Annotated in this window: 59 protein-coding genes (1 of these 59 running past the window's edge); 7 read left to right on the top strand and 52 right to left on the bottom strand. The window is 42.1% G+C overall.

Annotation, left to right across the window (positions count from 1 at the left end):
- The 38 genes from carB to V3595_RS11995 all read right to left on the bottom strand — a co-directional run.
- A protein-coding gene (carB, locus tag V3595_RS12180) for a carbamoyl-phosphate synthase large subunit (RefSeq protein ID WP_402900393.1) crosses the window boundary here: on the bottom strand, nt 1-3,196 show its 5' portion. It extends 11 nt beyond the left edge of the window; the window shows 3,196 of its 3,207 coding nt (coding positions 1-3,196); its start codon is at nt 3,194-3,196; its stop codon lies off the left edge, out of view.
- Nucleotides 3,175-4,281 (bottom strand): carbamoyl phosphate synthase small subunit, encoded by a 1,107-nt coding sequence (locus tag V3595_RS12175; protein WP_289352246.1) that lies wholly within the window; start codon nt 4,279-4,281, stop codon nt 3,175-3,177. Before V3595_RS12175 ends, carB begins: the two co-directional genes overlap by 22 nt.
- A complete protein-coding gene (locus V3595_RS12170; RefSeq protein ID WP_485907406.1) occupies nt 4,278-5,564 on the bottom strand; it encodes a dihydroorotase in 1,287 nt (428 codons plus the stop codon). The genes V3595_RS12175 and V3595_RS12170 overlap by 4 nt, the downstream gene beginning before the upstream one ends.
- Nucleotides 5,527-6,462, bottom strand: a complete 936-nt coding sequence (locus V3595_RS12165; protein WP_402900403.1) for an aspartate carbamoyltransferase catalytic subunit — start codon at nt 6,460-6,462, stop codon at nt 5,527-5,529. Before V3595_RS12165 ends, V3595_RS12170 begins: the two co-directional genes overlap by 38 nt.
- 197 nt (nt 6,463-6,659) lie before the next feature.
- Nucleotides 6,660-7,949: a solute carrier family 23 protein gene (locus tag V3595_RS12160; RefSeq protein ID WP_101224597.1), complete on the bottom strand. Its 1,290-nt coding sequence runs from the start codon at nt 7,947-7,949 to the stop codon at nt 6,660-6,662.
- A 176-nt stretch (nt 7,950-8,125) separates the two neighbouring features.
- Nucleotides 8,126-8,668: a bifunctional pyr operon transcriptional regulator/uracil phosphoribosyltransferase PyrR gene (pyrR, locus tag V3595_RS12155; RefSeq protein ID WP_230177693.1), complete on the bottom strand. Its 543-nt coding sequence runs from the start codon at nt 8,666-8,668 to the stop codon at nt 8,126-8,128.
- Nucleotides 8,669-8,864: 196 nt separating this feature from the next.
- The gene (locus V3595_RS12150; protein WP_402900408.1) at nt 8,865-9,782 is read right to left on the bottom strand and encodes an RluA family pseudouridine synthase; all 918 of its coding nucleotides are present in this window, start codon (nt 9,780-9,782) and stop codon (nt 8,865-8,867) included.
- On the bottom strand, nt 9,775-10,245 hold the full coding sequence (gene lspA, locus V3595_RS12145) for a signal peptidase II (protein WP_101224594.1): 471 nt from the start codon (nt 10,243-10,245) through the stop codon (nt 9,775-9,777). Before lspA ends, V3595_RS12150 begins: the two co-directional genes overlap by 8 nt.
- Nucleotides 10,246-10,439: 194 nt before the next feature.
- Entirely contained in the window at nt 10,440-13,208 is a 2,769-nt protein-coding gene (gene ileS / locus V3595_RS12140) for an isoleucine--tRNA ligase (RefSeq protein ID WP_485907405.1), read from the bottom strand.
- A 394-nt stretch (nt 13,209-13,602) separates the two neighbouring features.
- Nucleotides 13,603-14,118 carry a DivIVA domain-containing protein gene (locus V3595_RS12135; RefSeq protein WP_485907404.1) on the bottom strand — a complete coding sequence of 172 codons (516 nt, stop codon included), beginning with the start codon at nt 14,116-14,118 and terminating at the stop codon, nt 13,603-13,605.
- A gap of 85 nt (nt 14,119-14,203) precedes the next feature.
- Complete coding sequence (locus tag V3595_RS12130; protein ID WP_485907403.1) at nt 14,204-14,977, bottom strand: YlmH family RNA-binding protein; 774 nt, start codon at nt 14,975-14,977, stop codon at nt 14,204-14,206.
- A gap of 134 nt (nt 14,978-15,111) precedes the next feature.
- The gene (locus V3595_RS12125; RefSeq protein WP_034313862.1) at nt 15,112-15,378 is read right to left on the bottom strand and encodes a YggT family protein; all 267 of its coding nucleotides are present in this window, start codon (nt 15,376-15,378) and stop codon (nt 15,112-15,114) included.
- 6 nt (nt 15,379-15,384) lie between these two features.
- Nucleotides 15,385-15,849 (bottom strand): cell division protein SepF, encoded by a 465-nt coding sequence (locus V3595_RS12120; protein ID WP_137018787.1) that lies wholly within the window; start codon nt 15,847-15,849, stop codon nt 15,385-15,387.
- A gap of 21 nt (nt 15,850-15,870) precedes the next feature.
- Nucleotides 15,871-16,542, bottom strand: a complete 672-nt coding sequence (locus V3595_RS12115; protein WP_485907402.1) for a YggS family pyridoxal phosphate-dependent enzyme — start codon at nt 16,540-16,542, stop codon at nt 15,871-15,873.
- A gap of 2 nt (nt 16,543-16,544) precedes the next feature.
- Nucleotides 16,545-17,372, bottom strand: coding sequence for a peptidoglycan editing factor PgeF (gene pgeF, locus V3595_RS12110; RefSeq protein ID WP_485907401.1), 828 nt, complete (start codon nt 17,370-17,372; stop codon nt 16,545-16,547).
- A 54-nt stretch (nt 17,373-17,426) separates the two neighbouring features.
- Nucleotides 17,427-17,696, bottom strand: a complete 270-nt coding sequence (locus V3595_RS12105) for a YlmC/YmxH family sporulation protein (protein WP_137018790.1) — start codon at nt 17,694-17,696, stop codon at nt 17,427-17,429.
- Nucleotides 17,697-17,916: 220 nt separating this feature from the next.
- A complete protein-coding gene (gene sigG / locus V3595_RS12100; protein WP_034313871.1) occupies nt 17,917-18,696 on the bottom strand; it encodes an RNA polymerase sporulation sigma factor SigG in 780 nt (259 codons plus the stop codon).
- Nucleotides 18,697-18,846: 150 nt separating this feature from the next.
- On the bottom strand, nt 18,847-19,566 hold the full coding sequence (gene sigE, locus V3595_RS12095) for an RNA polymerase sporulation sigma factor SigE (protein ID WP_034313874.1): 720 nt from the start codon (nt 19,564-19,566) through the stop codon (nt 18,847-18,849).
- A 58-nt stretch (nt 19,567-19,624) separates the two neighbouring features.
- On the bottom strand, nt 19,625-20,551 hold the full coding sequence (gene spoIIGA / locus V3595_RS12090; protein ID WP_485907399.1) for a sigma-E processing peptidase SpoIIGA: 927 nt from the start codon (nt 20,549-20,551) through the stop codon (nt 19,625-19,627).
- 451 nt (nt 20,552-21,002) lie between these two features.
- The gene (gene ftsZ / locus V3595_RS12085) at nt 21,003-22,160 is read right to left on the bottom strand and encodes a cell division protein FtsZ (RefSeq protein WP_101224586.1); all 1,158 of its coding nucleotides are present in this window, start codon (nt 22,158-22,160) and stop codon (nt 21,003-21,005) included.
- A gap of 44 nt (nt 22,161-22,204) precedes the next feature.
- A complete protein-coding gene (gene ftsA / locus V3595_RS12080; RefSeq protein WP_137018792.1) occupies nt 22,205-23,503 on the bottom strand; it encodes a cell division protein FtsA in 1,299 nt (432 codons plus the stop codon).
- 267 nt (nt 23,504-23,770) lie between these two features.
- Nucleotides 23,771-24,136: a small basic family protein gene (locus V3595_RS12075; RefSeq protein WP_434169045.1), complete on the bottom strand. Its 366-nt coding sequence runs from the start codon at nt 24,134-24,136 to the stop codon at nt 23,771-23,773.
- The gene (locus V3595_RS12070; protein WP_485907398.1) at nt 24,136-24,846 is read right to left on the bottom strand and encodes a DUF881 domain-containing protein; all 711 of its coding nucleotides are present in this window, start codon (nt 24,844-24,846) and stop codon (nt 24,136-24,138) included. The genes V3595_RS12075 and V3595_RS12070 overlap by 1 nt, the downstream gene beginning before the upstream one ends.
- Before the next feature lie 42 nt (nt 24,847-24,888).
- Nucleotides 24,889-25,581, bottom strand: a complete 693-nt coding sequence (locus V3595_RS12065) for a DUF881 domain-containing protein (RefSeq protein ID WP_402900432.1) — start codon at nt 25,579-25,581, stop codon at nt 24,889-24,891.
- On the bottom strand, nt 25,568-26,350 hold the full coding sequence (locus V3595_RS12060; protein WP_485907397.1) for a cell division protein FtsQ/DivIB: 783 nt from the start codon (nt 26,348-26,350) through the stop codon (nt 25,568-25,570). The genes V3595_RS12065 and V3595_RS12060 overlap by 14 nt, the downstream gene beginning before the upstream one ends.
- A 130-nt stretch (nt 26,351-26,480) precedes the next feature.
- Complete coding sequence (gene murB / locus V3595_RS12055; protein ID WP_260357038.1) at nt 26,481-27,389, bottom strand: UDP-N-acetylmuramate dehydrogenase; 909 nt, start codon at nt 27,387-27,389, stop codon at nt 26,481-26,483.
- A gap of 355 nt (nt 27,390-27,744) precedes the next feature.
- Entirely contained in the window at nt 27,745-28,851 is a 1,107-nt protein-coding gene (gene spoVE / locus V3595_RS12050) for a stage V sporulation protein E (protein WP_245406448.1), read from the bottom strand.
- A 153-nt stretch (nt 28,852-29,004) separates the two neighbouring features.
- Nucleotides 29,005-30,357 (bottom strand): UDP-N-acetylmuramoyl-L-alanine--D-glutamate ligase, encoded by a 1,353-nt coding sequence (gene murD / locus V3595_RS12045; protein ID WP_485907396.1) that lies wholly within the window; start codon nt 30,355-30,357, stop codon nt 29,005-29,007.
- Complete coding sequence (mraY, locus tag V3595_RS12040) at nt 30,358-31,335, bottom strand: phospho-N-acetylmuramoyl-pentapeptide-transferase (RefSeq protein ID WP_101224579.1); 978 nt, start codon at nt 31,333-31,335, stop codon at nt 30,358-30,360.
- An 87-nt stretch (nt 31,336-31,422) separates the two neighbouring features.
- Nucleotides 31,423-32,895 (bottom strand): UDP-N-acetylmuramoyl-L-alanyl-D-glutamate--2,6-diaminopimelate ligase, encoded by a 1,473-nt coding sequence (locus V3595_RS12035; RefSeq protein WP_485907395.1) that lies wholly within the window; start codon nt 32,893-32,895, stop codon nt 31,423-31,425.
- Nucleotides 32,896-33,054: 159 nt separating this feature from the next.
- Nucleotides 33,055-34,977 (bottom strand): stage V sporulation protein D, encoded by a 1,923-nt coding sequence (locus V3595_RS12030; protein ID WP_485907394.1) that lies wholly within the window; start codon nt 34,975-34,977, stop codon nt 33,055-33,057.
- Between the two features lie 113 nt (nt 34,978-35,090).
- A complete protein-coding gene (locus V3595_RS12025; RefSeq protein ID WP_485907393.1) occupies nt 35,091-37,247 on the bottom strand; it encodes a penicillin-binding protein in 2,157 nt (718 codons plus the stop codon).
- Between the two features lie 2 nt (nt 37,248-37,249).
- Nucleotides 37,250-37,606: a cell division protein FtsL gene (gene ftsL / locus V3595_RS12020; RefSeq protein WP_101224576.1), complete on the bottom strand. Its 357-nt coding sequence runs from the start codon at nt 37,604-37,606 to the stop codon at nt 37,250-37,252.
- 31 nt (nt 37,607-37,637) lie between these two features.
- A complete protein-coding gene (rsmH, locus tag V3595_RS12015) occupies nt 37,638-38,570 on the bottom strand; it encodes a 16S rRNA (cytosine(1402)-N(4))-methyltransferase RsmH (RefSeq protein ID WP_034313911.1) in 933 nt (310 codons plus the stop codon).
- A 52-nt stretch (nt 38,571-38,622) separates the two neighbouring features.
- Nucleotides 38,623-39,054 carry a division/cell wall cluster transcriptional repressor MraZ gene (mraZ, locus tag V3595_RS12010; RefSeq protein ID WP_034313914.1) on the bottom strand — a complete coding sequence of 144 codons (432 nt, stop codon included), beginning with the start codon at nt 39,052-39,054 and terminating at the stop codon, nt 38,623-38,625.
- Nucleotides 39,055-39,396: 342 nt separating this feature from the next.
- Complete coding sequence (bshC, locus tag V3595_RS12005; protein WP_485907392.1) at nt 39,397-41,025, bottom strand: bacillithiol biosynthesis cysteine-adding enzyme BshC; 1,629 nt, start codon at nt 41,023-41,025, stop codon at nt 39,397-39,399.
- A gap of 109 nt (nt 41,026-41,134) precedes the next feature.
- Nucleotides 41,135-41,527, bottom strand: a complete 393-nt coding sequence (locus tag V3595_RS12000; protein ID WP_350301946.1) for a DUF3397 domain-containing protein — start codon at nt 41,525-41,527, stop codon at nt 41,135-41,137.
- Between the two features lie 4 nt (nt 41,528-41,531).
- A complete protein-coding gene (locus V3595_RS11995; RefSeq protein ID WP_485907391.1) occupies nt 41,532-42,416 on the bottom strand; it encodes a 2-dehydropantoate 2-reductase in 885 nt (294 codons plus the stop codon).
- A 469-nt stretch (nt 42,417-42,885) separates the two neighbouring features.
- Here V3595_RS11995 and V3595_RS11990 point away from each other — a divergent pair, with 469 nt between their 5' ends.
- A complete protein-coding gene (locus V3595_RS11990) occupies nt 42,886-43,374 on the top strand; it encodes an N-acetyltransferase (protein ID WP_101224571.1) in 489 nt (162 codons plus the stop codon).
- Between the two features lie 44 nt (nt 43,375-43,418).
- On the opposite strand, the gene V3595_RS11985 is transcribed toward V3595_RS11990, so the two are convergent.
- The 4 genes from V3595_RS11985 to V3595_RS11970 form a co-directional block, all read right to left on the bottom strand.
- The gene (locus tag V3595_RS11985; protein ID WP_485907390.1) at nt 43,419-44,039 is read right to left on the bottom strand and encodes an RsfA family transcriptional regulator; all 621 of its coding nucleotides are present in this window, start codon (nt 44,037-44,039) and stop codon (nt 43,419-43,421) included.
- A 79-nt stretch (nt 44,040-44,118) separates the two neighbouring features.
- Entirely contained in the window at nt 44,119-44,961 is an 843-nt protein-coding gene (locus V3595_RS11980; RefSeq protein ID WP_485907389.1) for an enoyl-CoA hydratase/isomerase family protein, read from the bottom strand.
- A 70-nt stretch (nt 44,962-45,031) separates the two neighbouring features.
- Nucleotides 45,032-45,205, bottom strand: a complete 174-nt coding sequence (gene rpmF / locus V3595_RS11975) for a 50S ribosomal protein L32 (protein ID WP_034313929.1) — start codon at nt 45,203-45,205, stop codon at nt 45,032-45,034.
- A gap of 65 nt (nt 45,206-45,270) precedes the next feature.
- A complete protein-coding gene (locus V3595_RS11970; RefSeq protein WP_098371093.1) occupies nt 45,271-45,792 on the bottom strand; it encodes a YceD family protein in 522 nt (173 codons plus the stop codon).
- Nucleotides 45,793-46,011: 219 nt separating this feature from the next.
- Here V3595_RS11970 and V3595_RS11965 point away from each other — a divergent pair, with 219 nt between their 5' ends.
- Nucleotides 46,012-47,217, top strand: a complete 1,206-nt coding sequence (locus V3595_RS11965; RefSeq protein WP_485907388.1) for a nucleotidyltransferase — start codon at nt 46,012-46,014, stop codon at nt 47,215-47,217.
- A gap of 91 nt (nt 47,218-47,308) precedes the next feature.
- Here V3595_RS11965 and V3595_RS11960 read toward each other — a convergent pair whose 3' ends face one another.
- On the bottom strand, nt 47,309-48,334 hold the full coding sequence (locus V3595_RS11960; RefSeq protein ID WP_485907387.1) for a SepM family pheromone-processing serine protease: 1,026 nt from the start codon (nt 48,332-48,334) through the stop codon (nt 47,309-47,311).
- Nucleotides 48,324-49,121: a patatin-like phospholipase family protein gene (locus V3595_RS11955; protein ID WP_137018809.1), complete on the bottom strand. Its 798-nt coding sequence runs from the start codon at nt 49,119-49,121 to the stop codon at nt 48,324-48,326. The genes V3595_RS11960 and V3595_RS11955 overlap by 11 nt, the downstream gene beginning before the upstream one ends.
- Before the next feature lie 309 nt (nt 49,122-49,430).
- Between V3595_RS11955 and ylbJ the strand changes: the two genes are divergently transcribed.
- Complete coding sequence (gene ylbJ, locus V3595_RS11950) at nt 49,431-50,648, top strand: sporulation integral membrane protein YlbJ (protein ID WP_485907386.1); 1,218 nt, start codon at nt 49,431-49,433, stop codon at nt 50,646-50,648.
- A 41-nt stretch (nt 50,649-50,689) separates the two neighbouring features.
- On the opposite strand, the gene coaD is transcribed toward ylbJ, so the two are convergent.
- Nucleotides 50,690-51,181 (bottom strand): pantetheine-phosphate adenylyltransferase, encoded by a 492-nt coding sequence (gene coaD / locus V3595_RS11945; protein ID WP_350301939.1) that lies wholly within the window; start codon nt 51,179-51,181, stop codon nt 50,690-50,692.
- Nucleotides 51,182-51,757, bottom strand: coding sequence for a 16S rRNA (guanine(966)-N(2))-methyltransferase RsmD (rsmD, locus tag V3595_RS11940; protein WP_034313946.1), 576 nt, complete (start codon nt 51,755-51,757; stop codon nt 51,182-51,184).
- 457 nt (nt 51,758-52,214) lie between these two features.
- Here rsmD and V3595_RS11935 point away from each other — a divergent pair, with 457 nt between their 5' ends.
- Nucleotides 52,215-52,604, top strand: coding sequence for a DUF7147 family protein (locus V3595_RS11935; protein WP_063231953.1), 390 nt, complete (start codon nt 52,215-52,217; stop codon nt 52,602-52,604).
- 49 nt (nt 52,605-52,653) lie between these two features.
- Here the strand turns inward: V3595_RS11935 and V3595_RS11930 are convergent, their stop codons facing one another.
- A complete protein-coding gene (locus tag V3595_RS11930) occupies nt 52,654-52,929 on the bottom strand; it encodes a YlbG family protein (RefSeq protein ID WP_048684554.1) in 276 nt (91 codons plus the stop codon).
- A 137-nt stretch (nt 52,930-53,066) separates the two neighbouring features.
- Between V3595_RS11930 and V3595_RS11925 the strand changes: the two genes are divergently transcribed.
- Nucleotides 53,067-53,390 carry a hypothetical protein gene (locus V3595_RS11925; RefSeq protein ID WP_485907385.1) on the top strand — a complete coding sequence of 108 codons (324 nt, stop codon included), beginning with the start codon at nt 53,067-53,069 and terminating at the stop codon, nt 53,388-53,390.
- Between the two features lie 179 nt (nt 53,391-53,569).
- Here V3595_RS11925 and V3595_RS11920 read toward each other — a convergent pair whose 3' ends face one another.
- From V3595_RS11920 to V3595_RS11905, 4 genes are read right to left on the bottom strand one after another with little or no spacing between them, the layout of a single operon-like run.
- Nucleotides 53,570-54,019: a YlbF/YmcA family competence regulator gene (locus V3595_RS11920; RefSeq protein ID WP_063232132.1), complete on the bottom strand. Its 450-nt coding sequence runs from the start codon at nt 54,017-54,019 to the stop codon at nt 53,570-53,572.
- Nucleotides 54,020-54,079: 60 nt separating this feature from the next.
- On the bottom strand, nt 54,080-54,505 hold the full coding sequence (locus V3595_RS11915) for a hypothetical protein (protein WP_485907384.1): 426 nt from the start codon (nt 54,503-54,505) through the stop codon (nt 54,080-54,082).
- A 60-nt stretch (nt 54,506-54,565) separates the two neighbouring features.
- The gene (locus V3595_RS11910; protein ID WP_101224562.1) at nt 54,566-54,808 is read right to left on the bottom strand and encodes a YlbE-like family protein; all 243 of its coding nucleotides are present in this window, start codon (nt 54,806-54,808) and stop codon (nt 54,566-54,568) included.
- Between the two features lie 12 nt (nt 54,809-54,820).
- A complete protein-coding gene (locus V3595_RS11905; RefSeq protein ID WP_485907383.1) occupies nt 54,821-55,252 on the bottom strand; it encodes a YlbD family protein in 432 nt (143 codons plus the stop codon).
- Between the two features lie 120 nt (nt 55,253-55,372).
- On the opposite strand from V3595_RS11905, the gene V3595_RS11900 reads away from it, so the two are divergent.
- A complete protein-coding gene (locus V3595_RS11900; RefSeq protein WP_485907382.1) occupies nt 55,373-55,591 on the top strand; it encodes a hypothetical protein in 219 nt (72 codons plus the stop codon).
- A 254-nt stretch (nt 55,592-55,845) separates the two neighbouring features.
- On the opposite strand, the gene V3595_RS11895 is transcribed toward V3595_RS11900, so the two are convergent.
- Entirely contained in the window at nt 55,846-56,880 is a 1,035-nt protein-coding gene (locus V3595_RS11895; protein WP_485907381.1) for a CAP domain-containing protein, read from the bottom strand.
- A gap of 346 nt (nt 56,881-57,226) precedes the next feature.
- Between V3595_RS11895 and V3595_RS11890 the strand changes: the two genes are divergently transcribed.
- Entirely contained in the window at nt 57,227-57,589 is a 363-nt protein-coding gene (locus V3595_RS11890; RefSeq protein ID WP_101224559.1) for a YugN family protein, read from the top strand.
- Nucleotides 57,590-57,671: the final 82 nt, after the last annotated feature.

The following is a 57,671-nucleotide window of genomic DNA, read 5'->3' as shown; positions in this document are numbered from 1 at the left end:
TCACCTCACGACTTTTTTCCGTTTTTCCCATTGCTTCTGCCGAGAAGGTCATGGATTCTATCACTCTTAAAATAGCTTCTGCCGTATCAAGTGATGTTAAGCATGTTACTCCATTTTCAACCGATTCACGTCGGATTCTGAAACCATCCCGGGCCGGCTGCTTGCCTTTTGTCAAAGTATTTATGACAAATTGCGCTTCCCCGTTCCGGATAACATCCAGCAGGTTTGTACCTTCTTCGCCAATTTTACCGACAATCGCAGTCGGGATGCCCGATTGCTGCAATAGGGCCGCAGTTCCGCTGGTGGCTATCAACTTGAAACCGATATTATGGAAACGTCTTGCTAAAAGTAGCGCTTCTTGCTTATCTTTATCCGATATCGTCAATAACACCGAACCATGCCCCTTAATTTTGAAGCCGGAAGCGACCAACCCTTTATATAAAGCCTTTTCAAGGGTGCTATCTTTCCCCATTACTTCACCAGTCGATTTCATTTCAGGTCCGAGAGAAATGTCCACGCCTCTTAATTTTGCAAAAGAGAAGACCGGCACTTTCACAAAGACCCCAGTTTGTTCTGGCACTAACCCAGATTGGTAACCTTGGCTTTCTAGTGTGTGTCCCAAGATGACCTTCGTGGCTAAGTTAGCCATCGGCACATTCGTAATTTTACTTAAGAATGGAACGGTCCGGCTCGAACGTGGATTTACTTCAATTACATACACTTCTTCATTGCTGATGACATATTGAATGTTCAAGAGACCAATTATATTCAAGCCTTTTGCCAATCGGGTCGTATAGTCGATGATTACTTCTTTTTGTTTTTCCGTTAAATTTTGCGGCGGATAAACTGCAATCGAATCACCTGAATGGACGCCGGCACGTTCGATATGCTCCATGATTCCAGGGATAACGACCGTTTCACCATCGGAAATACCATCGACTTCGATTTCCTTACCCGTTAAGTAGCGGTCTATCAGGACAGGATGATCTGGATTTATTTTCACGGCATTTTTCATGTAATGCAGTAATTCTTCTTGTTTATAGACGATTTCCATCGCTCTTCCTCCGAGAACATACGATGGCCTTACTAAAACAGGGTAACCAATATCTTCAGCGATGACGATCGCTTCATCAACCGATGTTGCGGTTTTACCCTTTGGCTGCGGAATGCCTAAATCCTTAAGTGCTTTTTCAAATTTATTGCGATTTTCCGCCCTATCCAGGTCTTCAAGTGAAGTACCAAGGATTTTCACTCCTCTTTCAACAAGACCATCTGCAAGGTTGATTGCTGTCTGTCCGCCAAACTGGACGATGACCCCTTCCGGTTTTTCCAAATCGATGACGTGCATGACATCTTCAATAGTCAATGGTTCGAAATAAAGTTTGTCGGAGATACTGAAATCCGTCGAAACTGTTTCGGGATTGTTGTTGATGATGATCGCTTCATATCCCGCTTCTTTAATGGCCCATACCGAATGTACGGTCGCATAATCAAACTCTACTCCTTGCCCAATCCGAATTGGACCTGATCCCAGAACAATGACACTTTTCTTGTCGGTCACGATGGATTCATTCTCATCTTCATATGTCCCATAAAAATACGGTGTTTCCGATTCGAATTCGGCAGCACATGTATCAACCATTTTGTAAACAGGGATGATTCCTTGCTGTTTCCGGTACTCATAGACGTCAATTTCGGGAACTTCCCATATTTCCGCGATCGTTTTGTCAGAAAACCCTAGTTCTTTAGCCTTTTGCAATACTTCACAATCAAATGAATGTTCTTTAAGCTGCTTTTCAAAGTCGATTATCTTTTTCAACTTATGCAAGAAGAATAAATCGATCTGGCTCCATTCGTGGATGGTTTCGATCGTTTTGCCCCTTCTTAAAGCTTCACCGATATAGAATAACCGTTCATCTCCGGCTTTTCGGATCCGTTTCTCTATTTTTCCATCCTCAAACTCGTCATTCAAGTTAAGATGGTATATACCCGCTTCAAGGGAACGGACAGCTTTTAAGATGGATTCTTCGAATGTACGGCCGATTGCCATGACTTCTCCGGTCGCTTTCATTTGGGTCCCGAGTCTCCGGTTGGCGCTTTCGAACTTATCGAAAGGCCAGCGCGGAATTTTCGTAACGACATAGTCCAGTGCCGGTTCAAAGCTGGCATAGGTTTTGCCTGTGACAGGGTTCATCATTTCATCAAGCGTCAACCCAACGGCTATCTTTGCTGCTAGCTTTGCAATTGGATACCCAGTCGCTTTTGAAGCAAGTGCCGAAGAACGGCTGACCCTTGGGTTCACTTCAATGACATAATATTGATAGCTGTTTGGATCTAGCGCAAGCTGAACATTACATCCACCTTCAATTTTCAAGGCGCGGATAATCTTCAAAGACGTATTTCGAAGCATTTGATACTCTCTGTCACTTAATGTTTGGCTTGGTGCCGCAACTATTGAATCGCCTGTATGGACACCGACAGGATCGAAGTTTTCCATATTACAAACGACTATTGCATTATCATTGGAATCACGCATCACTTCATATTCCACTTCTTTGAAACCGGCAATGCTCTTCTCAAGCAGACATTGGTGAACCGGGCTGCTTTTCAGGCCACCCTCAACGATCTCGATAAGCTGCTCTTCGTTATCACAAATCCCACCGCCTGTTCCGCCAAGCGTGAAGGCTGGACGAACAATGACTGGATAACCGACTCGTTCAACGAATGTATAAGCTTCTTCCAAGTTATGAATAATGTCGCTGTCAGGCACTGGTTCCCCAAGATCGTTCATTAGCGTACGGAAAAGGTCACGGTCTTCCGCTTGTTGGATAGCCGAAAGTTTGGTACCAAGAATCTGGACATTGCATTCTTCCAGGATTCCTGATTCGGCAAGCTCAACGGCCATGTTCAAGCCAGTCTGTCCGCCCAAGGTAGGTAACAGTGCATCCGGGCGCTCTTTACGAATGATTTTGCTGACAAATTCCAATGTGATCGGTTCGATATAAACCGCGTCAGCCATTTCAGTGTCTGTCATGATTGTAGCAGGGTTAGAGTTAATCAGGATCACTCGATAACCTTCTTCTTTTAAGGCTATACACGCTTGGGTTCCTGCATAATCGAACTCGGCGGCCTGTCCGATGACGATCGGACCGGAACCAATTACTAGGATGCTTTTTATATCAGTGCGTTTTGGCATGTTTTTTCCCCCTTGTTGGTTGCAGCTTCAATCATTTGTAAGAATTCATTGAATAAGTAGTTGGCATCTTCCGGACCTGGTGATGCTTCCGGGTGATATTGTACGGTGAAAGCCGGATACTTTTTATGGCGCAGACCTTCAATCGTATCGTCATTCAATGCTGTATGTGTCACAATAAGATCTGTACTTTCTATGGAAAGCTCTTCAACTGTATATCCATGATTTTGAGATGTGATGGATACTTTTCCGGTACGAAGGTCCCTAACCGGATGATTCGAACCTCGATGGCCGAATTTTAATTTTGCAGTATCCGCCCCGTTTGCAAGTGCGAATAATTGATGTCCTAAACAGATTCCGAATAACGGCACTTGCGTTTGGATTGTACGGATCATTTCGAGCGTCTCATGAACACTTTTCGGATCTCCAGGACCGTTTGAAAGCATCACGCCATCCGGATGATATTGCATCACTTCTTCGGCCGTGACGTTATAAGGCACAACCACGACATCACAGCCGCGCTTCGTCAACTCACGTAAAATCCCATGCTTCATGCCGTAGTCTACAAGAACTACCCGCGGGCCTCTGCCCGGGCTGGAATAAGGTGCTTTTGTTGAAACCTGTTTTACCTGATTAGAAGGAATCACAGTTGCTTTCAATTGGGAAACCACTTCATTTGCATCTTTATTGATATTGCAAAGCGCCCCTTTAAGTGCACCTGATTTCCTGATGATTCTTGTCAGCTTTCTCGTATCGATTCCGCTTATTCCAGGTATGTTCTTCATTTTCAGATATTCATCTAGTGATAATTGGTTTCGCCAGTTGGAAGGAAGTTCTGCTGTTTCCTTAACGACGAATCCTGCTATGGCTGGATTGATGGATTCAAAGTCATCCCGGTTTATCCCGTAGTTCCCGATTAATGGATACGTAAGTGTAACGATTTGACCGCAATACGATGGATCGGATAGAATCTCCTGGTACCCCGTCATTCCTGTGTTAAAAACGACTTCACCTATTTTTTCTACGTCCCCTCCGAATGCTTCCCCAAGGAATACTGTCCCGTCTTCTAAAATTAGCTGTCTTTTCATCCTTGAACACGTCCTTTTTCCCAAGCTATTTTTCCTTCTGCAATCGTCATGACTGGCCAGCCATAACATTTCTTTTCATTAAAAGGTGTATTTTTCCCTTTTGAAGCAAACTCTTCAGCATTGATTTCTTTTTCCGTTTCCAAATCGATGAGCACGATATCCGCAGTAGCACCTTCCTTTAGCTCTCCATAAGGAAGGGAGAAACTTTCAGATGGTTTGATTGTCATGAAATCGATCAATTGCTTTAATGTTATGACGCCCTTTTTAACCAATTCGGTGTAAAGCAGCGGGAAGGCCGTTTCCAATCCTACTATTCCGAAAGGAGCCAGCTGCATCCCCTGCGCCTTTTCCTCTGCCGCATGCGGGGCATGGTCTGTTGCTATAAAATCGATGGTTCCGTCAAGCAGTCCTTCAATCAACGCGTCCCGATCTTCACGGCCCCTTAATGGCGGGTTCATTTTATAATTCGTATCAAGTCCCGGTATATCATCTTCACACAATAATAAGTGATGCGGTGTAACTTCGGCTGTAACTCGGATACCTGCACGTTTTGCATCCCTTACCGTCCTTACCGATTCCTTCGTGGATATATGGCACACGTGATAATGGCAGTTAGCCGCTTCGGCAAGAAGGATATCCCGGGCAATATGTACAGCTTCACATACGGACGGAATTCCATTGATCCCCTGTTCTTTTGAGAATCTTCCTTCATGGACGGAGCCTTTATTGATTAAGCTATTGTCTTCACAATGAGCAACTATGGCCATATCTTGAGCTGCTGCCCGTTTCATCGCTTCCAGCATCATCCCGGCTTCTTGAATTCCTACGCCATCGTCCGTAAAGGCGAAAGCACCCGTTTGTTTTAATGAAGAAAAGTCGGTCAGCTCCTTGCCTGCTTCCCTAATCGTAATGGATGCATATGGAAGTACCCTGACATGAGCCGTTTCTTCAATCTTCCTGTTAAGCGCCTCAAGGTTCTCCACTGTATCAGGAACTGGCCTTGTATTCGGCATCGCCGCTACCGTAGTGAAACCGCCTCTTGCCGCTGCAAGCGTCCCGCTTGCGATTGTTTCTTTATGTTCACCGCCCGGTTCACGTAGATGGACATGCAGGTCAACAAATCCTGATGTAATAAGTAACCCTTCAGCGTCAACTACCTTACAATTTTCCGTTGCCAAGTTCTCGCCGATTTTTGTGATGACCTTGCCTTCCATTTCAATGTCCGCTTTTTTGAATGAGTTTTGATTATCTAGCAATACTCCATTTTTGATTACTGTTTTCATGAATGTTTCCCCCTTCGGATTGTTCAAGCACATTTTTTAATACGGCCATTCTAATGAATACGCCATTCTCCATTTGTTTGAAAATTCTTGAGCGGCTGCATTCGACTAAATCACTGTCTATTTCAACACCGCGGTTTATTGGTGCAGGATGCATGATGATCGCATCCGGTTTCATATTTTTTTCACGTTGTTTGGTCAGGCCGAAACTTTCCAGATAATCTCCATTTGCGTGATCGTATTTTTCAACATGCCTTTCATGCTGTATTCTGAGCAGCATGACCACATCCGCTGTAGCTACCGCATGATCGATGTCTTCATACCTTCCTAAACTGTTTGTTCTGTCAAACCATTCAGGCGGACCCGAAAATACGACATTCGCTCCTAAACGGGTCAATGCTTCTGCATTCGATTTTGCAACCCGACTATGCATCACATCACCGATTATCGCAATCTTCAGACCTTTAAAACTTTTAAACTCTTGTTTTATCGTCAATAAGTCCAGTAATGATTGGGTTGGGTGATTTCCGCAGCCATCCCCTGCATTGATTATTGGAATCCCGATCTTCTCATTCAATTCGTCAAAATAATTATCCTGTTCATGACGGATGATCAAGGCATTTACACCTATTGCTTCTAAAGTTTTAACAGTGTCATATAAGGTTTCGCCTTTTAACACGGATGATGTACCCGCATCAAAAGGAATGACCTCAAGTCCCAGTTTTCTTTCAGCCATTTCAAAGCTTGATTTTGTACGTGTGCTTGGTTCAAAGAAGAGGTTGGCAACTGTGGTCTGCTGCTTTGGATTCCAGCTAGATCCGTTGGCAAAACCCTCTGCCTCATGTAAAATTCTTTCAATATCAGTCAAAGTCAATTCATTCATGGTCAATAATTTTTTCATCGATCCTGCTCCTTTCACATTTGTGATGCGGGGCATAAAAAACACCCCGCCATTAAGGACAGGGTGTAGGTCATAAAGATTGTAAGGACACGGAATGGTTTACACTTTATCCCGTTCTCATTCATCTTTACAGCAACACCCTTTTAAGCCTCTCCGGACTTCTTTTAAAAGGTGATTTATTGTTTTGATGCAGTATCTTATTTTTCAAATATATCTCCGGATATTTTTTCACGGTCCGGAAGAATCAAGTTAAGAAGGATTCCGACGATGGCTGAAAGTGCCATTCCAGAAAGCGATACCGTTTCCGATAGTTGTACGAACGCTCCTCCGATTCCTAACACCAGGATGACTGAAGCTATCATCAGGTTTCTTTTCTTGTCAAAATCGACCTTATTATCAATCAGCATCCTTAATCCGCTTGATGCGATGATACCGAAGAGCAAGATGGAAATGCCGCCCATCACCGCGCTGGGTATCGAGCTGATCACTGCTGAAATCTTACCGTTAAAGCCAAAGATGATTGCAGTCAATGCTGCACCGCCGATGATATACACACTGTATGCCTTTGTCATCGTCAGGACCCCAATATTTTCTCCATATGATGTCAGCGGCGGCCCACCGATGAAGGAACCAATCATGATTCCTGCTCCATCTCCTAAAATCGAGCGATGCAAACCTGGCTTTTCCAAAAAGTTTCTGCCGACTACTTTGCTCAGTACCATTTGGTGACCAATATGTTCTGATAAAGTTACGATGGCGACGGGTACCATGATGGCAATGACTTCCCATGAGAAGGTCGGTGTATAGGTTACATATGGCAACATGAAGTCAGGCATTTCCCACCATTGTGCTGACTTGATCGGTTCATAATCTATTATTCCTGCAACAGCCGAACAGGCGTAGCCCACTATGATTCCCATTAAAATCGGGATCAAGTTAATGAATCCTTTAAAGAACACGTTACAGATGATGGTTACCGCTAAAGTGATCAGCGCTATAACTATATATGTGACGCTGTATTTATCTTGCGGATCATACATTGCCATGTCCACGGCCGTTCCGGCAAGGCTTAATCCGATTACGATAATGACCGGGCCCACCACAACCGGAGGAAGTATATTCATTAACCAGCGCAATCCGACTTTTTGGATAATCAATGCTACTATCCCATATATGAACCCTGCTGCAAAACAGCCGATCATGGCCGCCTCCGGACCACCTAATGCCTTTGCCGCGATGATTGGCGTAATGAAAGCGAAAGATGACCCGAGATAAGCTGGTATCTGACCTTTGGTTATCAATAAGTATGAAAGTGTGCCCAATCCGCTGGAAACCAGTGCTACCGCCGGGCTTAACCCTACCAAGAATGGCACCAGCACCGTTGCACCGAACATGGCGAACAAATGCTGGATGCTTAACGTTATCCACTGGCCAGCCTTTGGAACGTCCTCGACATCCAGTACGATGTCCCTCTTTGTTTCTTCCATTTCCGTATCCCCCTCATGAAAATTCCATCAAAACTGCAAAAACCCTCTTTGCATTATACAAAGAGGGTTTCTCAGAAGGCGAATGCCTATGCATAGGCATAGCTCTCCCGATTGACTCCCCTTTGCCAGCCTCTCTGGACTGTCTTTAAAAGGGTAATATGAAATTTTCATGTTGTTTAGTTTTCTAATATAGTAACTTGATCTATTTCATCTACTTCTGTTAACGTTACTGTAATTTTTTCAGATTGGGAAGTCGGAACGTTTTTGCCGACGAAATCCGCGCGAATCGGCAATTCCCTATGTCCCCTATCCACTAATACGGCAAGCTGGATCTGCGAAGGTCTTCCCAAATCCACCAGAGCATCCATTGCCGCTCTAACGGTTCTGCCTGTGAAAAGAACATCATCCACTAAAATCACTTTCTTGTCAGTGATATTGACCGGAATGTCTGAACCTTTTACGATGGGTTCCCCATCATTGGTCTTTTTCGAAAGGTCATCGCGATAAAGTGTAATATCCAGTTCACCCAGTTCTATTTCCTTGCCTTCTATTTGATTGATGCGCTTTGCAAGTCGGTCAGCGAGGAAAATCCCGCGTGTACGTATCCCGATTAAGACGCAATCCTCAATACCCTTATTTTTCTCAATAATTTCATGGGCAATTCTCGTCAAGGCTCTGCTAATGGCCTTCTCATCAAGTACTATGGCTTTCTCATTCAACACGTCGGCCACCCCGATTCCATTTTTCTGATAGGTCAATTTCAACAAAAAATCCTCATGCCAAGAAGGCATGAGGATTTTATCGCCATGGGCATAATTATCCCATTTTGCGTATCCGTTTCCTTCTCAGTCTCTCTGAACTGTGTTAAAGGTTCTTATTAAGTTGTTATTATAATATATCAGAAAAACGAATTTGTCAATCCTTACTTCTACGCAATTGATTAATTAGATTTTCAAACTCTTCCGGAATCGGAGCTTCGAATTCCATATACTCATTTGTGCGAGGATGAATGAAACCCAAAAGACCGGCGTGCAATGCTTGTCCATCTAATTTCAGGGTCTTTTTCGGACCATATTTCGGATCACCCGCTAGCGGGAAGCCAATGTATTTCATGTGAACACGAATTTGATGTGTCCTTCCTGTTTCAAGCTGGCATTCCACTAAAGTGAAATCCTTGAAGCGTTCGATGACCCGGAAATGCGTGACAGCATTTTTGGAATTCGAATCTGTGACAGTCATGCTTTGGCGATCTTTTTTATCGCGGCCGATCGGTGCATCGATCGTTCCGAAGTCATGAGGGATCACACCATGAACTACAGCTTGATATTTACGGGTAACCGTTTTGTCAACAAGCTGCTGTACCAGTTTTTCATGTGCCATATCATTTTTGGCAACCATCAATAGACCTGATGTATCTTTATCGATTCGATGGACAATTCCAGGCCGCATGACACCATTGATTCCAGAAAGGTCCTTGCAGTGTGCCATCAATCCATTTACAAGCGTGCCGGATACATGTCCAGGTGCCGGATGGACGACCATACCGCTCGGTTTATTAACCACAAGTACATCTGCATCTTCATAATAGATATCCAAATCCATTTCCTCTGCTACCGCATCCAATTCCTCAAGATCCGGAATCGTCACTTCGATTGTATCGCCAGGAACAGCTTTGTAATTCGTCTTTATCGCCGTGCCATTTACCAAAACATGATCATCCTTAATCCATTGCTGGACCTGAGTACGTGACCATTCCTCATTCAAAGTGGAAAGAGCCTTATCAATCCTAACTCCTTTTAGTGTTTCATCGATGCTGTATAACCTTTTATCCATTATCTTTCTCCTTAGCGTTTTTTTCTTCTAAAAACATATGAATCACGAGCAGTCCGACACCAATTGAAAGCGCAGCATCAGCAACATTAAATACCGGGAAACTGTAGCTGAAAATATAGGTATGAACGAAATCCACCACTTCCTGACGAACAACACGATCGATGAAATTACCAATCGCACCGCCTAGCATGAGAGCAAGTGCAGCTCCAAGCAAAACGCTTTCCTTCGCCATTTTCTGAATATAATAGACAAGTCCAATAATGACAGCGATGGTGATGATGTAGAAAAACCACATTTGACCTTGTAGAATTCCCCATGCTGCCCCACGATTACGATGCGAGGTGATATATAGAAGGTTTTCAATAATTTCAATGCTTTCTCCGTACTCCATTTTTTTCACAATCATCCATTTTGTCAGCTGATCGAGAGCTATGACCAAAAGGGCAATCAAATAATAAAACACATTTTTTCCCCCAAACTAATCAAATCTTCACTTTTGAATTGTAGCATAAACTAGAAATAATGACTAATCCGAAAAACAGAATCTGCTGTCGGTACCTGAAGAATATAGGGGAGATTGGATAAAGGCAATTCCCTATGGAGGTTTTACACAAAAAAGCCGGCCCTCAATAAAGGGACCGGCTTTCCTTTTTTGAATTATTGATTCACGTAATGCTCTTTCACGACTGTAGCACAACGCGGGCAAAGTGTTGGATGTTCTTCCACTTGACCTACTTCCTTCGAAACATTCCAGCAACGTTCACACGTTTCACCTTCTGCTTTTGTAACAAGGATCGCTATATCCTCAAGTTTAACCGCTTCTGCTGGGGCACTTGCCACATCGCCAGCGATTTCGAATTCGGATACGATGAATAGCTGTTCAAAGCTTTCCTTGATGCCATCAAGCAGATTCTTCGTTTCTTCATTAACATAGACCATCACTTTAGCGTTCAGTGATTTTCCGATGACCTTCTGGTTACGGGCTTCTTCTAATGCTTTCAGAACATTATCACGGACATCCATGAACGCCGTCCATTTTTCTTCAATGACTTCAGCATCATCAATTGAAATTTCTTCAGGCATCAATGTCAACTGTACACTTTCTTCCGTTACACCCGGAATGAACGCCCATACTTCATCAGCTGTATGAGAAAGGATCGGTGACACCAATTTCGTTAAGCTGACCAATGATTCGTAAAGGACCGTTTGAATGGCCAAACGCTCTTTACCATTTGGTGCTTCACAATAAAGAATGTCTTTTGCATAATCGAGGTAGAACGAACTTAAATCCTGTGTACAGAAATTATTGACCATATTATAAATTGTAGCAAACTCATAATTTTCATAACTTAGCTTCGACTGTTTGATCAGTTTATTCAATTTAACCAGCATGTATCGATCGACTTCAGGCAATTCTTGAACTGCCACTTTATCGGTTTTTGGATTGAATCCATCCAAGTTCCCTAACAGGAAGCGGAATGTATTACGGATTTTACGGTAAACTTCCGAAACTTGTTTTAAAATAGGATCGGAAACCCTGACATCCGATTGGTAATCCACCGAAGCTACCCAAAGGCGTAAGATATCTGCTCCAAGTTGGTTCATGACCTTGGATGGCAGTACAACGTTCCCAATCGACTTACTCATTTTACGGCCTTCGCCATCCAATGCGAACCCGTGGCTAAGTACACCTTTATATGGCGCTTTGCCTGTAACGGCAACACTTGTTGAAAGTGATGAGTTAAACCAGCCGCGATATTGATCGGAACCTTCTAAATAAAGGTCAGCAGGACGCTGCAAGTCATCTCTTTCTTCAAGTACCGCTTGATGGGAAGAACCGGAATCGAACCATACGTCCATGATATCCGTTTCTTTCGTGAAGATACCATTCGGGCTGCCTTCATGTGTATAGCCTTCAGGCAGAAGATCTTTCGCTTCACGCTCAAACCAGATGTTTGAACCGTGTTCACGGAATAGGTTTGAAATATGGTCGATGGTTTCATCCGTAATGATCGGCTCGCCATTTTCTGCATAAAACACTGGAATTGGCACGCCCCAAGCGCGTTGGCGGGAAATACACCAATCCCCGCGGTCACGGACCATATTGAATAGGCGCGTTTCGCCCCAAGCCGGTACCCATTTGGTTTCTTCAATCGCTTCCAGAAGCTCACTGCGGAAGTCTTTGATTGACGCGAACCATTGTGCTGTTGCACGGAAGATCGTCGGCTTCTTCGTCCGCCAGTCATGTGGGTAAGAGTGCGTAATGAACGTCAAGTTCAATAACGCGCCTGCTTCAGTTAATTTTTCGGTAATTGGTTTATTTGCTTGATCATAAAATAATCCGGCAAACTCCCCTGCCTCTTCCGTCATGACTCCTTTTTCATCTACAGGACAAAGTACGTCCAAGCCATATTTTTGCCCAATGATAAAGTCATCTTCACCATGGCCTGGCGCCGTATGAACACAGCCCGTTCCAGCTTCAGTCGTTACGTGCTCACCTAACATCACTAAAGATTCGCGGTCATAAAGAGGATGTTTGGCAACAGCACGGTCCAACTCGCTACCTTTTACCGTTTTTTCGATAGACGGGTTTTCCCAGCCTAATGTTTCCGTTACCGATTCAAGCAGTGCCTCAGCAAGTAAGAATTTTTCATTTTCGACAGCCACTACTACGTAATTTAATTGCGGATGCAATGAGATACCAAGATTGGCAGGAATCGTCCATGGAGTTGTCGTCCAGATAATGATTTTGACGCCTTCATCGATTACGCCTTTTCCATCTGTGACTTCAAAAGCAACATAGATCGACGCAGAGCGTTTGTCTTGATATTCAATCTCAGCTTCGGCTAGCGCTGATTCACTTGATGGGGACCAGTAAACAGGTTTTTTCCCTTTATAAATGTAGCCTTTTTTCGCCATTTCACCGAATACCTTGATTTGCTGTGCTTCATATTCAGGCTTTAATGTGATATAAGGATTTTCCCAATCACCACGGGCCCCTATTCTCTTAAACTGCTCACGTTGATTGTCAATCTGACCATAAGCATACTCTTCACAAAGCTTTCTGAATTCGGCAACGCTCATTTCTTTCCTTTTCACGCCTTTTTTCGTCAATGCCGTTTCGATTGGAAGCCCATGCGTATCCCAGCCAGGTACATACGGTGCTTGAAAACCGCTCATCGATTTAAATCGGACAATGAAATCCTTTAAAACCTTATTCATTGCATGGCCCATATGGATATCGCCGTTGGCATATGGAGGTCCATCATGCAAAATGAATAAAGGACGTCCTTCCGTTTGTTCTTGCACTTTTTTATAGATGTTCATTTCTTTCCATTTTTCTTGGATTTCCGGTTCACGTTTCGGTAAATTCCCCCGCATTGGAAATTCAGTTTTAGGCATCAATAAGGTATCTTTGTATTCCATCATAAAATCCTCCATCCGTCTTTTAAAAAAATTCATTCGAACCGATGACTTGATATCCGGCCAAAATAAAAAGCCCTCTCATCCCTAAAAAAGGGACGAGAAAGCTTTGCTTCCCGCGGTACCACCCTGGCTAGAAAGATCCACATAGTGAATCCAACCTCTCGAGCATTCGTAACGTGAATGAAACGCTTCATTTACTTACTGCCTAGGCAGGTTCAACTCAGAACTCAAGGGTGATCTTCAATATCTTCGCTTATTCCGGGCTTTCACCATCCCCGGTTCGCTAAAAATAAGTGTGTGAAGAATTTACTTTCCCTGTCATCGTCTAATTTCATAATGAATAGTATTGTTAAAAAATTATATGCGAAAAAAGTGTTCAAAGTCAAGGAATCGTTTAAATTTCCTCTTCCACTCTCTCATTTAATTCTATTTCAGTCGCATCCACTTCATAATCCAGAAGATGATCCCAATCGTCATTGTCCAGCAAATCCAGCTGTGCACCGACAAGCATTTTGAAACGCGTCCGGAATACTTTGGATTGCTTTTTCAAATCCTCAATATCCATCGCTATTTTCCTTGCTTTCACAAGTGACTCATTGACGATCCTGTCAGCATTTTTCTCTGCTTCCTTTATGATCAGTTTCGCTTCTTTTTGGGCATTGCGCCTTAATTCTTCGGCTGCTTCCTGAGCGACAAGAATTGACTTGTTAAGTGTACCCTCAATTGTCGTAAAATGTCCCAAACGGTCAAAAGTCTCGTTCAGTTTATCTTCAAGTTCTTTCTTCTCCCTCAAAATCAGTTCATAATCTTTAATGACCTGGTCGAGAAATTCATTTACTTCATCTTCATCATACCCTCGAAATACTTTGTTAAATTCCTTGTTATGTATATCTATCGGGGTTAAGGGCATTACGGCACCTCCAGAACGGTTTCTACTCTAGTATGTTAAAACTCTATATTCGACAATAAATTTATAAATCCTGCTTTTTATTGAATTATTTTTGTCTGCCTAACGAGATTCTCCACTTATCCTTCTTGGTTTTCCCATCGATTGAAGCTATTTTACACCTGCCAAAACCTCTGATGGAAAGTGTATCACCTTCACGGCATTCTTCCGAGACGTTTTCCGTTTGCTTGAAATTCACCTTTACTTTTCCTGACGTTATCAAGGCCTGCGTCTTTTGACGGGACATATTCAGGACGGACGATAGCACACTGTCAAGCCTAAGGGAACTGACTGTGGTTACTTGCTCTTCCCATTTTTCCTTAACTTGGACGATATTCTCGATTGGAAGCCGTTTGATGGAAACGGAAGCATTACCTATTTTATCCATATTTCCAGTGAGATATGAATCCATCTCTTCGGCAGCTATAAATTGAATATGCTCCTCCGTCACTATTATATCACCAAATTTTTCCCGCTTTACCCCTAGTGACATCAAGGTTCCAAGTATTTGCCTATGTTCAAGCGTTACAAATTTTTTTGGATAGGAGATATCGTATAAGGAGATATTGAAATCCGGTGGTTCAGGAGAGTAATAATCAGGGTAAATGAGCACACGTTTTCGCTCTACGAAATCGCTCCCGCCATTGAATTGCAGTTTCACATCCGGATCATTTCCTATTAAGGAAGTAAGGATTTCCTGCTGACGCGGATCAAGAAAATCAGATAGTTTCGGAGCGTAGGAATTTTTAACCTGATCAATCCAATTCATAGCCTGGTCAATAAAATCTTTTTCCTCCGGCCTGAAATGCTGATAAATACTCATGATTGAATAAATGCTCCTTAGTTATCAAATTAATGGTCGATCATAAGGAATGAATTAAACTCATTCTGCGTTGCTACTACACAGCGGAGAATCTTCCGACTGTGTAGTAAGATGCATGTCAGGTTAATTGTTGATCATCCTATCAAAGTCTGTAAGTAATAGATTCCATAACCGCTGGCAAAATTAAGAACCAGCAAGGCCACAAGAGGTGAAAGATCGATCATGCCAAGCGGCGGAATGAACTTTCTGAACGGTTCTAAATACGGTTCGCAAATCTTTTCCAGAAATTGACCAATCGATGTCTCCCTTGCATTCGGGAACCATGACATCAATATGTAAACGATTAATGCCATTGAATAAATTTCAATTAAATAATATAAACCCTGAAGCACTAAACCCATTAACCATTACCACCTCGCTTCTTCGTACTCCTCTTCGGCGGCGAAGCCGGTAATATTACCGGAAACATCGACGTTGTCCGGGGTACATAAGAATATATCTGTTCCGATTTTTTGGATATCCCCGCTGATTGCATAGACAGTCCCACTTAGAAAATCGATGATTCGCTTTCCTTGGTCATGCTGGATTCGTTGAAGGTTCACGACTACAGCGCGCCTGTTTTTTAAATGGTCAGCTACCTCCTGGGCTTCTGCATAAGCACGAGGCTCCAATAATACTACTTTAGAAGATTTCTGTACGCTTTGCAAACTTACGATATTCTGATTTGTATTATTCCCTGCAGAAGCTGACTGCTGCTGTTTAGCTGACTTCACGACTTTTGGTTCAGCCTCCTCTTCTTCCATCACTTCATCCCTGTACTCATACTCATCATCCAGCGCGAAATAAGATTTAAATTTTGATACGAACGACATCTATAGCGTACCTCCTTAAAATTATTCGCCTACAAGTGCTGTACCAATCCTGATCATTGTAGCGCCTTCTTCAATGGCAATCATGAAATCATTGGACATTCCCATGGACAATTCAGTGCAGGGGGCATGCTTCAACGCTAAATTTTGTATTTCAACCTGGATGTCCTTCAGTTTCCGGAAGCATTCCCGCAAAACCTGTTCATCATCGGTCAATGGAGCCATCGTCATCAATCCTGCAACATTCACCTTATCAAAGTCGGATAACCCTTTTATGAAATCCATTGTCGCGTCAGGATCCAGACCATGTTTTGATTCCTCACCAGAAACATTCACCTGCACTAAACAGTTTATCGGCTCTTTTGCGCGTTTTTGAATTTCTTCTGCCAAAGAAATGCGATCCAATGAATGGATATACGAAATTTTATCGATGACATTCTTTACTTTGCGTGTTTGCATGGAACCAATATAATGCCAGGTGGGCTTGTCCTTGAGCACTTCATATTTAGTCAAAAGCCCTTCGTCACGGTTTTCACCCAAATCGAGTATTCCCGCTTCCAAAGCTTCATTCGCTCTCTCGACCGAAACATATTTCGTTACTGCAATCAACTTAATCGCTTCACGGTCCCTTCCACTATTTTCACATGCTCTATTTATTTTTTCTTCGATGTTTTTTAAATTGTCCACTACTTTCACTGTTACTCTAAATCCTCCTTCCAACCGATAAAGCTCATCAATCTGCCTGTCTTCCCGTTATCACGGCGATGTGAAAAAAACAATTCATGATCACAGCTTGTACAGTATGATGTAACGTCGATCTGACTTTTTGGAATTCCTGATTTTTGAAGAATCAATGCATTAAGTTGCTTAAGGTCCAACTGATATTGTCCTTCACTGATTAAATTATAGGGCTTTTCGTCAATATCTACCAGCAAATTCTGCACTAAATCCATGACATAATCATCAACTACATAGCACTTCGAACAAATCGACGGTCCAATAACAGTAAATATCTCACTTGCTTTTATACCCTCACTCAGCCAAGCCTCAACCATTTTTCGTGCAATTCCATTAACGGTACCCTTCCAACCAGCATGTGCCACCCCAATCATACCATGTGCCGGAGCAAGAAAGTATAAGGGCACGCAGTCTGCATAGCAAAGGGTCAATAGAGCGTTTTGGTCCTTCGTATAGAATCCGTCAGTCGCTTTAAAGGCCGAATCATAATCCGTAGCACCTCTCCCGCCATCACGGCTGGTAACTTGACGGATTTTCGTTTCATGTGTCTGCTCGGCGCCTATCCATTCATTAAGCGGAAACATCAGCTTATCGGCTATAACCCTGCGGTTTCCCTGGACATCTTCAAGTTTATCACCGACATGAAAACCGGTATTCAATGTTTGAAAATCACCTGTACTGACTCCCCCATTTTTTGTGGTGAAGCCCGCTACGAGCTGGAGATTTTTTTGTCTCCAGCTGTCAATGAGCATATATTGGTCTTTTATTAAAACAAATGGCTCTTTCATGCTATAAACCTCTTTATTTTTAGTCTAGTGTATCATATATTTGCGCCATGCACCTTAAAACCGTTCATCTTTCAGTTCTGCTTGAAATACCGTCTGATGTTCAACAAGTATGACATCTGCACCGATTTTTTTTATTTTGCGCCACGGAATCACAATATCCTGTTCCTTGCCAAAAAAACCCATTAATCTGGTTCCATTCGAAACGACGATGGCCTCTATTTTCCCCGTGGCCGTATTGATTTCAAGATCTGACATATTACCTAATTTCTTACCATCCGCTATATTGACGATATCCTTAATTTGAAATTCGGAAATCCTGGTCACATCACTCAGCTCCTCAAAATTTCATCATAGATGAAGGTCCTATTCCTATGTATATGACATGATGCGCTCAAGGATGAAGAATACGATAAATAAACGTCCATTCGATTCACGGAAGGGCTTTTCTACAAAATAAAAAAGCCGCTATGGATAAGTAGCTGCTAAGCGGGTATCGACATTTTTGCCCTACCCGCATCAGCTAACTACTTCTCATGCTCAGCTTCTACTGTTGGATATTTTTATTCATTTGCTTGATTGCAGCTTTTTCCAATCGGGAGACCTGTGCTTGTGAAATGCCGATTTCCTCGGCTACCTCCATTTGCGTCTTCCCTTGGAAAAACCGTTTGCGAAGGATCATTTTTTCCCGGTCATTCAACCGTCTCATGCCTTCATTTATAGCTATTTCATCAATCCAGGTACTATCTTTATTTTTTTCATCACTCAGTTGGTCGAGTACATAAATCGGATCCCCGCCATCATTATAAATCGGTTCAAAAAGTGAAACTGGATCTTGTATAGCATCTAGTGCAAAAACAATTTCTTCATGAGGTACTTCCAACACCTTGGCGATTTCTTCAGCTGTCGGCTCACGAAGGGTCTGGCTTATGAGCTTCTCTTTTACCTGCAAAGCTTTGTAAGCGATGTCTCTTAAAGAACGGGATACCCGAATTGGATTATTGTCACGAAGATATCTTCTGATTTCTCCAATAATCATCGGTACAGCATACGTTGAAAACTTAACATTTTGACCTAGGTCAAAGTTATCTATCGACTTCATCAACCCTATACAGCCTACCTGAAATAGATCATCTACATACTCTCCCCGATTGTTGAAGCGTTGAATGACGCTTAGAACGAGTCGAAGATTCCCGTTTACCAGTTTCTCTCTTGCTGAAATATCGCCATCTTGCAGTTCTTTAAAGAGTTTTCTCATTTCTTCATTTTTTAAAACCGGTAATTTTGATGTATCCACACCGCAGATTTCAACCTTATTACGAGACAAAATTATTCCCTCCTCACAGGAGCGCTGTACAAAAAACAGTATCTCCGCGGGAGGAAAAAATATGCACATGGCTAGAACAGAAATCCCCCATTATTTTTCAATATAGCTACCAAAGTATTGATTTGATTGACATTTAAGCACATTATTTTTTTACACCATTTTATTAAATTCTTTTCGAAGCCTCTTAATAATCCTTTTTTCCAAACGCGAAATATAAGATTGGGAAATCCCCAGCATGTCGGCAACGTCCTTTTGGGTTTTTTCTTCTCCGCCTGCAAGTCCAAAACGGAGTTCCATAATCTGTTTTTCACGTTCGGATAACTGTGTAAGTGCTTTTGTCAGCAGCTTACGGTCAACGTTTGCCTCAAGGTCTTTCGTGATAATGTCATCGTCCGTTCCAAGTACATCGGATAACAGAAGTTCATTTCCATCCCAATCAATATTCAGAGGTTCATCAAAAGAAACTTCAGAACGAATTTTGTTATTTCTGCGTAAATACATTAATATTTCATTCTCGATGCATCTCGAAGCATATGTAGCCAGTTTTATTTTCTTCTCAGGATTGAATGTATTCACAGCTTTGATTAAACCTATGGTACCAATGCTGATTAAATCTTCAATATTGATGCCGGTATTTTCGAATTTCCTGGCAATATAAACCACCAGCCTTAAATTACGTTCAATCAAGATCGAGCGTGCAGCTTCATCGCCATTGGGTAATTTATTGATCAGTATAGCTTCTTCTTCCTTTGAAAGGGGAGGCGGCAGTGCCTCACTCCCTCCTATATAAAATATTTCGTCCGTTTTCAATCCGAGCTTGAACAATAGTTTGTACCAAAAATAAGTGAGCCGAAGAATGAATTTCTTCAAAATAATTCTCCCTTCTAATAAACGGATTATGGGTCATATTTAAGAGTGTATCGATGGTTCAGGAGGCATTTTGCACCGGTATCCCGGTTAACATTTTCGGGTGAACGATAGATTGATAGCTATTGTCGGGAGAGAGTTGCTGAAAGGTAAACGAAACGAGACCCTGCTTGACGTGAAATTCTTTTTCTCCTTGAAAAATTTTGATGTAATCCGGTTTGATTGCGGTTAACAGCTGATGTTCATGACCCACGACTTTATAAGGGATGACACGCATTCTTCCTGTCCATGAATATTCGGGCTGCTCTTCCTGACTAATCAGGTTTTCAGGGTTTTTAAAAAGCTCCAGCATATCGTCCGGAATTCCTGCTTCCCCGCCAGAAAGAGAGATGATCATTACTGGGGAACGTGTAATCGGGTCATATAGTTGATTGCCGCTATCCACCAATCCATGAAATTTTCCTTCGAAGTCAGAAATTTTAACCGAGACCGAAACCATTTGTTCATGTGTAAGTTTTGTCATCTCCATTCCTTCAAGTGTTCGCTTGGAAAATTGCCATGCGAGCGGGAACCCGATCATTACGAATATCCAGCTGACAGGGTCCCCAAAACGGTTGATTCCTGCATATTGACCAGGGTCCTTGGACACGATTTGGAATTCAAATAGGTAATGTAGTCCCAGAAGGATTCCTCCCGATAAAAACGTCATGAAATATAAAGTGGCCACCGATTTCATGAAAAGTTTTAACCTATTAAACCCAAAGGTTGCCAGCACCATGACCAGGGATACTAAAATCTTCATGTACACTCGGTCGGCAAGTGCATAAAAAGGAGTGAAAGCCAATACGATAATGAAGGAGCCAATCAGCCCGCCGATGCATACCCGCCAAAGAGCTACCCTTCGTTTGAGAATGATTGCGGTCCAATATAAAAGGAGGCAGTCAAATAACCAATTCAACAACCAGATCACATCTAAATATAAAGTCAAACACCCTCCCCTCCTTTTATGAACTAACCTTCCACTAGCAAAAAGTATAGCGTACCTGCCCTTAGAAAGTGTGTCACTTTTTGTACTGAAAACTTAAGAGTTTTTCAGTCATTTTTACCCTTTTTGTAGAAAAACAGCTATTGATATTTTCATTACTGTCATAGAGACTATCCTGCTCCCTTTTACTTCTGTCGATTTATGTTATAAAAGTTTAATAATTTATTGCTCGCTCATCTTTTTGGATCCCTTCTGCCAAGGCGATCCGTCAGATACCGCTGAGGGACATGCAGGCAAGATCAAGGATACTATTATGCAGATTGCGTTCTGTACTTCGGTCAGAGTGATAAAGCTGAAGAATGCCCCATTATGATTGGACACTACTGCTTTTAAGGAACTCATTTATTAACGACAAAAAACCGTCCCCAAATGGGGACGGCATGTGACGTCGATATTAACGGCGTCTATTACGGTTACGGAGGAATGTTGGAATATCCAAGGCCTCATCACCTTGATTGGCATTACGTGCAGGCTGTTCATTGACTTCTTCCCTCTTCACTTCCCGCTTCACGTTTTGCTGTGGCGTTTGTTGTGTCTGAGGTCTTGATTGCTGCTGTTGTCCGAGTGTTGGACGTCCAGTAGGCCGTATTGAAGCTTCAACCTCGTTAAAGCCTGTTGCAATTACCGTAACGACGATTTCATCTTTTAAGTTTTCATTGATAACTGAACCAAAGATCATGTTTACGTCTTGATCGGATGCAGTAGCCACGATATCGGCCGCTTCCTGGACTTCAAAAAGACTTAGGTTCGTACCACCGGTAATATTCATCAGTACACCTTGGGCACCATCAATCGATGTTTCAAGCAACGGACTGGAAATGGCTTTTTTCGCCGCTTCCGCCGCACGGTTTTCCCCTGAAGAAATCCCGATTCCCATAAGTGCGGAACCTTTGTTCGACATGATGGTCTTCACATCGGCAAAGTCCAAGTTAATTAGACCTGGAACAGCAATTAGATCTGAAATCCCTTGTACACCTTGACGAAGTACATTATCGGCTTCACGGAATGCTTCAAGCATTGGCGTGCTTTTATCGACGATTTCAAGGAGGCGGTCGTTCGGAATGACGATCAGTGTATCAACCGATTCCTTCATGGATGAAATGCCGCCTTGTGCCTGTGTTGCACGTTTTCGGCCTTCGAAGGTAAATGGACGAGTAACTACACCCACTGTAAGTGCTCCTAGATCTTTAGCAATGCCAGCTATGACAGGAGCAGCCCCCGTTCCCGTACCGCCGCCCATTCCAGCCGTTACGAATACCATATCGGCACCTTTAAGCGCTTCTTCAATCTGCTCTTTGCTTTCTTCTGCAGCTTTTTTTCCTACCTCGGGATTGGCACCTGCACCCAAGCCGCGTGTAAGCTTTCCACCGATTTGCATTTTGATTTCTGCTTTTGATAGATTAAGAGCCTGTGCATCAGTATTGACAGAAATAAACTCAACACCCTGTACACCATGCTCGATCATTCTGTTTACCGCATTGTTTCCGCCGCCGCCAACACCTATTACTTTTATCGTTGCTAATTGTTCTAGATTAGAATCAAACTCCAACATGACAATCCTCCTATTTTGACGAAATTCCCGATTCTTAATGATTGTTATTCAAAAAAGTAACCCAGGATTTTTTTGAATTTAGATTCACCTTTTTCACCTTGTTTTTTAGCCGTGTTCTCTTTGTTTTTCTGAGAAACCTTCTGGCTGCGCTGGTCGTTATCTTCTTGAGCTTGTCCAGCTGCTACAGGAGTTTTATTAGCGGTGTTTTTTTGCATTCTCTCTTTCTTGCATGCGTGTTTAATCAAACCAACAGCTGTCGTGTATTGGGGTTCCCTGACACCGATGTAATTGGGTTCAGCTGTCCTTACTCGGTTTTGGAACACATATTGAGCAAGCTCCAGGACTCCCGGCATCTTGACGACGCCCCCGGTCAACACGAAACCACCCGGTATATCCTGGAAGCCAAGTCTCCTCAAATCATCTTGAATCAACTCGAATATTTCGGTCACCCGCGCTTCAATGATATCCGAAAGCATTAACTGGTTGCAGGTCTGCTGCTGATCGCTGCCGATGATCGGTATTTGGAATACTTCATCTTCAGACGCGTCATCATAAAAGGCATGTCCATGCTTCACTTTTATTTTCTCAGCTTCTTCCATCGTTGTCCTTAGAACGATGGAAAGGTCCTTAGTAAGTGTTTCCCCGCCTATAGGTATCACAGACGTATATTGTAAATAGCCTTGTTCGAAAATTGCCAGAGTCGTGGAACCTCCGCCAATATCGACAAGTGCCACACCAAGTTCTTTTTCATCCTTGGATAAAACAAGGGAACCTGCGGCTAAGGGCTGAAGGGCGATATCGGTTATTTCTAACCCTGCCCTTTCCACACAGCGCAGCGTATTATGTAAAATTGTCCGAAGACCTGTGATTAATATCCCTCTCATTTCCAACCGGACACCTATCATGCCCCTTGGATCACTGATTTCATCAAGTTCATCAACTTTGTAATGGATCGGCACCACGTCGATGATTTCCCTGTCGGATGGTATCGTTATTAACTCCGCGGCTTCCCTGACACGGAAAACGTCATGCTCGGTAATCTCTTTATTGTCACTGGATACCGCTACTACCCCATGACAAGGCTGAAGCGTCACATGATTTCCGCTTATGCCGACGATTACCTTTTTTATCTCCATCCCTATCATCCGTTCTGCTTGCTCTATAGCCTTTTGAATGGATTGGACGGTTTCATCTATGCCGACGATCGAACCCTTTTTGAGCCCCTCTGATTTAACATTTCCTACGCCGATTATATTTAATGTGTCATTGACCATTTCCCCAATGATAACTTTTACACTGGATGTACCGATGTCAAGACTTACGTATATTTCGTTGCTGTTCATTCCATGGCACCTCCTTCAGTTTTATACATGTATTAGTAGAATAACATTTTTATATCGAAGACTTATACATTATAGAATAACAGAACTGATTAAAACAACTCGCGAATTTTTTCATAATAAGCGGTTCAATTTGTATTTCCCGAACAAAACTCGTAGATTTCTCTCTTTATGATGCTTATTGTTCGCTTCTTTAACGAGAATGATATCATTAATAAACTAGATACTGCCATAAACTATTCGTCATTTATGACTTAATTCCCTTTAAAATTATCGATTTTTTTTCTGCTTTTTCCGGGAAATGGACCATTTTTCAATTAGGATCCTTCTAATCAGGGCAATATTTTGAAACAGCCTTACGCCGAACACAAAGATTGCGGCTAAATATAAGTCTACACCAAGATGTACACCTAGAAAAGCCAAACCTGCGGCTAAAATAATATTAAAGAAGAATCCTGTTACAAATACTACTTCATCATAAAGATTTTGCAGATGAGCCCGTATGCCCCCAAATAAGGTATCAAAAGCAGCAAGCACGGCAATGGAGAGATAATTTGAATATTCGTGGGGAATATCAAAATCCACCAAAAAGCCAAGCGTGATTCCAATCAATAGTCCGAAAACCGGAAGCCACATTACGATTCCCCCCCATCCATAATGGGTTCCATGTGTTTTACATCAATAGCATTTTGGTAGGCCGGCAATGTCAACTCACCGGAAGGCACCTTAATCTGCACTTCAAAATTGTCTATAAAGAAATCATCCATAAGTTCGGAACCTTCTATGCGCTGCTTCAGTTTCTTTGGATTATCGGTTATTGCCTGCAGTTCGACCGGGTAATGAACAAGAGGATACCCGTCCATTTTCGGCTGCCCATTAATATCACGAATAACCGATGTTGATATATACCTTTGTCCTGAAATGGAAATTTCGTCAGCGCCATACCTATACATTTCATTAATGAGCCGAATGATCAATACAGGTGAAATATACTCGACCTTCTCACCAAGAAGGATATCCGCTTTGATAGGCTGTATGGAAACGATGACCCCATTACCTTTTATTTCGGTCAAACCTGCGTCAGTCTTTAATTCGGTCAGGGTGTCACGCAATACTTCTTCTTTACTCTCATTTTTCTTTGTTTCATAGGATGCTATTTTTCCCTCAAGCTTACTGATACCCTCTATTAACTCCGCCTGGGTCTGCTGTTCTTTCAATAAATCATTTTTCAGCTCCCACATATCCCTTGTATCGGATATGACAGGCTGATTCACCAAATTGAATTGAATAGCGAGCATGAAGCCAGCAATCAACGTAACCAAACTAAAAGAAAGCTTTTTATTCATTTCCAGTTTCTCACCAATCTTTCATCGAATCCGGCGGTCTGATCACCCTCCAATAATTGGATCAAAAATGATATTCTTTTGCTTTTCCACTGTAAAGATAATGTTCTCATTAACCAGCTGTTCCTTAATGCCACCGGGCAGGTCTAGTGAAGCAGCCAGGACATCCGGGTCCCCAATCGCAGAAATGATGAAGGGAGCAGGATGCTGATGGCCATCGATTGTAATCACAGGCCCATTACAGATTATGTATGAATCATGATTTAACCTTTGACCGTTAATCGCAACAGCCTCTGCACCTGATATGTATAGTTCATTGACGACCTTGAAGACATGCTGTTCATGAACGAGGTAGTTATTAACATTGGCTTCCGACTCCATATCTGTACCATCTTCAAGCGTCACCTGAAGGCCTGAGCCTTTCACCTTCACTTTTCCGAGAAACATCCGGTATTTTTCCGTATCCTTTGCCAAATTGAAAAAAAGCTGTTTTTCCTGCGCTAGGTCCTTTTCTATTTGGGACACATTTTCCTGCTTCTGAAGGAGTTCCTTCTGAAGTTCCCGGTTCTGTTTCTCTTGTTCGATCAGCTGCTGCCTGAGCTCATATTCCTGGTCCCAGGCTTTGTCCTTCCCTGCACCTTCGCCATCTTTGGTCAGATTGTAAGAGAAGGCAATCATGAATCCGAGAACCACGCAAACTAGGGATAAAACCACCCGTTTGCCATTAATTTTCCTCATTGGTGTCTTCCTTTTGTTCAGCGTCTTCATATGCTTTAAAATAAGAACCCACTTCCAGATCGATGACTCCCTTTACCTCTGGATCCAACTGGCTGACTATCGATGGGTAGTGAATCATTTTCTCGTATAAAGTACGGCTTGTCGCACTTACTTCAAACCCATCGTTCATAAACATGACGATATGGTAGTCATCGGTTTTGGTTGGAGCGTAATGAATTTCTGAAATGGCATTCTGAATCTCGACAGGAAGCTTGTCCAGCTCTTCTAAAAGCAACTTTAATGCTTTACCCTCTTTGAAACCAATTAAAACAGGGGCAAATACTGGAATTTCGCCTGTTGCTAGCTCCTCTAAAACGGACCCGTTTTCCAAAATGGGTGCAAACTTCCCATTATTGAACAGATATGCCATCCTGTTATGTTCCGAAACCGTAATTTTAATGGAATTGGGAAATACCGGAGTCACCTTAACGCTTTTTATTTCTTGATTTTTTTTGATATTGGCTGCTGCTGCCCCTGTATCAACCTTCCAGATGCTTCGATCCTTCTTCACCTTACTCAATTTAATGATCTGTTTGGAAGTAATATAACGATTCCCCTCTACCTGCACGGATTTCACATAGCTCAACGGGGATAAGAAATATAGCACACAAGCAACCAGAATGAAGAAAAGGGAAAGCAAAAGAACAAGCCGCCTGTTTGCTTTGCTTTTTCTTAATTGTTTTAATTTCGGGATGCGGTCCTCAATGGAAACGATTTTCCCCTTTTCCATCCCCTTCACCTCTTCCTGAAAAAATGGATGGTTCTTGAAAGTGTGAAATCAAGACAAACTCAATATTTGGCTATTTACAAACTTTAAAAGGTAACACATTATATCACAATATTTGGATATAATGAATCCATTATTTTCTGCCGATAATTTCCACTTCTGTTTCCATTTCAATTTCAAATTTATCATACACAGTATCCTTCACATGCTGTATCAAGGCTTGAACATCCGCTGCACTTCCATTACCTGTGTTAACGATAAAGTTCCCGTGCATCGGTGAAATCTGGGCTCCGCCAATAGAATGTCCCTTCAGGCCTGCATTCTCGACTAATTTACCAGCATGATGTGGAAGTGGATTCCTAAATATGCTCCCGGCACATGGAAGATTATACGGCTGGGTATCTTTACGGTAATTCTTGTTATTCTGCATTCTTTCTACGATTTCGGTTTTATCGCCCTCTGTCAATTGAAAAATTGCTTCCAGTACGATACCCGGTCTTTTCTTCTGAAGCAGAGAAGTTCGATAAGAAAACTCCATTTCTTCCTTCGAAAGCCAAGCTAAAGTTCCATCTTCGAAAAGAACATGTGCCTCCTTGAGAATTTCACTCATATCGGAGCCGTGTGCACCAGCGTTCATATAGACAGCTCCGCCGACGGAACCAGGAATCCCACTGGCAAATTCCAATCCTGCATACCCTTTTTTACTGATTTGCACGGACAGGCTGACAAGTGATACCCCAGCTCCTGCTTTTATCTCCGTCCCATTTATCTCGAGATGATCAAGTCCTTTACCCAATTTAAGAACTGCACCTTCAATTCCGCCATCACTGACAAGTAGGTTCGAGCCCCTGCCGATCACCCTCCATGGCATCCCATGATCTTTAATGACCTGCATCGTTTTTTCTATATTTTCAATGGATGACGGCACGATGAATAAATCAGCCGGCCCCCCAATTTTCATAGTTGTATGATTCGCAAGCGGTTCTTGTTCAAGAACTTTACCGATTTTCATTTCAGTTAATTGCTTTATCACATTATCCATGATAAACCTCCTTGTTGTTCCAAAAATTCCAAGTTATAAATTTTCATTTCCTCTTCCATGAGGTCCCTTATATTACAAGATTAATAACGCCTTTTAGCAGAAAAATGAACAGAAGCAAGCCCCAGTACGGCCTAACCCTCTTATACTATAGTCTAAACAAAGCCGTATTGCCAATATTTATTGTGGATTCCCCAACATTCATACATGGTAATATTTAAGCGGCATTTCATTTATTTCTAATTTTCGGCAAAGCTCCCTTCAAAATCGTTTTCCGGCAAGGATTTTCAACGTAAAAAAAGGGAAGCCCTGCGTTCAACAGGACTTCCCTTTTGCCAAACCATATATTTTACTTATTTCAGAACCTTGAATAACGGCTAATATTCAGGAGCACCCCAATCGCCATCAACATGAGCGTCAGTGATGAACCGCCATAACTTAAGAGGGGCAAGGTGATCCCCGTAACTGGCATCAGTCCCGTTACCACCCCTATATTGATCATCACTTGAATGGCGACCATCGCAATGATTCCCACCGCTACAAGGCTCCCATATAAATCAGGGGCACCAAGTGCGATCCGAATTCCCCGCCAAAGCATGAGCGCAAATAATAAAATGACGAGAGAGCCGCCGATGAAGCCAAGTTCCTCTGAAAGGATGGCAAAAATGAAATCAGTCTGCGGTTCTGGTAAATAGAAAAACTTTTGGCGGCTTTGCCCGAGTCCCAGGCCGAACAATCCACCGGGCCCGATTGCATAAAACGATTGAATCATTTGAAATCCGCTGCCTAAAGGGTCTTCCCAAGGATCCAGAAAAGACGTGATCCTTTTTATCCGGTAGGGCGCTGACAAAATCAGACCGATAAAACCTGCTACCCCGATTAGCCCCAAGCCGACAAAATGACTGATCTTTGCCCCGGAAATAAAAATCATGACGATGCACGTTCCAACCATTACCGTTCCCGTTCCAAGGTCCGGCTGTAACATGATCAATCCAAATGCCAAAAACACTAAACCCAAAGATGGAAGCATCCCTTTTTTAAAGGAGGTGATCAGCTTTTGCCGTTCTGATAAAAACTTAGCTAAAAAAGCGATCATTGCCAGCTTCATGAACTCAGAGGGTTGGACCGAAAAGGCACCTACACCAATCCAGCTCCTCGAACCATTTCTCGCCATACCTATACCCGGTACAAGCACAGCCAGTAACATAATGAAACAAATGATGATAAGGATCTTGGCCCATGTCCGCCACGTCCAGTAATCCACATTCATGATGAAAAACATGGCTATGACACCAACGCAGGCAAACAGCAACTGTCTTTTAGCAAAATAAAACGAATCATCAAATTTATATGTTGCCCATATGGCACTCGCGCTGTAAACCATGATTAAACCAACAGTCAAAAGACTTAAGGTGACGATAATAAGAATGAGATCAGGATTCGATTTTTTTAATGGCACGGACATCCACCTCTAGGAAGTTTTTCGAGCCTGCGAATATAAACATCAATGCTGATTGCTTGTCAGCACTTTAGTCAAAAAAAAAGCGATAACGGCTCATTATCGCTTTTTTCCAAGGTGTCTACGTAGAAGCAGGTTCACTTCTCTCTGCGAAAGCTCTTACTTAAGTTTATGCACGGCCTCCATAAACATGTCTCCTCTTTGCTCAAAAGTTTTATATTGATCCCAGCTTGCACAAGCCGGGGAGAGAAGAATGCAGTCGCCTTCATTTGATAATTCAAATGCAGCAGGCACGGCCTTTTCTACATTATCGACACGTTTTATATTCGCTATTCCTATTTCTTTGGCTACCCGTTCAATTTTTTCTGCCGTTTCACCAAAAGTTATCACGGCTTTGACATTTTTCATCGCCGGTTTCAACTCATCGAATTCATTTCCGCGATCCAAACCGCCTGCCAATAAGATGACAGGTTCCGTAAAGGATGTTAATGCTTTGGATGCTGCAAGAATGTTCGTCGCTTTCGAATCATTATAAAATTTACGGTTATCGATCGTTGCGACAAACTGCAGACGGTGCTCCACACCATAAAATGTTTTCAGTACAGTCTGAATGGCTTCGTTAGCTACACCCTTCAGTTTTGCCGCGGAGATGGCCGCTAGAACATTTTCCAGATTATGCTTACCAGGAAGGGCTATCTCTGAAACTTCAATGATTTTTTCCCCACGGAAACAGGCGGCACCATTTTCCACATAGGCTCCATTTTCATGTTTCACTTCAGCTGAAAAAGGAACAAGTTCAGCCTTGGTCTTTTTCGCCATGGATAAAACAAGATCTTGATCTGCATTATAAATCAAGAAATCTGAAGCTATTTGATTTTTCGTAATGGCAGCTTTTGCTTCGACATATTCCTGTTTGGAACTGTGATAATCCAAATGTGCATCATACAAATTTGTCACGATTGAGATTTCAGGACGAAATTCGTCTATTCCCATTAACTGAAACGACGACAATTCAATGACGATCGAGTCATCGGATTTTGCTTTTTGGGCAACACCAGAAGCCACTGTCCCGATATTACCGGCAATCAGCGGGGATTTTTCACCGGTCTTCAACATTTCGTATATCAATGTTGTCGTGGTCGTTTTCCCATTTGTACCAGTGATTCCTATGAAAGGTGCCTCACTTATCTGATAGGCCAGTTCAACTTCCGTTATAACTGGAATCCCTTTTTCCAATGCCCCTTTAATAATAGGGTTCCTATAGGGGATTCCCGGGTTTTTCACGATCAGCTCGAAACCTTCATCAAGGAGCTCGATCGGATGACTGCCGCAGATGACTTTGATTCCCTGTTCAAGAAGTCCTTGAGCCTCAGGATTTTCCGTTAATGGCTTCATGTCATTAACTGTAACGAATGCACCTAATTTATGTAGAAGCGAAGCTGCCATCACTCCGCTTTTTGCCAAACCCAATACTAATATCTTTTTCTCTGAATACTTTGCAGTCTCTCTCAATTATATCCACACCTCTAAATAGATTCCGAGTACCGCACACAGCAGCCCCACTGTCCAGAAAGTCACGACGACGCGCCATTCCGACCAGCCGGAAAGCTCATAATGGTGGTGAAGCGGACTCATTTTAAAAATACGTTTACCAGTCGTTTTAAAAGATCCTACCTGCAGGATGACCGAGAGCGTCTCTATGACAAAGACTCCGCCGATGATTACCAGTAGGATTTCAAGCTTCGTTAACAAAGCGATGGTTGCGATCGCTCCTCCAAGGGCCAAGGAACCCGTATCCCCCATGAAAACCTTTGCTGGATGTGCATTGAATACCAAAAATCCAAGTACTGCACCGACAACCGCCACCGAAAAAATAGCGACATCATATTGCGACTGACTCCAGGCCAAAATGGCAAAAGCACCAAAGGCAATGGCTGATGTTCCTGAGACAAGTCCATCAAGCCCATCCGTCAAATTGACGGCATTCGAAAAACCTACAAGCCAGAAAATAACGATAAACAGATAAAACCAGCCAAAATCAAAAGCAAAGTCAGTGCCTGGAATCGTCAATTCAGGATTAAAACGGTCTGTCTGCTTAAAGACGAAGTAAAAGATGACCGAAATCACAATTTGTCCAAGCAATTTTTGCTTGGAAGTCAGTCCCAGGTTTCGCTTCATGACCACTTTAATGAAATCATCCAGGAAACCTAATAAACCAAAACCTAAAGTAACGAATAGTAATAAATACGTTTCGGTTGAAGGTGCCGAGAATTTCAAAGTCATGATCAGTGTAGCGATGGTAACAGATAATAATATGACCAAACCGCCCATGGTGGGTGTTCCCGTTTTCTTCAGATGTGATTGTGGGCCTTCTTCCCTGATACTTTGCCCGAATTTCAATCTTCTTAAAAACGGGATGAAAATCGGCGAAAGAAGAACGGTTACTAAAAACGCCACCAAAATCGTATAAAAAATCACTTGTTCCAACATTCCTTACTCCCTCATTCCTAACACAATTCAAATATAAAATTCTGCTTGATGTCTTTTTTATTTGCTCCAGGGCAATTTAGCGTCGGTTCAAACTGAACCCAAACGGCTTTGAATCGCCTTTTCCGCTTCTTCACGGTCATCGAAGTGAAGCACTTCGTCACCGACCAATTGATAGGTTTCATGACCTTTTCCAGCTATTAAAATCACGTCGCCCTCTTCCGCCCTGGAAACAGCGTAAGCTATCGCCTGCCTGCGGTCTTCGATAACCGTATATTCTTTGCCTGCTACACCAGCCTCCATATCCCGGAGAATCTGGGCAGCATCTTCACTGCGCGGATTATCCGAAGTGAAGATCGGATCAGTCGCCAAGCTGCAAGCAATTTCGGCCATGATGGGACGCTTTGTCTTGTCTCGGTCCCCGCCGCAGCCCACTATCACAAAGATTTTCTTTCTAGCAAACTCACCAACAGTCTTGAGAACATTTTCTAAGCTGTCCGGAGTATGAGCATAATCAACGATGACCGGGAAGTCCTGATTCGCTGTAATGAGCTCAAAACGGCCTGCAACACCTTTTATTTCCTCGATGGATTTAATTGTCTCATCCAGATCGTTACCGGCGCACAGAGCGGCAGAGATGGCAGAGAGTACATTATAAACACTGAATTTACCAATCAGCTTCAGCTGAATGTAACGCTCTTCTTTACCTGCTGTCAAGGTGAAAGATGTGCCATTTGCATCAATTTTTATATCCGTGGCCCTGATATCCGCTTCTTTGTCTATGCCGTATGTAACCACTGTCGCAGCAGTCGCTTTAATGAAATCGGCTGTTGCCTCATCATCAGCATTAAGCACAGCATATTTAGGACGATTTTCTATGTAAGCATTGCCGAGCTGTGAGAAAAACAAGGATTTTGCTTGCCTGTATCTGTCCATGGTTTTATGAAAGTCCAAATGATCCTGTGTAAGATTCGTAAAGACGGCAATATCATAATCACAGCCATGGACGCGTCCAAGCTCAAGTGCATGAGATGAAACTTCCATAATGGCCGTGGTAACAGATGCTTCGGCCATTTCATGAAAAGCCTTCTGCAGCGTAACGCTATCTGGCGTCGTATTCTTGGTTTCATATACCGTATCGGCAATTTTTGTATACATCGTGCCAATCAAGCCTGTTTTTTCTTGTCGATCCTCGAAAATCTTTTCCAATAAGTGACTGGTCGTCGTCTTTCCATTCGTACCTGTAATTCCGATCAAGCGCATCTTTTGAGTCGGATGGCCATAAAATGCATCGGCAAGCACCGCCATAGCCCTGCTCGAATCCCTGACTACGATCACGGGAACATCGAGGTCAAGCGGCCTTTCGGCAATGACTGCTGCAGCTCCATGTTCTACAGCAAGTTGGGCAAAATCATGACCATCGACTGTATAACCTTTTATACAAACAAATAAACTTCCGTCTATGACTTTACGGTTATCATTTTCAATGGAGGTGATTTCAGGATTCTCTCCTTCATACGGAAATAAGGAGTGTAAATAAGATAGTAATTTGTGAAGCTTCATTTTTCCATCCCTCTCAACTTAATTTGAGGATTCATTATATGTGATTAGCCTCGGCTTGTCGAGAAAACCAATTTCAATTATACGGGGTTATCCCGACTCCGTAAACAAAGCGGCTGATGATTCTTCAGCCGCTTTAACTATTCATATATTATATTATACTTATTCTGTATTTTCGCCAAGATAAATTCTTATTGTAGAGCCTTGTTTTACTTTAACGCCTGGATCCGGGGCTTGATTTATGACTTTATCCCCATTTCCGGCAATATCCAGCTTAAGGTCGATGAGCTGGGTTTGCAACTCTTTTTTGCTGAGACCCACAACGTCAGGTACCTCGACCATTACGGGATCCGTCCAGACCGTTTCCTTCTCAATCTGGTTTTTCCTTGGCTTGACGCCCATGGCCCTAAGTGAATCCTCCATGATGTTCCCAACGATCGGTGCGGCTACTACCCCGCCGAATTGTACCGTCCCTTTCGGATTATCCACAGCTATATAAACGACGATTTGCGGATCATCCGCTGGAGCGACACCTATGAATGAGAGAATATAATTATTTTCAAGGTATCGGCCATTTTCAGCTTTTTGGGCAGTACCCGTTTTCCCGCCGACCCGGTACGACTCCACGAAAGCTCCTTTACCGCTACCTTGGGCGACAACGGATTCAAGTGCTTCACGGACTTTCTTCGAGGTTGCTTCCGAAATCACCTTTTTCTTCGCCTGTGGGGTCTTTCGCATCAGCACTTCCCCATTTTTTGGGTTCACCAGTTCCTTCGCGATATAAGGTGTATACAAAGTTCCGCCATTCACAGCAGCCGATACCGCTGTCACCTGCTGAATGGGCGTTACGGCTACACCTTGTCCAAACGCAGTCGTTGCCTGCTCAACCGGACCCACTCGATCCATGTTGAACATGATTCCTTTTCCTTCTCCGGTTAAATCAATCCCCGTCTTTTGCCCAAACCCGAAATCATTTATATATTTAAACAGCTTGTCTTTACCAAGCCGGTTTCCTAATTCTACAAACCCTGGGTTACATGAATTCTCGACGACTTCAAGAAAAGTTTGGTCACCATGTCCTCCTCTTTTCCAGCAGTGCAGTGTAGACCCTGACACCTCCACATGACCGGAATCATAAAAATGTTCCTTTTCTAAGTCGACCTTCCCTTCCTCAAGCGCCGCAGCAAGCGTGATGATCTTAAAAGTCGAACCTGGTTCATATATACTCCAAACTGGTAAATTACGATTATACACTTCTGAAGGTACATTTTGGAAATTGGCTGGGTCGAAGGTCGGCCTGCTGGACATTGCCAATATTTCCCCAGTATTCGGGTTCATTGCAATGGCAATTATACCATCGGGATCATATGTCGCCTCCGCATTATCGAGCTCCCTCTCCACGATCGTCTGGATTTTGCTATCGATGGTTAGCTTCAGGTTATCACCATCAACAGGGGGCTTATAGTCATCGGCCATATTCTCGAGCCTTTTCCCTTTCGCATCCGAGTAAAATTTAACGAATCCTTTTTCCCCGCTTAGTTCCTTATCATAAGACAATTCAATACCCATCAACCCTTGATTATCGGAGCCCGTAAAGCCAAGAACATGCGAAAGGTATTCACCAAATGGGTAATGCCGCTTTGAATCTTCAGCGATATAAACACCCTTTATCCCTAATGCTTTAATTTCCTTCGCCTTTTCATGAGATATCTTTCTGCCTTCCGGAATCCTGACGCTCATCGCCTGTTTCGTTAACCATTGATAAGCCTTTTCCTTTGTCATATCCAATATTGAAGCAAGCTGTTCCGCCGTCTCCCCTGGATTCTCAATCTGTCTTGGGATGACATAGACCGTTGGTGCAGATATATTCGTTGCCAGCTCGACACCATTCCGATCGAGAATTTCTCCTCGTTTGGCTTCAAAAGGAATATTCCTGCTCCAGGAATCTTTAGCCAGCCCCGTCAACTTATCCCCAAGATAAAACTGTACAATTCCCAATCGGATATCAATGATAAAAAAAACAACGATACCGATCGCCAATGCGATTGCCAGCCGTTTTCGGACAGTAACATTCGAAACACGCAAAAACAGGCACCTCCATTTCATACATGCTTCAATATATGCTTGTCTACTCGATGCTAGACTAGAAACCTTGAAAGAAATAAAGAGGGAATCCATTTAGGATCCCCTCTTTATCTTCACTCTGTTTTCTCTTTAGTCGGTATATCTACACCAGCCCCTTCAGGCTGGGATAATTCAATATTGATGGTTTCTCCTTCCTTTACTTTTTTCCCGGCCTCAAGACTTTGTTTACTCACATATCCTGTACCTTCAGTTTTCAGATCCAGTTTTGCAACCTTAGCCAATTTCATAACATCGCGCAGGGACCATCCCTTCATGTCAGGAACTTTCATTTCTCCTTCAGTCCGCAGTATTATCTTTTCACCCTGTAAGAGTATACTCCCGGCTTTTGGGGATTGATCGAGCACTTTACGCCCACTTCCGATCGTACTTACATCATAGCCAAGTTCCTTCAGTTCTTTGACAGCTGAACTCTCGGTTTGATTCGTATAGTCAACGATTTTATTTGCTTTTTGTTTTTTAACATCAGAAGGTTTGATGTTTAGATATTGCAGGCTATTTTGCATGACAGGATTAAATATCTCTGACAATGGATCAGCCCCAACATAAGATGCACCTAACTTCGGCTGCTTGACCGCCACATACATGACCAACTGCGGATCATCTTTTGGTGCCATGCCTAAAAAGGAGAATACATAGTTATTTTTCCCTTCTAAATATCTACCTGTCGGACCTGGAATTTGTGCGGTACCGGTTTTTCCCGCTACTTCATATCCATCAATGGCATATTTTTTCCCAGTTCCTTTTTTCGCGGTAATTACCGTTTCCAAATAATCACGTACCTGTTTTGCAGTTTCTTCCGAAATCGGTTGCCCTGTCACTTTCGGCTTTGTCGTTTTCGTAACTTTTCCGGTATCTTGATCGGAAATGCTTTTTATCACGTATGGCCGCATCATTTTTCCGTCATTAGCTATTGCGGATGCAGCTTGGATTTGTTGAATCGGTGTAACGGTCGAACCCTGTCCAAAGGCAGTAGTCACTTTTTCAAGCTTATACTTGTATTGAATTTTACCGGTTATCTCGTTCGGCAGGTCAATTCCCGTTTTTTTATCAAATCCGAACTTAGTCAAATACTCACGAAAAGTATCCGCTCCTATCTTATCCATTGCAAGTGTAGCGAAAGCGACATTGGAGGAGCGTTGAACCCCTTCAAGAAAGGTCATGCTCTTCCCTCTTTCGATTCCGCTATGATCTCCGATTTTCCCCGATCCGGCTTTGTAGGTTCCAGCAACAAAACTTTCATTCGGATTAAAGACCCCTTCCTCAACAGCAGCGGCAAGAGTGAATGTTTTCATGGTTGAACCCGGTTCGAAGGTTTCTTCAATAGCCAGGTTACGCCATGTATCCGTTAGTCCGACTTTCGTTGTCGGATGGAAGGTAGGCCTTTGCCCCATCGCCACTATCTCCCCCGTTTTTGGATTCGAGACAATCGCTATGATTTGTTCGGGATCGTATTTTTCCTGCACTTTGCTCATCGAGTCTTCCAAGAACGTTTGTATTTTCTTATCGATGGTCAGCATGACATCATTGCCATTATCCGGGGCAACCACCTTTTCCTCCTTATCTGGTAAAAGGAAGCCCCATGAGTCACTGTCATATGTCAGCTTCCCATCGGTTTCCTGCAATTCTTTATTGAGGTACCTTTCAATGCCGAACTTACCAGCCATTTCTCCCGTTTCTTCATCCTTTTCTACATAGCCAATCAGATGGGAGGCGAAAATCCCATTAGGATAGAAACGTTTATTGGTTCTTCCGAATGTAATTCCCGGCAGTTCCAATTTTTCTATTTTCTGCTTGACGACCTGAGTCAAATCCTTGCCGGCACTTCCAAATTCCACCTGGTATGCCCCTTTTTTCGTAAGTCTTTCATAAATGTCCTGTTCATCCATGTCGATATATTTTGCAAGCTTACTAGCGGTCATCTCCGGATCCTTGACATGCTCGGGCTCCTTTTCACTGAGTACAGCCCTTAAGATATAGGAGGAAGTATCCTCGGCGATGACTTCCCCCTTTGTATCGAGTATGCTTCCCCTTTTGGCTTCTATGACCTGTTTTTTTTCATATTTCTTGTCGATTTTCGAAGCCAGTACCTCCCCGCCTGCTGTTCCTGTCACCTGAATATACAAAAAGCGGCAGACTAATACAAAAAAGAGCAGGCCGAATAAGAAGAATAATCCGGCTGCCCCATGCTTCATATTTTTTTGTTTCTGCATTATCACTGCACACCCTTCACATTATTCTCATTTAACTTGAACCCTAGCGCTGCAGCTTTTTTCCAAATTCTCTCGTATGTACTAAGTTCAGCAACCTGCACTTTCAAATCATCATTCACTTTACCCTGTTCTTCAATCGACGTTTCCACTAGCTGGATCTCTTTATTCGTTTCATAGATGGCCGCTTGATTTGAGACAATTTTCACTCCCATAAAGGTAACCATGATAGCAAGGGCACATAGTAAGAAAACTTCACCAATGGATATCTTCGCTTTACGGATGACCACCGTTTGATGTGTCTGTTGCTGCTGTTGGTCTTCATATTGCTGTTCTTGTATTTTTTTGGCTATGGAACTCATTCATGTTCCCCCTTACTGTTTTTTTCTGTAATTATTGCTTTTCGGCGATTCTTAGCTTGGCCGACCGGGAACGATTATTCCCTTCCAATTCTTCTTCCGAAGGTAAAATCGGTTTTCTCGTAATTATTTTCATGGTTGGCTTGAATTCATCCGGGATAACTGGAAGTCCAGGCGGAAGGTCAGGCATGCTACTGGCCTTTTTGAATACCGTTTTACAAATTCTATCTTCAAGTGAATGGAATGTAATGACAGATATTCTTCCCTCTTTATCTAAAAGCGATATGGCTTGCTCCAAGGAATCCTCAAAGACACCAAGTTCGTCATTCACAGCGATTCTTATTGCTTGGAACACTCGTTTCGCAGGGTGTCCGCCTTTACGTCTTGCCGGGGCCGGTATCCCATCCTTTATTAACTCCACAAGCTCGAACGTCGTTTCAATCGGTTTTATTTCACGTGCCGCTTCAATTTTCCTGGCAATTTGTTTCGAAAACTTTTCTTCTCCATATTGGAAGAAAATTCTCAGCAAATCATGGAATGACCAAGTATTCACGACATCATAGGCAGAAATGGCAGCACTTTGGTCCATCCTCATATCCAAAGGTGCATCATGGTTATAGCTGAAACCACGCTCTGGTGTATCCAATTGTGGGGATGACACGCCTAAATCATAAAGGATCCCGTCCACTTTCTCGATTCCCCGGGCATTCAACTCTTCTTTTAAGTATTTAAAATTATTAGGAACAAGAACAATACGTTCGCCATAGCTTTCCAATTTCTCCTTAGCATTCCGAATTGCCGTTTCGTCCTGATCAAAAGCATAAAGCCTGCCTTTGTCAGAGAGCTGTGAAAGCAAGTATTCGCTGTGACCGGCTCCTCCTAAAGTACAATCCACATAAATTCCATCAGGTTTGATGTTCAATCCATCAACCGTCTCTTTTAATAACACTGTTGTATGTTGAAACATGCTAGACATCCTTCCAATCGGTTATTGAGTGACTCTATTTCTGAGGGCAGCCTTAAATATCAAAGCCAATCATATTTTCTGCTATCTCAGCGAAAGAATCCTCCGAAGCTGAAAAATAGTTTTCCCAAAGGGATTTGCTCCAAATCTCAATACGATTGGTAACACCAAGAATTACACATTCTTTTTCCAATTGGCCATATGAAGTAAGCGGCGTGGGGATATTAATTCGCCCTTGTTTATCAATTTCGCATTCTGTAGCTGCAGAAAAGAAAAAACGGGTAAAGGCTCGGGCATCTTTTTTTGTTAAGGGCAGGGCTTTCAGCTTTTCTTCAAGCAGCTTCCACTCTTCCATAGGATAACCAAATAAACATTGATCGAGTCCGCGGGTAAGAACAAATTGCTCCCCGAGATTTTCCCTGAATTTCACCGGGACTATCAAACGGCCCTTTATATCGATGTTATGATGGTACTCTCCCATGAACATACCCACTACCCCCACATTCTAATCTCAATGTACCACATTCCCCCACCTTTCTCCACTTGTTTTTACTTTCTCCTTCCAAGTAAAAATTCCCTTCTTTTCTTCTTAAGTTTATTTAGGCAAATTATTCAAAGAAACGCGCCTTTCCCTCGAATGGACTCAGACTAAGACGCAGTCCCACTATTACTGTCGAAGCACTACCGGACAAGTGCCCAGGAAACAGAAAAAAAGACAGGCTTTAGCACCTGTCTTTTTTTTACTTTATAATCCCTCCGTCAGGAATGGAAGTGGCAACCCCATAAAAAAATGATTAGTCCGCCACTTTTCCCCAAAACGGATAGTTTTCTAAATGAAAATCAATTTATGCTGATTATTGAACCGGTATTCCAGCTTCATCATATCCCGAACGAACTCTGGCCCATATTGATTCAAGTAATAAAACACGTTCCAAATCCGCTCCTGGGGTGATTCAAGAGGGTACAGTGAATTTGCTATCCGTTCATATTTCTTCAATATGACCGAATGCCGTTCCTTTGTACGGTCACCGATTTTGCCATACATGAAATTCAATTGCTTTTGGATGAATTCGATGTTTTTGTTCAACATCGGCTCAAGTCCTCTATCTAAAGAGACAGCGTGGACAAATAGCTTTTCATGGTTCTCTTCAAGCTGTGATTTCAGCGTCCCAAACAGATTGTCAATCGTCTCATCTTTCACGGAATCAAGGTAACTTTTCACAGCATTAGCGGTTCCTTCAGTCAGAACAGTTTCCAAACTGAGTTCCATTTCTTCAAGGTCGCTATGGATACTGCGCTCCACCAGCGTGATGTTTAACCTAGGAATGATTGGCGGCATCTTCATGGAAAACAATTCAAATACCTTTTTTAATTCGGCCCAATAAGCTATTTCCCCTGGCCCTGAAACGAAAGCCAATACAGGGAAAAGCATTTCCTGCATAAGCGGGCGTGTAATGACATTATTGCTTAATCGTTCTGGATGGTTTTTGGCTATCTGCAAGAGTTCCAGCTCGGTAAATGATACCTCACCATTTTTTCCGCTGAAACCGCCTTCTACACGTTCGAGTAAACATCGATCTTTTTTTTCTGGATCATAATAAAATAAATTAGCAGCCTGTTTATCCATTTCAATCATTTTCGCATACCCTTTCGCATGCATGAATGATTGCTGGTCCTCGACCATTTCAGCAATCCGTCCACTTTCATTGACCATCGATTCAAAGTATGCCCTCTCAATTCGCCTTAATTCCGGATCTCCGGCATCGACTAGTAAAAGGCCATATTCTTTGAACCATTCATGAATCAGCCTGGCGAAGAAGTCGACGAAGGTATTCGATTGCTCAATGGTTTCCTTCATATCAATCAGGAGTTTATTCGTAAAGGCCGTTTCTCCATATGTTTCAATGATTTCCTCAAGCCACTTCTCTGCCTTTTCCGTTTCCAGCTCCACGTCAGAAACCATTGTTTTATACGGTTGATAGGAAGGATAGGTTTTTTTATCGGGTTTACCGTTTTTCATGACATAAACATGATTGACTTCAGCTAAATCATGATCTTCTCCAGCTATCCAAAAAACAGGAATGACTGGCTGCCCCAATTCTTTTTCCTGGTCTTCCGCAAGCTTAATGATCGAAATCACTTTATGAATGGTATACAGCGGCCCTGATAATAACCCAGCCTGCTGTCCTCCAATCACAACCACGGAATCATCCCTGCGCAACCTTTCAATATTCCCCTTAACTGCCTCACTGAATGAAAGACGAGACATGTATTGTTGTATGTAATCCGACAATTCATCACGTGAAAAAGAGCGGTTCATCAATTCACTATATCTATTGAGATAAATGTCAGGCTTTGCTAAGTCATAGTGAAAATAATCCTCCGTTTCAAGACGGTTTTGTAAATAGTCCGATGCAAAACGGTTTAAAGATGGTAACGCGAGATCTTTCATCTCCATTTCTGTTCTCCCTTTCTCTGCAACTACAATTCTTTTTAGAGTATAACATTCCGGTTTAAGAAAACAAAAGAAGTTGCCCAGCAGCAGAAAATTGATGCGATGTTCTATGTTATGTAGTCAATATCTTCGTAATACTTGTAATTATGCCAATGGAAAATAATAGAAGGTAAGCCACAAAAAAGAAGGCGAAGTTCACTCTCCAAAAACCTTTTAATACCTTATGGAAAATGATTTCTTCTTTTACCTTGTAATGGACAAGGACCACCAAGAATGCGTTAAGGATCATGATGAGCATGATCACCCAAAGAATTTGCTTATCCCAAATCGTAATGATCAAATAATGGACGGATAATACGAACAGCAGCGTACTCATGTCCATTGCAAATTGAACGGAGCGCCTATGGTTCCCAGTGAATTGTTTGGCACTAATAAAAAAAAGTATATACCCTGCGAAAGGCAAGGTAATAAATATCGCGGCAAGGTTTGAAACTACGTACGGCACATCCTCATCCCCCCTGAGACTCTTTTCCTTTGACCATCTTATATAAAGAAGACGTCAGGCAATGACTTTTCCCTTTGCTCTTTGCCTCCGAGAGAATATGACCCAAAATGGCATCAATTTCCGTTTGACGGCCATTTTCTAAATCTTTTAGCATCGATGATCGATTTTCAGCTGTTGCCATACAAACGGACCTCACATTTTCAAATGACTCATCCTTATTTTGAACTTCCAAAATACCGGAGACTTCTTCAAAAAGGTCTTGAAACATTTGGTAATAAAAGGGGTTAGTGATCAAACCGCCATTTTCCACGCCAAGTATCGCTGTTAATGGATTTATCACTGCATTGACGACAAGCTTATCCATCAGCATCGAGTGAAAATCCTCACTCTTCGTAAAAGGAAAATGATCGATCCTTTCATCCACTAACGATAGTTTCTCAAGTTCCCCTTTAAAGGAAGCGATCCTTGTAATGCCGAGCCCTGTATGCTCGACGGTATTCCCGTCATGTTTCAATGCCCCATGCTCCACTACCCCCACATATATGGTCGGGGATTGAAGCTCCTTTAAATAAGAAATATGCCCATAGCCATTCTGCAAGAATAGCAATGGAACCTGAATACCTTTGATTCTAGGCAGTATTTGCGGCAGGTGATATTGCTTGACGGCCAATATAAGAAGATCCACATCCGATATCCCTTTATCCAGCCCCATAGAAATGATGCCTGTCAGCAGCCGGCTTTCACCACCCGCAATAAGACGGATTCCATCACGTTGGATGATGGACGCCTGATCCGCAGTATGGGTATAAAGAGTCACACTATGTTTTTCACTTAAATGAGACGCAAACAGCAGCCCGATGGCCCCTCCCCCAATGATTCCAATTCTCATAATACCCTTCCTTACTTTTTGAAATATATTTACTATTTTATCACATTATCTTTTTTATCCTGCATCAATTTCCCATCAACAACTTTGGAAACGCCGTCAACCTGATTGCATGGAGTTTACCCGCCACCAACAAGGCTCGCCATAAAATATCAATGGAAAGAATTATTAATACGCCATTGAAGATATATTCTCTTCTTTAAGCGTTAATTTAATGGTATATTAGATACGAAAAGCTTAGCCATTTTAAAGACTTTATAGGAACAAAAGATAACTCCAATCTCTACCCACGAAATATTGGAGGGAAAAGGGCGGGGGATAAAAGGCTATAAGCATTTAATCAGCTAGGATAAATCGATGATGTAATACTAGATATAGCCTAAGCTGGAATTCCACATGGTAAAGATCAGTGGGATGACTTTCAAAGGGTACTATCGGAAGAGGTTTATCAGAATTAAGGGGGAGCTTTTTTATGGAATACAAGGTTGAACGATTACTTGTAAATTTTAAAACGCTTGAGGAATTCAAAAAATTCAAAGAATACGGGATACAGGAACTGTCCATGCTCGATGATTTAGAGGCTAACATCATTGAAAATGACAGCCAATCACCTTTTTACGGAATCTTTTATGGCGACAAACTTGTAGCCCGCATGAGCCTGTATAAAAGAAGCGCTAAATTTGACCGGTATTTTGACAATTCCAGGGACTTCCTTGTTCTCTGGAAACTTGAAGTCCTGCCTAACTATCAGAAAAAAGGTTATGGAAGAGCTTTGGTTGAATTCGCCAAAAGCCTGAACATGCCTATCAAAACCAACCCAAGAGTTCATTCACAAGACTTTTGGAAAAAGATGGGTTTTTCTGCTGTTTCCTATGATTTGGACAGGGACCTTGGAGAAAACCCGCTGATTTGGAGCCCATTTGACATACAAGATAAAAAAGAAATAGATACGCAAGAATAAGGAATACCAAGAAAAATGCGGGCGGATTTTCCCACCCGCATTTTTCATTTATTGACCCTTTCCAAATTACCATTCTTATCCATTTGGAAACTTACCTTCGGATTCGTCTTTTCGTCCTCTTGTACACTAAGCTTTCTTGCACGCTCCATGATCTGCATTAACGCACGATAATCTTCCTCAACAGCTTTCAGGTTTTCTTTAAGCAAAGCATTCTCTTCCAGCAATCGGACATTTTCCTGTTCAAGAAATAGGGACCGCTCAGAAATCCGTTCTTTTTCCTTATTATCAAGCTGAAAGAATTCATCCATTTTGGTTAAATATAATATAACTTCCTGAAGGGTAATAGATTCTTTATCTTCATGCCGGGGGGGCTTTTCTTCAATCGTGACATTTTCCACCGCTGCAACCGAATCCCTTTCCATTTCAGGATTATTGACCACCTGTTCTTTCCTTTGTTTTTTCGCCAGCTCTATCCCTGATTTATATTGCTTCCTTACAAATGAATTCCAGCGGAACCCACAAGCAGCAGATGTCCTCGATAGCTGTTTCCCCACTTCTTCAAACGCCTTTAATTGTGTACTGCCTTCTCGTATATGCCTTAGCACCACTTCAGCCAACAACAGATCCTCATCATGAGTCCATGCATCTTGTCTCGCAATCGTCATCTCTCTACCTCCTTAGCAAGTTTTAATTCATAATATGCACATGCTAGGAAAGATAGAAGATATATAGAGCGTGTAATATTTATTTTTTCTTATTTAAAAAACGATCGACAGCAGCATGATGCTCATCACTCGCCCACAGTTTAGAACATTCCCGGATTTCCGCATCCATTCTTCCTTTAAGCCCGCTACCCTGCCATTTATGGACCAGCAATCGCTTATAGGCCATCAATACCCCTGTCTCATGGCGAAGAAAATCTTCTGCGAACCTTTCCCATCCATCCGCACCTTCTCCGACTATCTCATCTACGAAACCCAATTCCTTTGCTTCCTCGGCTTTATGTATTTTTGCATCCAATAATAGCTTTAGCGCTTTTTGCCCTGATATTTTTTCAAGTAAAAGTGAAGCTCCGCCCCAGCCTGTCGTTATTCCCAGAGTACCTTGTACAAACCCTAGCTTAACTTCCCTCTTTGCTAATCTGAAATCACAAGCTGTCGCAATTTCGCATCCACCGCCGAAAGCACTTCCATTGATGAGCGCTATTGTTGGTTTTGGGAAAACTGCTAGTTTATATAGAATTTCACCCATTTTCGATAACATAGCAAAGGCCTCTTCTTCTGTACGCAAATCCTGAAATTCCCTTAGATCCCCGCCTGAACAGAATGCCTCAGAGCCCGCCCCTGTCAGGACCAGCAACTTAACTTCATCATCGCATGCAGCTTCTGACAATATCGACTCGAGTTCGTCCATCAATTGATAATTAACGGCATTCCTTTTCTCCGGTCTATTAAACATGAGCTTCATGAAACCGCGTTCATCCTTTTCAACATTAATTACTTGATCCAGGTTAACACCTTCTCCGAAACCATCGGCAAACATAGATGATTCAAAATATTCTGCCAAATATATTTGTAAAAAAAGCACAGAGAAAAATCCCTGCGCTTTGATTAGCGTGTTGCATCAAGAAAGCAAAGCTCTCAAGTAGGTCAAGAAATTATTTTGCGACAACTTCTTTTCCTTTATATGTTCCACATTCTTTACAAACGTGATGTGAAAGAGTCATTCCACCACAGCTCGGGCATTCTACCATACCAGGTACTTGAAGCTTGAAGTGTGTACGACGTTTTCTTTTTACAGTTTTCGACGTTCTTCTAAAAGGTACAGCCATTATTCCCACCTCCTTAAAAAATATAAAAAAGCTGGAAAAATCGGATTAACGATTTTTCGTTCCAATCAAGATTCTTTATTGTTGTCAAAAAAGTCGGCAAGCTTTGCAAATCTCGGATCAACCTTATGCTCATTTTCCTCTTCAGAAATAACAGCCCAGTCTTTCCCGGATTGAGGAGCAGCTTCATTCGAATCGACATCCTCACAAAAAACCTGCATCGGAATTTCTAGCAATAAATTTTCTTTAATTACCGGTATTAAGTCTACAACGTCACCTTCCACAACAGTAACATCGTCTCCGTAGAAATCGGCGCCATCTGCCTTTAAAAGAAAGGTTTCCTTTGTATCAATATCAATCGGATATTTAACGTCTACCAGTGTACGGGAGCAAGGTAATGTTAATTCACCTGAAAGATGCAAGTGAAAAGTAATCTCGGTCGAGCTGATATCAGCTCTTCCTGCTACTCTGATCGGAGAAACATCGCGAATTTGCGGGTCTCTTTCTCTAATGTCCAAGACATCCACCAGTTCATCAAACCGTAAATCTTTGTCCCGAATTTTTTGAAGTTGACTAATCGTCCATTTCAATTGAAATCACCTCAAGGCAACAAAAATAATTATAGCTTTCAATTATAAGTTTGTCAATATTTTTTCTTTACACTATAATGTAGTCATCCTAACTGATTGTCTAGGTTTAAGAATCATTACAAACAAAAAAATCCGGACGATTACTTATAGTAATTTTACTTGAAATACTATTTTAGCACTAAGTTGATAAAATACAAAGTTTTTCTCTGAGGTGAACGAATGAAAGCTTGCGGTTTAGTAGTCGAATATAACCCTTTTCATAATGGACATGTTTTACATGCAAGAGAAAGTAGAGAAAAAACAGGGGCAGATGTTGTGGTCGCTGTCATGAGCGGGCCCTTTTTACAGCGTGGCGAGCCCGCTATCGTCAGCAAGTGGACCCGTGCCGAAATGGCCTTGAATGGCGGCATAGATCTTGTCATTGAACTTCCCTATGCTTTCGCGACACAGAAGGCGGAGATATTTGCAAAAGGATCTATTTCCCTTTTGGAATCCCTTGGCTGTGACTCCTTTTGCTTCGGAAGCGAAGATGGCCGAATTGAACCATTCATCACCGCCCACAGAATTCTTTCGGATAATTCCGCTGCATTCGATGCTGCAATTAAATCGGCTATGGATGCCGGTAATAGTTATCCGGCCAGTGCTGCCCAGGCTTATCGATCGATCATCAATGATGATGCGGCATTGGATTTGACGAAGCCAAATAATATTCTTGGAAAGGAATATGTAAGTGCTGCCCTATCAAATGGCTACTCCATTCGCCCTTATACGATTCAAAGGGTCGCTGCCGGATACCATGAAACAAAGTTGTCCAAAGACCCTATTGCCAGCGCAACAGGGATACGTAAAGCCATCCATGAACACAGGGAATTAAATTCTGTTTCCAGTTATATTCCTCAGCCGACAATGAATGGTCTTGAGCAATATTTAACGCGCTACCATGCCTTGCATGACTGGGAAATGTATTGGCCCCTGTTGAAATACCGAATCCTTTCTTCCTCTTTAATCGAATTGGCAGGGATATACGAAATTGAGGAAGGCATAGAACACCGAATAAAGGAGATGGCCAAACAATCTTCGAGCTTTTCTGGATTCATGGCAGATCTGAAGACAAAACGCTACACATGGACACGACTACAGCGGATGTGCGTCCACATATTGACCCATACATTAAAGGAACAGATGATTCACAATGATCAACCAGCCTATATCAGACTTCTTGGCATGAATGGCCGGGGACAAGAATATCTTCGCACTGTAAAAAAAGGCTTGCTCCTCCCGCTCATCTCTAAACTTTCGTCCTATCAGAAGCAGGACATCGATACGGACTTGCGAGCGGCACAGGTGTACGCACTTGGCTTGTCCGAACCGTATCAGGCTGCCTTGATGAAACGGGAATATGAATCTCCCATCATTTTCAAATGAAGAATGGTTTAAGCTTGGCCCGTCCATCTTTAAGAATAAAAATCCAATCATCAAAAAAGCGCAAACAGTAGATGACTGCCTGCGCTTTTTTTCATTTTTCCTTTCCTTTCAGCTTCGTTAAATAGGCTATTGCATCATCAAAGTTGTCAATCGGTACGATCTTCATGTCCGTGTCGATATCCTTTGCTGCAATGAGTGCATCTTCATAATTCGAACCTGCTGCTCCGTTTTCATTTGGGGCAAAGAATATTTCCGCTCCAGATTTATCGGCTGCAACTATTTTCTGTTGAATTCCGCCAATTGGACCGACTGTCCCATCATCAGACATCGTTCCTGTACCCGCTATGTCATAGCCACCTGTAAGATCGCCTTTTGTTAATTGATTATAAATCTCCAATGAAAACATTAAACCAGCCGAAGGACCGCCTATTTGTTCTGAATCTATGGCAATCGCCGGTTTTGTGGTCACTTTTCGATTGTCATCCAGCGAAATGCCTATTCCGACCCTATTTGGGTCATTTTTAAAAGGCTGCAATGAAAGAACGGCCGTTTTCTCCGTCTCTTCCCGCTTATACACTATTTTTACTTCATCTCCAGCCTTTTTTCCGTTAATGTAGTCCATGAATTCCTGTGCAGACTTGAATTTAACGTCATCGACCTGAATGATTTGATCGCCCGCTTTCAGCTCTTTAGCTGCCGGCATTCCTTTTAGCACGTCCAAAACATATACACCCAGGTACTCGTAATCGACATCTTTCCCTGCTTTTTCATATGCGATCTGAATGGCATTATTTTTAGAACCATCCATTAAGTGCAGCTGCCTGATATTATATTCTTCATCTGTTTCATCTTCGCTTCGAATGGAGGTTTCCGGATAAAGCTCCTGATATTTGCTCCATTTCGCCAGCATGTAGGAATATATATTCGCCCGGCCCATCCTTACAGTGGTTAACATAAAGCTTCCTTTTGCTTCATCTCCTCCGGATACCTCAATGATTGGCTCCAATTCTTTAGCCATTCCTGGTTTTGATACATAAAAAGGTAGGGAATAAAGGGCTGATGCTATGAGAAGTATAGCCACCACCAGGAAAGTGCGTACATATATTTTACGGCTCATCTTCAAAGGACTCCTTCCAAGTAACAATGCTCTGCTTAATTTGATCTATCTTTCCTCTTGCAGCTTCTTCTCCAATACTAATTATTTCCTGAACGTTTGTAAATGATTTAGAGCTGTATTTCTCAACCCTGGGGCGTATCATGACGTCTGAAGCAAACTCCCTGCTTTTAACCAGTTCCATTTGCAGGATATCGAGGCTTTGCATGATGACATCATAGATGGAGTTTATCTCCATATCCTGTTTCACGTGGGCTACATCCACACCAATTATGATGTCTGCTCCCATATCCTTCACGACTGAAACAGGAACCCTGTCAACAACGCCGCCATCAACAAGCAGTCTGTTTCCGATTTTTTCGGGAATGAAAATGCCGGGAATGGAAATGCTTGCCCTTACAGCCGGTGCGATGGGACCTTCCTGAAAGATGACTTTTTCCCCCGTTTTTATATCAGTGGCGACCACCGCCACAGGAATATCAAGTTCTTCAAATTTCTTGCCATATGTAAATACCCTGATTAAATCCTTTGTCCGTTTACCTGAAATAAAGCCCATTTTAGGTATGGTGAAGTCTAAATAATACTTTCGCTTAAATGCACGTGACAACTTATACAGCCTCTCGATATCCGAACCCGCTCCATAAAAGGCTGCAACCATAGCTCCCATGCTGCTTCCAGCAATCATATCTATCGGAATGCCTTCTTGCTGTAATACCTTTATCACGCCAATATGTGCAAACCCCCTAGCTCCTCCTGACCCAAGTGCAAGCCCGACTTTTGGTTTCGACAAAGATATCCCTCCCGCTATAACTAGTTCAAAATATTGAAATAACACTCATTCAAAGTTATGGTCTTAAACGGATTTATAGAAGCATATTATTTATATTGACAGTGAAACAAGCATGGCAGATATAAGCTATGCCAGCCAATAAAGTGCAGGGTTTCATTGAAATTCCATCATGAGGATCATCCTCATTTATACATGTCGGAACAATCCACATTTCATCATGCGCTTACTTTTCGAGAAAAGGAAGTTCATATTTTATTATATACGAAACGAACTGCCCTTATTTAGTAACCTTCAAGAGGAGGCTGAATTTTGCTAAAATCAAAATCTAAAACAGTACTGTTAGCTACCTCCGTCACGATGATGGCAGTTGGCTTGATCATCTTCCCCCAAGAATCCTTTGAAGCTTCCAAAGGCGGACTCAATATTTGGTGGACAATTGTGTTCCCTTCGCTTCTACCTTTCTTGATTTTCTCGGAGTTATTAATCAGTTTTGGGGTTGTCAGGTTCATTGGCGTCATGCTCGAACCATTTATGCGCCCCTTATTCCGTGTACCAGGAGTGGGCGGTTTCGTTTGGGCGATGGGACTTGCATCAGGATTTCCAGCCGGAGCGAAATTCACTGTGAGGCTTCGTCAAGAAGAACAATTGACCCGCATTGAAGCTGAAAGACTCGTTTGTTTTACTAATTCATCTAATCCATTGTTTCTGTTCGTTGCCGTTGCCGTCGGGTTTTTCCACAATCCTCATTTAGGGATCATCCTTGCACTTTCCCACTACCTAGGAAATTTTTGTGTAGGCATCATCATGCGTTTTTACCGTTGGAAAGAAGAAAAATCCCATACTAAAGTAATGACCAAGCTCCCCTCCATAAGACAAGCTTTTAGCCAAATGCATCGAACCAGAATAAAAGAAACAAGACCATTTGGCAGTTTACTTGGAGATGCGGTAATCTCATCCATCCAAACCCTATTAATGATCGGGGGATTCATCATTCTCTTTTCGGTGGTGAACAAGCTTTTATTTCATATGAACATTACCGGATTGCTAGCATCGTGGGTCGGAGGAATTTTACATATTTTTAATTTCCCGGATTCCTTAAGCCTCCCCTTCATATCAGGTATGTTTGAAATGACTCTTGGTTCAAAATTAACCAGTACGGTCGAAGATGCGACACTCTTTCAGCAAACTGTGATGACAAGTTTCATCTTAGCTTTCAACGGTTTTAGCATTCAAGCGCAAGTTGCCAGCATCATTGCCGCAACAGACATTCGTTTCACTCCCTTTTTTCTGGCTAGGATAGCACATGGCCTTCTGGCATCCATTATTACCCTCTTGCTTTGGGAACCATTCTATAAAGGCAATATGTACAGCGGCAGCCCGTTAAACGCATTCCCAGTCAGCGGATCCGGTGAACACGTGAATTCCCTATATCAGAACATGCTTGATTTCGGCCCCATTCTAACACTCTTGTTTTTGATCCTATACATCATCATATTTACCAAAAGGCTATTCAAAGGCCTTTCTTAAACCGAAAAAAAGAGCATTGCGCGTAGGCAATGCTCTTTTTTCTATCCTTTCAGTTCCTTGTACTTTTTGGCCAGGGCTTTCTGGACGACGCTTGGCACTAGTTCGGAGATATCCCCGCCATACTTCGCTACCTCTTTCACGATACTTGAACTCAAGAAAGAATATTGATTTTTCGTCATGATAAAGAATGACTCTATTTTATTGTTTAGGAATCGGTTCATCGAAGTTCCCTGCATTTCATATTCAAAGTCGGAAGTCGCCCTCAATCCCCTGATAATGGCATTCGCGGAAACGCTTTCAGCATAGTCGACCGTCAATCCCTGATAGAAATCCACTTTAACATTCGGCATATGGGCAGTCGCCTCAGTAATCAATTCCAGTCTCTCCTCCACTGTAAAAAGTGAATTTTTCGCTGAATTGTTCACGATGACCACATATACCTCATCAAAAACATTCGCTCCCCTTTGAATGATATCAAGATGACCAAATGTTATTGGATCAAAACTCCCCGGACAAATCGCTATTTTGGACATTCATAGTTCCCCCTGTTCGTGTACGTTTCCCCATTGATAAATCGTAACGGCAATGACGCCATAAACTTCTTTTCTCTTAACGGTAAAGTCACCAACTTTTTCTGGCAATGTAACATCATGGCCATGCTCACAAACAATGTATCCCATATCGTTCAGCAATCGGTATTTATGTATTTCTTCAAGAATCTCGACTAGCTTTTGTTTCTTATAAGGTGGATCAAGAAAAATCAATTCAAAAGTCATTTCCCTTTTCACCAAAGCCTTCAGTGCACGCTCTGAATCATTCTTATAAACTTCTGCACGGTCTGAAAACTTGCATAGTTCCAAATTGGCCTTAACCGTTTGATTTGCTTTAAAATCCCGGTCGACAAATATGGCTTTATCCATGCCTCTGCTTAACGCTTCAATTCCCAGTCCACCGCTCCCGGCAAACAAGTCGAGGACCAGCCCTCCTTCGAAATAAGGACCAATCATATTGAAAATGGATTCCTTGACTTTATCAGTAGTCGGCCGGGTTCCTGTACCCGGTACAGCCTTAAGTGGTCTTCCTTTGCAAATTCCGGAAACGACCCTCATAATCCTCACCACATTTTATGACAAATTTCTGTTACTTTCCTATCCTAACATATTAGAAAAAGCTAGCCAATATTTAAACCCATTTGGCTTCATTTCCAAGATAAAATCAACGTATCATTTCGGACCATGGATTCTTTTTATAAATCTTTTACATTTTGAATAATAATGTGGTTTTTGGCAATAATGTGAATAACAACATTCCTTTTTAGGTGTTGTTGCCAACCGCGGAGAAGGCTTACGTTTCCCCATAAGCTCTTCCTCCGGTTTCTCCTCTCCCTTTGCCTTCTGGTCCTTAGTTAGACATAGAAGGACCCTGCATATTTTTGCAGGGCTTTTTTTATTGTTTAATCTCTGATATCTAAGTGTCTTTGTCATGCTTCGTCAATGAAGTTGTCCTTCTCTTTTATGAGGGATAATGATAAAGTAATGAATAATAAGTTAGTTAGGAGAGGTTTAATTGATTCAACGTTTTATTGAAATTGGACAAGGATATTCCGATATATATGAGTTGCTGGAAGTAGGACGCAATCAGAAACATCGAGTTGCAAGGCTTTTGGCCATGCATACTACTATAAATGATAAAAAGGTAACGTCATTGGTGATCGTCATGCAGCCCACAGATCCCGGGAAATTCCAGCCGCTTTACATTTGCCGTGAAGGTATACCGAACCCTCATGCCACCAAAAACAAACGCTATGAGCTTTTTGAGAACTTGGCAGAGGAACTGGATAGACCGATTATTGAAATCGACGTGAAACCTTCAGTGCTCTTTGCAGAAATCGAGTTGTATTACCAACATTTAATCGGCATTTTGCGAATGAATAGGTATCTGCCCCCATTAGGTTGATTGATCCCCTGAATTTGAAAAAAGCTGACTCCGCATGAGTCAGCTTTTTTCAAATTCCCATTTTATAATCATATTCCTTCGCTTTATCCGGTTTGGAGTTTTCGAACTCCACCTTCAAAAAAGGCTTGTAAGAAAGGTCCACTTTTTTAACGAACGAATAATTATTCAGCTTTTCCACTAGTGGTTCCACTTCATCCATATTCGTATAAAGCACCACATATTTCAACTTTTTTGAAACATAATGGATATTTCCAAATTTCCTAAGCATTTTGGCTTGTTTTAATGTATGTAAATAGACGATGATTCCCTGTCTCGCTCCAAGCATATCAATAACTCCCTTTTATAAAGGTTTTAACTAAGTGTAGCATAGCAGAATCTTTACTTTCAACCAAGAAAAAAGATTATAAACGAAATTCTCTCACTATTATGAATATATACACTGTGAAGGGAGCCTAACAAACGATGGATTTAAACCAAATTTGGCATCAATTTATTGATCATCTATTAGATAATAATGAAATTACCCAAGCTTCGATAAAAAAGTTCACAGGTATACCATTTTTATATATCCATTATCATCCGGCTCAAAATGATAATAGTAAGCTTTCTTTTTTAATAAAAAAAGCTGCAAGCCTTTCAATGCGCGGCAAGCAGCTTCATTGTGAAACCATTTTCGTACGGCAGGAAGAACATTTATATGTGTTCCGGCATCGTTTTTATGTGCCGCAGCAAAAGATGTTTTGCTGCGGCAACCTATGTCCGGATTGTATTTTATATCGCAGTTAATCGCTTTGTCATGTATCCGGAATATAAATGATAATAACAAGAAAATCTTTATACATGCATCGGATCATTTAACAATGTCTCGACGAAGGTTCCTTACATGACACAGCCACCGAACTCCGTAGTAATGTCGAATTTCGATGGCTGCATACCGGCCTAATGTTCACAATCTGGCCATTACCTTAAGCAGAGCATCCGCAGCTTCCGCCGGTTCCGCAGCTTCCCGTTGAACATCCACCTGATGAAACAAAAAATGGATTCCCCGCTGGAGTTTTGACCTGTTCAGAAACCGCTCGGCCAATCCTTCCGCTTATTTCATCAAGAACGGATTGCAATTCGGTCTCAGCCCGCTTAAACTCAGCAACGGCAGGATGCATATCCATGTCTCGTTTAGCTTGCCTGGTTTCTAAATTGATGCGTTTATAATCCGGATGATATTTACCGAACCTTTGAACATCTTCAAATAGATCCTTTAGCGAAGTAAACTTGGAAATTTTCCGCTGGGCCTCTTTGTCGCTTTGTAATTTATATAAACTAAGGAGGTATTCTTCCCCTATTTCAGAATGAAGGATCATTTCAGCTAATCCATCAGCCTGTTGTAAAATGTCGATGATTTCCATAGTAGCAAGCATTAACAAGCTCACCTCCACAACCATTTTACCATTTCTCCCTTATAGATGCTAATGGTTTGATTAAATCGAGGAAGTGATATGTACCTCAATCTCTTTTTGCAGCCCTGTTTTTTCACCTGAACCATTCAAAATCTCCAGCTTAATTTTATGCTTGCCATTCGGGACTTCCTTTAAGATAAATGCTGCCGTTTTCATATCGACTTTCTTTTGATTATCAATAAATACGGACACAGTTGCCAACTGTTCTGGATTTGATTCAGAAAAACCATAGTTTTTCAAGTAGCACTCTACATAGACAGAGTTGCCTTTTACAAAAGTTTTTACCCGAAAGTCCTCATCTGAATTTCGGATGCTCGATACAGTGGTGGCAGCTTTAAGTGTAGAAACACTATGCATGGCTACTCCTGAATTTTCAGGTTCCGGTATTTTCTTCCCACAACCCGACGCTGCCATCAACACTGTTAGAGCAAATATCAACTTTCTCATTCCATCGTCCCCCTTTTGCCTTTATTGTTCGCCAAAAGGAGTAATTTACTCTTTTTTTCTTCATTCACCTGAAACATTCATCGCTTGAAACATATGAAGCATCATGGAGGCGACCTGAACGCTTTCCGAAAATTTAGAGACCCGATGCGGAATCGACTTTTCAAAATAATATTTCGCCTCGGTTTCAAACACATCCACTTCATGTGGATTACGCATTAACCTTCTGTACCATCCAGGCTGAACCCTCAAGTAATTTCGCATATCTTCGTTTGTTTGGATGAATTCATATATATTCTGACGCATGAAAAACCCTCCTTAATCTTTTGTGAATAAAAAAGGGTTAGCTCTCTGCTCTTTTTCTTTTGGGGGAGGACTTGTATCACCTGATTTATTCCCTTGGAAAGCAGATAGCACTCCTTGGATTGCACCGATGGCCTGATTGGCATTCGTAATATATTGTTGAATCTGCCCCATATCCATATTTTTAACTGCACTCATTAACGAACCGATCAACTCAGTGCTTTGGTCTCCCTTTTCAACCGGCGGTGATGGGGATTCTGTATTCACTTTGGACTCACCCACACTGCCTTCAGCCTGCCAGCGTGGATGATCATCTCCGAGTAAATACCACTCTTCAAAAAGTTCCTGCCATGTTGCTTGTTTGCTTCTCACTTCATTCACTAAATGAGGATGCTCCTTTACAAACTCCCGAAATCGATCCACGGAGGGCCGTTTTCTTTTTGCCATTACTCTCACCTCACACTTAGACATCGCCTATTGCACCATATGCTAAAGGTAAATAAAAAGTGCATCACATTCCATTTTAAATCAAATTGGATTTGCCAAAGAAAAAAAGGATGTATTTTCATGTCGCATGAATGTGATTCAATCAAAGACTTCCAGAACCTGGCTGAATCTGCAGATGAAACAGAGTTATCTGATTTATCGGGAATTGTTTCAGGGTTAAAAGCCAAAGTAGAGCAAGGGAACCACTCTTATTTTTCAAGCCTGCTGCAATTAAATAAGGATGTAAGCAAACAGCGGACGACACTTACGATGACCATGACTGACACACCTCTTGATTGAACATTACTAATGAAGGCATGATGGCTACATTGATAGATTCGACCTTACAAGCTCAACAGTTCCAAAAGGGTATGATGCCGTTACTGCGGATATCCAAGTTCGTTCCGTAAAACCCTCCATTGGCCGATTACGTGCCATTCAAATTAATATAAGGCAAACGATCATCATTGAGGGGAAGGTCCACCGTAATGATGGATGGGGAACTTTGCGCTATATCCAGAACAAGAAAACGGACCCAAATCGGATCCGTTTTTTTATCTCTTTATGAAATTCTGAGTGTAATACTTTTTATATACCCCGACGCCCAGACCTGTAAATTCCTCGTTCAGCATCGCATCCCGATGACCTTTGCTATTTAGCCAGCCTTCCATGACTGCAGCTGCGTCCACATAATTAGCCGCTATATTTTCACCTGCTGCCCTGTATTTTACATGACCTGCATCGAGACGCTTTTCCAATTCCCCATTTGTTTCAGAAACATGGGTTCCTTCAGGTGCGTCCGTCATTTCCCGGCTATGAAGGTAAGCAACCCTTGCTGTTGGAGCATCCCATTCTAAAGGCTCCAAATCAAACCGGCTGCGCATTATATTCGTAATATCGAATATTTGCTGCTCATTGCCATCTTCAACTTTCGCCATGTCTTCCTCAGAAAGATCCTTAACTGTCACAAGCTCACCATGATAGGTCAACTCATACGGCTGTTGTTTCAATAGGGCCGAATCATTCAAAAATCGGATGCTTGAAACAGTCCCTGTGAATTTATCCAAATAAAGCTGAACATTAATATTCCCTAAATCAATCAACGGTCTCATGTTCATATCTTCCTCCGACAATTCAAAACGATAGGAACTGTCACCAACTTCAATATCAACAGTGGGTTCCACATATAAGCTGGAATAGATGGCATCAATCGATTGTCCAATTTTAAAAGGAGCGACATTGACCTCATCACCGATTCCATAAGCAGATACCACTTTTTCATTTTCAACGGCTAATTGAAAATAATTATTATAATTCTTTTTATAAACCCACCATTCATATCCATAGGCGGACATATCAATTCGATCTGGCTTACCGTATTCCTTTTCTATCTCTTTTGCATTTTTCCCGATTGTTACTGCCAGACCTTCTGTCACTTCAGTAACCCCTTCCTTTTCAGAGGAAGTGCTTTTTTCATTTATATGTTCATTGGGGTTAACACCTTTGTTACCATCAATAAGAGGGTTCCCATCATCTTCATCGCCGATATTAAGATAAATACCGATTACGAAAAAAATAACGATTAACACCAACACCTTACCTAAATTGCGCAGAGGAACACTCCCTCTCTCTATCTAATTTATGTATCCAATGCAAAAAACCTTTCTTTCCTGATTATATCACTGTTCAATCATAATTTTCTAATTTACGATAGACTGCCCCTTCATTAAATTTATTTTAAAAATGGAACTTTTGTGAATGATTGAAATACCATGGTTGAGTTCATTGCAACTTCCACCATTTCGTACTATTATAAAATATAGGATAAAATGGTATATTATAAACATACTTGGAGATTTTTAATATATTCATGTACATAATATTTTCCCGGTATGTCATTTTAATTCCCAATAGTAAACATAGGAGGTACTACTCGTGAAATTTGAAAGCTTTGGAATCGAAAACATCACAGCCGACTTAAACCGATTAGATGACCTAATGCCGCAATATGGTTTAATACGTGCAGAACAATGGGATTACGAAAGAGTCAGTTACGATCGTAAGTTCGAATTAAAAGAAGGCACGTTTTACCTGAGAATACTTGGCTATGCTACAGAGGGCGATGTAGGCTCTCACAGGGCCGTCATTAAACTTATGGTCCCTCTATTAGGAAAACACTATTATCCACACGGAGTTGAATATGGTGAAGGAGAGGATTTCCCTGCATCACTAGTTAAACAAAGTGAAAAAATCCTCTCTCAAATCAAAGAAGAACTTACACAATTCAACGGCCTGTAAAAGCCGTAAGTTAAAAGTGAGGTACAAAGAGAGAGGATCATGTGTGATGCTCTCTTTTTTTCGTATCCATTACAAAAGCCTG

Source organism: Bacillus sp. CFBP9009, assembly GCF_036541465.1.
Lineage (GTDB): Bacteria > Bacillota > Bacilli > Bacillales > DSM-1321 > Peribacillus.
Note: the sequence above shows the minus strand (reverse complement) of the source record. Positions and strands in the feature narration are given on the sequence as shown.

What these genes read in the sequence shown, in the direction of transcription:
- coaD (WP_350301939.1), bottom strand. Translation starts at nt 51,181, where the DNA reads ATGTCCAAAATAGCGATTTGTCCGGGGAGTTTTGATCCAATAACATTT.
- rpmF (WP_034313929.1), bottom strand. Translation starts at nt 45,205, where the DNA reads ATGGCTGTACCTTTTAGAAGAACGTCGAAAACTGTAAAAAGAAAACGT.
- V3595_RS12150 (WP_402900408.1), bottom strand. Translation starts at nt 9,782, where the DNA reads ATGGATAAAAGGTTATACAGCATCGATGAAACACTAAAAGGAGTTAGG.
- ftsA (WP_137018792.1), bottom strand. Translation starts at nt 23,503, where the DNA reads ATGAACAGCAACGAAATATACGTAAGTCTTGACATCGGTACATCCAGT.
- V3595_RS11910 (WP_101224562.1), bottom strand. Translation starts at nt 54,808, where the DNA reads ATGCGTCAGAATATATATGAATTCATCCAAACAAACGAAGATATGCGA.
- spoVE (WP_245406448.1), bottom strand. Translation starts at nt 28,851, where the DNA reads ATGTCCGTGCCATTAAAAAAATCGAATCCTGATCTCATTCTTATTATC.
- V3595_RS12120 (WP_137018787.1), bottom strand. Translation starts at nt 15,849, where the DNA reads ATGTCGTTCGTATCAAAATTTAAATCTTATTTCGCGCTGGATGATGAG.
- pgeF (WP_485907401.1), bottom strand. Translation starts at nt 17,372, where the DNA reads ATGAAAGAGCCATTTGTTTTAATAAAAGACCAATATATGCTCATTGAC.
- V3595_RS11930 (WP_048684554.1), bottom strand. Translation starts at nt 52,929, where the DNA reads ATGCTTGGAGCGAGACAGGGAATCATCGTCTATTTACATACATTAAAA.
- V3595_RS12165 (WP_402900403.1), bottom strand. Translation starts at nt 6,462, where the DNA reads ATGAAAAAATTATTGACCATGAATGAATTGACTTTGACTGATATTGAA.
- V3595_RS12175 (WP_289352246.1), bottom strand. Translation starts at nt 4,281, where the DNA reads ATGAAAAGACAGCTAATTTTAGAAGACGGGACAGTATTCCTTGGGGAA.
- murB (WP_260357038.1), bottom strand. Translation starts at nt 27,389, where the DNA reads ATGGATAATGTGATAAAGCAATTAACTGAAATGAAAATCGGTAAAGTT.
- V3595_RS11990 (WP_101224571.1), top strand. Translation starts at nt 42,886, where the DNA reads ATGGAATACAAGGTTGAACGATTACTTGTAAATTTTAAAACGCTTGAG.
- ftsL (WP_101224576.1), bottom strand. Translation starts at nt 37,606, where the DNA reads ATGAGTTCCATAGCCAAAAAAATACAAGAACAGCAATATGAAGACCAA.
- V3595_RS12075 (WP_434169045.1), bottom strand. Translation starts at nt 24,136, where the DNA reads ATGTGGCTTCCGGTTTTCGGACTATTGATTGGAATCACGCTTGGCTTT.
- V3595_RS12125 (WP_034313862.1), bottom strand. Translation starts at nt 15,378, where the DNA reads ATGGGTTTAGTGCTTCAGGGTTTATATTATTTAATTGAAATTTATTCA.
- V3595_RS11960 (WP_485907387.1), bottom strand. Translation starts at nt 48,334, where the DNA reads ATGAGCCGTAAAATATATGTACGCACTTTCCTGGTGGTGGCTATACTT.
- V3595_RS11985 (WP_485907390.1), bottom strand. Translation starts at nt 44,039, where the DNA reads ATGACGATTGCGAGACAAGATGCATGGACTCATGATGAGGATCTGTTG.
- V3595_RS11965 (WP_485907388.1), top strand. Translation starts at nt 46,012, where the DNA reads ATGAAAGCTTGCGGTTTAGTAGTCGAATATAACCCTTTTCATAATGGA.
- V3595_RS11925 (WP_485907385.1), top strand. Translation starts at nt 53,067, where the DNA reads ATGGATTTAAACCAAATTTGGCATCAATTTATTGATCATCTATTAGAT.
- V3595_RS12135 (WP_485907404.1), bottom strand. Translation starts at nt 14,118, where the DNA reads ATGCCCTTAACCCCGATAGATATACATAACAAGGAATTTAACAAAGTA.
- V3595_RS12060 (WP_485907397.1), bottom strand. Translation starts at nt 26,350, where the DNA reads ATGGAAAAGGGGAAAATCGTTTCCATTGAGGACCGCATCCCGAAATTA.
- V3595_RS11905 (WP_485907383.1), bottom strand. Translation starts at nt 55,252, where the DNA reads ATGGCAAAAAGAAAACGGCCCTCCGTGGATCGATTTCGGGAGTTTGTA.
- V3595_RS12070 (WP_485907398.1), bottom strand. Translation starts at nt 24,846, where the DNA reads ATGAATAAAAAGCTTTCTTTTAGTTTGGTTACGTTGATTGCTGGCTTC.
- V3595_RS12130 (WP_485907403.1), bottom strand. Translation starts at nt 14,977, where the DNA reads ATGAGTATTTATCAGCATTTCAGGCCGGAGGAAAAAGATTTTATTGAC.
- V3595_RS12170 (WP_485907406.1), bottom strand. Translation starts at nt 5,564, where the DNA reads ATGAAAACAGTAATCAAAAATGGAGTATTGCTAGATAATCAAAACTCA.
- V3595_RS11900 (WP_485907382.1), top strand. Translation starts at nt 55,373, where the DNA reads ATGTCGCATGAATGTGATTCAATCAAAGACTTCCAGAACCTGGCTGAA.
- V3595_RS12160 (WP_101224597.1), bottom strand. Translation starts at nt 7,949, where the DNA reads ATGGAAGAAACAAAGAGGGACATCGTACTGGATGTCGAGGACGTTCCA.
- V3595_RS12025 (WP_485907393.1), bottom strand. Translation starts at nt 37,247, where the DNA reads ATGCAGAAACAAAAAAATATGAAGCATGGGGCAGCCGGATTATTCTTC.
- rsmD (WP_034313946.1), bottom strand. Translation starts at nt 51,757, where the DNA reads ATGAGGGTCGTTTCCGGAATTTGCAAAGGAAGACCACTTAAGGCTGTA.
- bshC (WP_485907392.1), bottom strand. Translation starts at nt 41,025, where the DNA reads ATGGAGATGAAAGATCTCGCGTTACCATCTTTAAACCGTTTTGCATCG.
- V3595_RS11920 (WP_063232132.1), bottom strand. Translation starts at nt 54,019, where the DNA reads ATGCTTGCTACTATGGAAATCATCGACATTTTACAACAGGCTGATGGA.
- rsmH (WP_034313911.1), bottom strand. Translation starts at nt 38,570, where the DNA reads ATGTTTCAACATACAACAGTGTTATTAAAAGAGACGGTTGATGGATTG.
- ftsZ (WP_101224586.1), bottom strand. Translation starts at nt 22,160, where the DNA reads ATGTTGGAGTTTGATTCTAATCTAGAACAATTAGCAACGATAAAAGTA.
- V3595_RS12065 (WP_402900432.1), bottom strand. Translation starts at nt 25,581, where the DNA reads ATGAGGAAAATTAATGGCAAACGGGTGGTTTTATCCCTAGTTTGCGTG.
- mraZ (WP_034313914.1), bottom strand. Translation starts at nt 39,054, where the DNA reads ATGTTCATGGGAGAGTACCATCATAACATCGATATAAAGGGCCGTTTG.
- V3595_RS12035 (WP_485907395.1), bottom strand. Translation starts at nt 32,895, where the DNA reads ATGAAGCTTCACAAATTACTATCTTATTTACACTCCTTATTTCCGTAT.
- V3595_RS11995 (WP_485907391.1), bottom strand. Translation starts at nt 42,416, where the DNA reads ATGAGAATTGGAATCATTGGGGGAGGGGCCATCGGGCTGCTGTTTGCG.
- mraY (WP_101224579.1), bottom strand. Translation starts at nt 31,335, where the DNA reads ATGTTGGAACAAGTGATTTTTTATACGATTTTGGTGGCGTTTTTAGTA.
- ileS (WP_485907405.1), bottom strand. Translation starts at nt 13,208, where the DNA reads ATGGAATACAAAGATACCTTATTGATGCCTAAAACTGAATTTCCAATG.
- V3595_RS11915 (WP_485907384.1), bottom strand. Translation starts at nt 54,505, where the DNA reads ATGAGAAAGTTGATATTTGCTCTAACAGTGTTGATGGCAGCGTCGGGT.